The organism is Kluyvera genomosp. 2 (assembly GCF_036759865.1).
In the GTDB taxonomy this organism is placed as follows: domain Bacteria; phylum Pseudomonadota; class Gammaproteobacteria; order Enterobacterales; family Enterobacteriaceae; genus Kluyvera; species Kluyvera ascorbata_B.
On sequence record NZ_JAPKIA010000001.1, the window covers coordinates 113,066 to 169,960 of the forward strand.

A 56,895-nucleotide genomic window follows, 5' to 3' on the forward strand; every position below is an offset into this window, starting at 1 on the left:
CGCGGCACGGAGAATATTTTGCAGCTGTTCGCCCGCCGGCGCCGGTTCGGCCAGGCGCGACGCACTGCGGCGATTCACTAATAGTTCCAGGGCATCCATTGAACCACTCCTCTCACGTTATTTTTCATAAAATTAACATGCGCAAGGATTTTGTTACAGCGCCGAAGGCGATTCCTGCTGACAACCGGCGGCGGTCTATTTAGGATAGCCAGACGTTTTACCGTTTCGGTAAACCTTTTTTGTTTTGCAGGGAGAATACATGCGAACTGTATGGCGCTTCATTGCCGGATTCTTTAAATGGACGTGGCGATTACTTAATTTCGTCCGGGAACTGGTGCTGAACCTGTTCTTTATTCTGCTGGTGCTGGTCGGCGTCGGCATCTGGATGCAGCTCAGTTCCAGCAGCAGCACGGAGCACAGTACCCGTGGTGCGCTGCTGATGGACATCAGCGGCGTGGTGGTGGATAAACCCTCGCCCAGCAGCAAGCTCAGCGTTCTGGGCCGTCAGTTCTTTGGCGCCAGCTCGGACCGTTTGCAGGAAAACTCACTGTTCGATGTCGTTCAGACCATTCGCCAGGCGAAGGATGACCGTAACATCACCGGCATCGTGCTGGACCTGAAAAACTTTGCCGGCGGCGACCAGCCTTCAATGCAGTATATCGGTAAAGCGCTGCGCGAGTTCCGCGACAGCGGTAAACCGGTCTATGCGATCAACGACAGCTACAGTCAGGCGCAGTATTACCTCGCGAGCTTCGCCAATAAAATCTGGCTGTCGCCGCAGGGCGTGGTTGATTTACACGGCTTCGCCACCAACGGCCTGTACTATAAAACGCTGCTCGACAAGCTGAAGGTTTCGACCCACGTGTTCCGCGTCGGCACGTATAAATCCGCCGTCGAACCGTTTATCCGCGACGATATGTCCCCCGCCGCGCGCGAGGCCGACAGCCGCTGGATAGGCGAACTGTGGCAGAACTACCTCAATACCGTCGCCGCCAACCGTCAGGTTACTGCGCAGCAGATCTTCCCGGGCGCGCAGGGCGTGCTGGACGGCCTGCGTAAAGTCGACGGCGACACGGCGCAGTACGCGCTGGATAACAAGCTGGTGGATGCCTTAGGCTCAAGCGCAGAGATTGAAAAAGCGATGACCAAAGCGTTCGGCTGGAGTAAAAAAGACAATAACTTCAGCGCCGTCAGCATGTATGACTATGCGGTGAAAACCCCGGCCGACACCGGCTCAAGCATCGCGGTGGTGTTTGCCAACGGTGCTATCATGGACGGTGAAGAAACCCCGGGCAACGTCGGCGGCGACACCACGGCAGCGCAGATTCGCGACGCACGCCTGGACGCGAAGGTGAAAGCGATTGTGCTGCGCGTGAACAGCCCAGGCGGCAGCGTCAGCGCCTCTGAGGTGATCCGCGAAGAGCTGGCGGCGGCGAAGGCGGCGGGCAAACCGGTTGTGGTCTCAATGGGCGGCATGGCGGCCTCCGGCGGCTACTGGATTTCCACCCCGGCGGATTACATCATCGCCAGTCCAAGCACGCTGACCGGCTCTATCGGTATCTTTGGCGTGATCAATACCGTGGAAAATACGCTGGATTCTATCGGCGTGCACACCGACGGCGTCGCAACCTCACCGTTGGCCGACATGGCGGTCACCAAAGCCTTAACGCCGGAAGTGCAGCAGATGATGCAGCTGAGCATTGAGAACGGCTACAAACGCTTTATTACCCTTGTCGCGCAGTCGCGTCACAGCACCCCGGAAGCGATCGATAAAATCGCCCAAGGCCACGTCTGGACCGGCGAAGACGCGAAAGCGAACGGCCTGGTAGATAGCCTCGGCGACTTCGACGATGCGGTGGCGAAAGCCGCTGAACTGGCGAAACTGAAGGTGTGGCACATCGATTACTATCAGAGCGAGCCGACGTTCTTTGATATGGTCATGGATAACCTCTCCGGCTCGGTGCGTGCATCGCTGCCGCAGGCGCTACAGGCCTACCTACCGGCACCGCTGGCGAATGCCGCCAGCGCGATGAAGGCTGAAGGCGACAAGCTGGCGATTTTTAACGATCCGCAAAATCGCTATGCAATTTGCCTGACCTGCGCCAATATTCGCTAATCGTAATCCCCTCCTCGCCGGAGGGGATTTTCTTTTGCTCAATCAATAGACGAACCATGCCTAAAAAATCCATTTACGTCGCCTACACCGGCGGGACCATCGGGATGCAGCGCTCAGACCACGGCTATATTCCGGTCTCTGGGCACCTGCAGCGTCAGCTGGCGCTGATGCCGGAGTTCCATCGCCCCGAGATGCCGGACTTTACTATCCACGAATACGAGCCGCTGATGGACTCTTCCGACATGACACCGGAAGACTGGCAGCACATCGCTGACGATATTAAAGCGCACTACGACGAGTACGATGGCTTTGTGATCCTGCACGGCACCGACACGATGGCGTTCACCGCCTCGGCGCTGTCGTTTATGCTGGAAAACCTCGGTAAACCGGTCATCGTCACCGGCTCGCAGATTCCGCTGGCGGAGCTGCGGTCTGACGGGCAAATCAACCTGCTCAATTCGCTGTACGTGGCGGCCAACTACCCGATCAACGAAGTGACGCTGTTTTTCAACAACCGTCTCTATCGCGGTAACCGAACCACCAAAGCTCATGCCGACGGCTTCGATGCCTTTGCGTCACCGAACCTGACGCCGCTGCTGGAAGCGGGCATCCATATCCGCAGGCTCGGTACGCCGCCCGCCCCGCACGGTGAAGGCCCGCTTATCGTGCATCCCATTACCCCGCAGCCGATTGGCGTGGTCACGATCTATCCGGGCATTTCCGCCGACGTGGTACGCAACTTCCTGCTGCAGCCGGTGAAAGCGCTGATTCTGCGCTCCTATGGCGTAGGCAATGCGCCGCAGAACGGCGTATTCCTCAACGAACTGGCGGAAGCCAGCAAGCGCGGCATCGTGGTGGTCAATCTGACACAGTGTATGTCGGGTAAGGTCAATATGGGCGGCTACGCCACCGGCAATGCGCTGGCACAGGCAGGAGTGATTAGCGGCTCGGACATGACCGTTGAGGCGACGCTGACCAAACTGCACTATCTGCTAAGCCAGGGGCTGGATGCGACGGCGATTCGTAAGGCCATGCAGCAAAACCTGCGCGGTGAATTAACCCCGGACGACTAAGGAGAGCATAATGAGCGCACGCGCATTGTTATTAGTTGATCTGCAAAACGATTTTTGTGCGGGCGGCGCGCTGGCCGTTGCCGATGGCGACAGCACCGTTGATGTGGCGAATGCGCTGATCGCCGCCGCGAAACTGCGCGACGAGGCCGTTATCGCCAGCCAGGACTGGCATCCGGCCAACCACGGTAGCTTTGCCCGCCAGCACGGCGTGGAACCTTACAGCCAGGGGACGCTTGACGGTTTGCCGCAGACCTTCTGGCCGGATCATTGCGTGCAGGGCAGCGAAGGTGCCGCCCTGCACCCGCTGCTCTCTCAGCAGGCGATCGACGCGGTGTTCTACAAAGGCGAAAGCGTCAATATCGACAGCTATAGCGCCTTTTTCGACAACGGGCATCGGCAGAAAACCGGGCTGGACGCGTGGCTGCACGAGCACGATATCCGCGAACTGATCGTCCTGGGCCTGGCCACTGACTACTGCGTGAAATTCACCGTGCTCGATGCGCTGCAACTGGGCTATACCGTTAACGTCATTACCGACGGCTGCCGCGGGGTGAATCTTACGCCGCAGGACAGCGCCAACGCGTTTATGGAGATGGCAGCGGCAGGCGCAACGCTGTATACGCTGGACGACTGGCTGGAAATTCACAACTAGCACCACGTAGGCCTGATAAGCGCAGCGCCATCAGGCACTGCGGCACAGTTTGCCGGATGGCGGCTTTGCCTTATCCGGCCTACGCGCCTCCTCTCCCTTCGGCGTGAACCACCTCGCAGATTTCCCCTCACGGCAATGCTATGTTCAGGCGGTTGTTTTTTCGCCACACCCTTTCCGTGGCATGTTTGCTTTTTCAATGTCAAAGAGGACCGTGTATGAAACTTTTGCCTTTGCTGGCAGCATTACCCCTGCTCTGCGTTTCGGTTGTTTCCGCGAATTCCCTGATGTCCGTCGGCTACTTCAACGGCGGCGGTGACGTTACCGCCGGGCCGGGCGGCGATATCAATAAGCTCGACGTGCGCCAAATCACCCACCTGAACTATTCGTTTGGCCTTATCTACAATGACGAAAAAGATGAAACCAACGACGCCTTAAAAGATGCCGCCAGGCTGCATCAAATCTGGCTGTCGCCGAAGGTGCAGTCCGATTTAGAAATCATCCCCACGCTGCGTAAACAGAACCCCAATCTGAAAGTACTGCTGTCGGTCGGCGGCTGGGGGGCTCGCGGCTTCTCCGGCGCGGCAGCGACGCCTGAAACACGCGCGGTGTTTATCCACTCGGCCCAGGCGGTAGTGGCAAAATACGGCCTCGACGGAATCGATCTTGACTGGGAATATCCGGTCAACGGCGCGTGGGGGCTGGTCGCAAGTCAGCCAGCGGATCGTGATAATTTCACCGCGCTGTTGAAAGAGCTCCGCGCGGCGTTCGGGCAGAAAAAGCTGGTCACTATCGCCGTGGGGGCCAACGCAGAAAGCCCGAAAAGCTGGGTAGACGTGAAGACAATTGCGCCACTGCTGGACTACATCAACCTGATGACCTATGACATGGCATACGGCACGCAGTATTTTAACGCGAACCTGTATGATTCAACCCAGTGGCGAACGCCGATAAATACAGCGTCGACTTTGTGGTCAATAACTACCTTGCCGCCGGGCTGAAGCCCAGCCAGATGAACCTCGGCATCGGCTTCTATGGTCGGGTGCCCAAACGCAGCGTAGAGCCGGGCATCGACTGGAGCAAAGCGGACGCACAGAAAAATCCGGTTACCCAGCCTTATTTCGGCGAGCCGGAGCTGGCGCTGTTTAAATCGCTCGGCGTTGACTTAACCAAAGATACGTACGTCAAGTACAACGATATCGTCAGCAAGCTGCTGAACGACCCGCAGAAACGCTTTACCGAGCACTGGGACGACCAGGCGAAGGTACCGTGGCTGTCGGTGCAGTCAAGCGACGGTAAACCGCTGTTTGCGCTGTCGTATGAGAATCCGCGATCGGTCAGCATTAAGGCCGACTACATCAAGCGTAAAGGTTTGGCTGGCGCGATGTTCTGGGAGTACGGCGCGGATGACCACAACCAGCTGGCGAAGCAACTGGCTGAGTCGTTAGGCATCAAGCATTAAGACGCGGTGATCCTATAGGCCTGATAAGCGCAGCGCCATCAGGCGCTCCGGCGCCGTTTGCCGGATGGCGGCGTCGCCTTATCCGGCCTACAAAATTCAGACCGGCGTTAACAGCCCGCTGGTTTCATGAATACGGTAACCGGCCCCCGGATGTGGCGCCTGAAGCCGGGCGCTACCGCCGAATAGCTTCTCGCGCAACGTCCCCTCGCGGTACGCTTTTTTATACACGCCGCGTTTTTGCAGCTCGGGGATCAGCAGCTCCACCACGTCGGTAAAGGTTTCATGCGTCACCGCATACGCGAGGTTAAACCCATCAACGTCGGTCTCTTCCACCCAGGATTGCAGCTCATCGGCCACGGTCTGCGCGCTGCCGACCACCAGCGGGCCAAACCCGCCGATGCCCACCCACTCCGCCATTGCCTTCACCGACCACTGTTTATCGGGATCCGCGGTTGAAAACGTATCCACCACCGACTGAATCGCGTTGGTTTTGGCATAGGTAAACACTTCATCCGGCTGATACTGACCAAAATCAATGCCGGTCCAGCCGGAAATCAGCGCCAGCGCGCCTTCGTAGCTGGTCCAGTTTTTATACTCCCGCCATTTGGCCTGCGCGGCGAGATCCGTCTCGCCAACGATCGCCGTTTGCATGTTGAAGATCAGAATGCTGCGCGGATCGCGCCCGGCCTCTTCGGCGCGACGGCGAATATCGGCCACCGTTTTTTTCAGCGCGCTTTTCGACGGCGAAGCCACAAACACGCATTCCGCATGGCTGGCGGCAAACTGTTTACCACGGCTTGACGCGCCCGCCTGGTACAGCACCGGCGTACGCTGCGGCGACGGCTCGCACAGATGGTAGCCCGGTACATCGAAGAATTTACCGTGATGATTGATAGCGTGAATTTTACTCGGGTCACTGAAAATACGCCGCTCGCGATCGCGCAGAATAGCCCCTTCTTCCCAGCTGCCTTCCAGCAGTTTATACACCACTTCCAGATATTCATCGGCGTAGTCATAGCGGGCATCGTGCGCCGTTTGCGCCTGCTGGCCAATATTGCGCGCCCCGCTCTCCAGATAGGAGGTGACAATATTCCAGCCCACGCGGCCCTTGGTGAGGTGGTCCAGCGTCGACAGACGGCGCGCAAACGGATAAGGGTGCTCGAACGACAGCGAGGCGGTGAGGCCAAAGCCCAGATGTTCGGTCACCAGGGCCATCGGCGTCACCAGCGCCAGCGGATCGTTTACCGGTACCTGGGCCGCCTGGCGAATCGCCGCGTCGCCGTTACCGTTATAGACATCGTAAACGCCCAACACATCGGCGATAAACAAACCGTCGAATTTGCCACGTTCCAGCAGACGCGCCAGATCGACCCAATATTCCAGGTCTTTATACTGCCACGAACGATCGCGCGGATGCGCCCACAGTCCCGGGGACTGGTGGCCGACGCAGTTCATATCAAAGGCATTTAGACGAATTTCACGTTGTGATGGCATAACGGTCTCTCCTGCGCCCGGATTCCCCAGCGCAATCATAAGGTTGTATTAATTTCAGAAGGCTACGGATTGCCGACAGACCAGGGTTTGTAGCACCGACCGGGCCACCCGTTGAGCGTGGTCCGCAACCTGCGGCAGCCCCATCAACTCACCGAAATAGCCGCGCGCCGCCGGTCCGGCGACCCAGATGTGGTCGGCACGCCCCACGGCCAGGGAGTGCGCATCGACCGCTATCCCCAATCCCAACGCATCCGCGCGAATCAGTCCTGCCTGCCGCAGCGCGGTGAAAAAAGGCTGGCCGTCGAGTAAATCGTGATGCGCAGGCCCGGTAGTCAGCACCAGATAATCCACCGCTTCCCGATGCTGACCGCCGCCGCGCAGCGCCAGATGAAGCGCCAGCGCCTCGTCATCGGCTTCCAGCGTCTGCAAACGCGCGGCCAGCGAGCGAAACGTTCCGTTGGCGCGTCGTGCCTCAATGGCCTGCGCAACCTGTGGCGCAATCCGGTAACGGTGCACGTCCCAGTAGCGCCGCAGGTGACGTAAGAACTGCCGTTTTTCTGCATCGCCCATCTGCTGCCAGAGGGTTTGTCCCTGTCCGCGCACCGCGTCCAGCACCGCCTGCCACGGCAGCCCCACCGCCGCTGCCCGGGCGATATCGACGCGAATCTGGCGTAAACGCTGGCGCAGCGTTCCCGTCTGATAGTCGGCCTGCCATTTCTCGGCGGTCAGCGGCGCATTGGGCCGCGAGAGCAGCCCATGACGTGAAAACGCGACAATGTCACCGTGATGCCCCTGACGTTGTAGCGTCGCGACCGCGTCAGCCATGCTCAGCGCCGTTCCCATAATGGCGACCCGCGCGGTGGCGGGGATCGCCGACAGCGCCCCGTCGCGCCAGGGGTCGGCAATTAAGCGCGGGTGCTGCGCCAGCGGCCGTGCAGCCTGAGGCAGTCGCGGCGGCGGATGGCTCACCGCCAGCACCAGGCCATCCGCGCGCAGGCGTTGGCCTTCAGCTGTGATAACGCAGCCATCCTGCCAGCCCACCGCGCGATCCCGGACGTGAGTCACGCGATCGCCATGGGCCCGCGCCGCCGCGGTAAACGCGTCCTGAACATAGCGACCAAACGCGCCGCGCTGCGGGTAAACGCTACCGTCCGCCAGCAGGGCCTGCGGGTCCTGAGGGAAATCACCGTGCCGCCGATACCAGCGATCGAACGCGCCATCGTCGTCACCGGCAAGCTGCATACGTGCGGCAGGCACGTTAATGCGGTGCGCCGGATCGGTGGCTGAATAGGCCACGCCGAATCCCAGACTCGGGCGCGGCTCCACGACGCTAATGCGCAGCGGGCTCGTCGCCTCGCGCAGCAGATGAATCGCCACGGCCGTGCCGCTAAAGCCGCCGCCGACAATCACAATATGCGGGTCCTTCTCACGCTCGGGCATGGTTTCCTCCTCAGCTGGCGCTGGCGTGCTGAGTGGGGCGTTTGGCCCCGCCGATGGTTTCGCCAAACGGCCCGGTGTTCACCTGCCCCGTCGCCGAACGCGGCTGGCTGCTGGTGTTCAGCAGCGGCATCACCAGCTCGGCAAAGCGGTGCGCCTCTTCCAGATGCGGATAGCCGGAGAAAATAAAGTGGCTGATGCCCAGCGCCTGATACTCACGAATACGCTCCGCCACCTGCTGCGGATTGCCCACCAGCGCGGTCCCCGCGCCGCCGCGCACCAGCCCGACGCCCGCCCACAGATTGGGCGCAATGCGCAGGTTGTCGCGGCTGCCGTTATGCAGCGCGCTCATCCGCGCCTGCCCCGCTGAATCCATACGGGCGAAAATCTGCTGCGCTTGAGCGATGGTGTCGTCGTCAAGATGCGCAATCAGCCTGTCTGCCGCCGCCCATGCCTCTTCTTCCGTCTCGCGCACAATCACATGCAGACGAATGCCATACTCAAGCTGACGACCTTTTTCTTGCGCCCGCGCCCGGACTACTGCCAACTTTTCCGCCACCTGCTGAGGCGGCTCGCCCCAGGTCAGGTAGGCATCGATGTGGTCAGCGGCAACGTCGATCGCCTGCGTCGACGAACCGCCAAAATAGAGCGGCGGCCCATTTTTCTGCGCCGCCGGGAACAGCACTTCTGCCCCTTCCACCTGAATATGCTGGCCGTGGTAATCCACTTTTTCGCCCGCCAGCAGTCGGCGATAAACCTCCAGGAATTCATGGGTGACTTCGTAACGCTCGGCGTGGCTGAGGAAAATGCCGTCGCCTTTGTTTTCGACCGGATCGCCGCCCGTAACCACGTTAATCAGTAGCCGTCCTTCTGACAGGCGATCGAGGGTAGCCGCCATGCGCGCCGCCAGCGTCGGCGGTTGAAGCCCGGGACGTACCGCCACCAGATAACGCAGGTTGCGGGTCATCGGTGCCAGCGCGGCGGCCACCAGCCAGGAATCTTCACAGCTTTTACCTGTCGGGATCAGCACGCCGTAATAGCCAAGGCTGTCCGCCGCCAGCGCAACCTGCTGGAGATACGGTAAATCGACCGGCCGACCGCCTTCGGTAGTCCCCAGGTAGCGCCCGTCACCGTGGGTGGGTAAGAACCAGAAAACATTTATTTTCTCAGCGGCTTGTACTGTCATTATCCATTTCCTTTATAACTATATTTGGTATTTATAGAAGGCATTATCTTCGTCAGTTATAAAGACATTAGCGAAATGCGTGCCAGTTTTTCGTTAAAATAAAAACGTTATTTATCATTGAATTAAACAGAAAGCCGTCGTTCGGTGCGTGTTGCAAATACAACAGCGCAACGGCGAAAGCTGCTGCAATGGCGACAAACCGCCGCCTTCCCCCTCTGGTATCTTGCGTGGGCAACGGATAACGTCGAGCCATTAATCCGCAGGAGATACACGATGCTTAACGCCGAACTCACATTATCCGGACCCGCGCCGATCGACCCCGCGTCGCAGGCCTTCCAGAAGGTCCTTGCGCGCCTTGCGCCTACCGACGCGACGGTGCTGATTATCGGAGAAACCGGCACCGGCAAGGAGGTGGTGGCGCGCTACCTGCATCGCCATAGCCCGCGCGCTGGCGGGCCATTTTTAGCCGTCAACTGCGGCGCGCTGACCGAGTCGCTGGCGGAGTCGGAGCTGTTCGGCCACGAAAAAGGCGCATTCAGCGGCGCCACCCACACCCATCAGGGCTGGTTTGAGGCGGCAGAAGGCGGCACGCTGCTGCTTGATGAGATTGGTGAGCTCAGCCTCGCGCTGCAGGTGAAACTGCTGCGGGTGCTTCAGGAACGGGAAATTACCCGCGTCGGCTCTCATCGCCCCATCCGTATTAACGTGCGGGTGCTGGCGGCCACCCACGTCGATCTGGCGCAAGCGATTCAGGCGCGCCGTTTTCGTGAGGATTTGTTTTATCGTCTGAACATCGCCGCCGTCACGCTGCCGCCGTTGCGCCAGCGTCGGCAGGATATTCCGGTGCTGGCGCACCATTTCGTGCAGCTGTATGCCAGTCGTCTGGGGCGACCAACCCAGCGGCTTTCCGCCCAGGCGTTGGCGCGGCTGAGCGCTCATCAGTGGCCAGGCAACATCCGCGAGCTGGAAAACACGCTGCACAACGCGGTGCTGCTGAACCCGGAAAGCGAACTCGGCGCCGAACATCTGCGCTTAACGCCGGTTTCGCCCACGCAGCCGGGCGCACCGGAGGAGAGCGATGAACTGTCCGCCTTTATGCGTCGTCAGTTGGACAGCCACAGCGGCGCGCTGTACGACCGCCTGCTGCAGGCGATGATCCACGCCGCCATGGACCGAAGCGACCATAACCAAAGCCAGGCCGCTCAGCTTCTGGGTATCAGCCGCCATACGCTGCGCACGCATCTGGCACATTTGGGCGTGATTAAACAGCGGCGGAAAGCCGGGGTGCTGCCGCCCCCTGCGCCACGCGAACGCGAACTGCGTATCGGCTATCAGCGTTTTGGCAACCTGGGCGTGCTGAAGGCGCGTCAGCTGCTTGAACAAAACTTCGCCGAACTGGGGGTTAACGTGATGTGGAGCGAATACCCGGCAGGCCCACAGCTGTTACAGGCCTTAAGTCACAACGAAATTGATTTTGGCACCACCGGTGAAGCCCCGCCGATTTTCGCCCAGGCGAAGGACAACGCGCTGCTGTACGTTGCCTGGGAGCCGCCAGCGCCGCGAAGCGTGGCGATGGTCGTGCCCAACGCGAGCGATATCCGCACGCTTGAGCAGCTCCGGGGAAAACGGATTGCGTTGAATAAGGGATCGAACGTGCACTGGCTGTTGGTACAGATTCTGGAGGAAGCCGGGTTGGGGCTTGAAGATGTGAAAGTGGTTTACGCGCCGCCGAAATACCCGCTGACCGCCAGCGACGTGTTGTCAGCCGACGCCTGGATGATGTGGGACCCGCTGCTGAGCACCGCCGAGCGCAGCGGTACGCTGCGTGTCCTGGCCACGGGCGAAGGCCGCGTCAACAATCATCAGTTTTACATCACCCGCCGCCAGTACGCTCAACAAAACGAGGATATTATTGCTGGGGTGGTGGCCGCGCTGGTCAAAACTGGCAAATATATCGATCGTCACCGCCAGGAGGCCGCGCAGCTGCTGGCCGGGGAGTTGGGGCTGGATACCGGGTCTCTGGCCTGCGCGCTGGCAAGGCGCAGCCATCAGACCCGGGAAATGGACATGCAGGCCATTCGCGCGCAGCAAACCATCGCCGATCGCTTCTACGCGCTTGGCCTGCTGAGCAGGCCGGTCGCGGTCAGAGAGGCGATGTGGTACGCCAAAGAGCGGTTAATTGAGCCGTGGGCCGCCGCTTAGTGCTGCTTAAAGGTCGCAATAGGCTTCGGCGCAATGCCGAAGTCTTCCTTCAACTGCTGCTTGCTTTTCATCACCATCTGGCCGTTGGTATCAATGGTCATGTGCTGGGCATCGCTGTTGTTGCGCGACTGCCACAGCATCACCAACTGCAGGCAGTTTTCTTTTTGCTCTGCGGTCAGCGCCACGCCGTCGGGCCATTTACCCAGCTCCACCGCGGTGGCTAAACGCTGGTAAATTTCCGGCGTCATATTGTCGATCATTTGCTCAATACTCATGTTCAGCCCCCTCTCCTGTGGAATAATTTGCTGAATCGTTTCTTCACCCTTTGGTTGCGTCGCCATTTTCGTCATCCGTGAAGCTAAGCGATGCGGAATTGACGCAAAAACGTTCACCCGTTGGCTGCGGACCGTCGGGAAACACGTGCCCCAAATGCGCGTCACAATTTCCGCAACGAATTTCAGTGCGTTGCATACCGTGGGAGTAATCGTTGAGATAACGAATGGCCGTATCGCTAACCGGCTCATAAAAGCTCGGCCAGCCGCATCCGGAATCGTACTTACTTTGGGAGTGGAAAAGCGGCGCATCGCACACCAGACAGTGGTAAATCCCATCACGCTTGTTGTGCAGTAAACGCCCGGTAAACGGCGGCTCTGTGCCATGTTTCTGCGTGACATAGAACTGCATTTCACTCAGGGTATTTTTCAGTTCTTCTGGGGTGGGTTTGTTCACCATTTTGCTCACATCTCGCTATGAAAAATACATTTGCCAGTCGATTCTAACAAAACATTAACAATGAAGCGTGAACTTTTGTTCTAAACTTAATCGGCGTAAAAAAGCTGCCGGGTAATTGTGACGCCAATCACATTTTTATCTCCAGTGCCCTTTAAAATCCCCGGCGCCGCCCCCACGTGGTTTCAAGCTCAAAGGGAGAGTGAGGCAGGTTAGTCGTGCAAAGCTTAGGCAGCAGATTGATTTGTCGCAATGATTGACACGATTCCGCTTGACGCTGCGTAAGGTTTTTGTAATTTTACAGGCAACCTTTTATTCACTAACAAATAGCTGGTGGAATATATGACTATCAAAGTAGGTATCAACGGTTTTGGCCGTATCGGTCGCATTGTTTTCCGTGCTGCTCAGAAACGTTCTGACATTGAGATCGTTGCAATCAACGACCTGTTAGACGCAGAGTACATGGCATACATGCTGAAATATGACTCCACTCACGGCCGTTTCGACGGTACCGTTGAAGTGAAAGACGGTCATCTGATCGTTAACGGTAAAAAAATCCGTGTTACCGCTGAACGCGATCCGGCTAACCTGAAATGGGACGAAGTTGGTGTTGACGTTGTTGCTGAAGCTACCGGTATCTTCCTGACCGACGAAACCGCTCGTAAGCACATCACCGCTGGCGCGAAAAAAGTTGTTCTGACTGGTCCGTCCAAAGACAACACCCCGATGTTTGTTAAAGGCGCTAACTTTGACAAATACGAAGGCCAGGACATCGTTTCCAACGCATCCTGCACCACTAACTGCCTGGCACCGCTGGCTAAAGTTATCAACGACAACTTCGGCATCATCGAAGGTCTGATGACGACTGTTCACGCGACCACCGCCACTCAGAAAACCGTTGATGGCCCGTCTCACAAAGACTGGCGCGGCGGCCGCGGCGCAGCTCAGAACATCATCCCGTCCTCTACCGGCGCTGCTAAAGCTGTAGGTAAAGTACTGCCAGAACTGAACGGCAAACTGACCGGTATGGCGTTCCGCGTTCCTACCCCGAACGTATCCGTTGTTGACCTGACCGTTCGTCTGGAAAAAGCTGCTTCTTACGAAGAAATTAAGAAAGCAATCAAAGCTGCTTCCGAAGGCGCAATGAAAGGCGTTCTGGGTTACACCGAAGACGACGTTGTATCTACCGATTTCAACGGTGAAGTTTGCACTTCCGTATTCGATGCTAAAGCAGGTATCGCTCTGAACGACAACTTCGTGAAACTGGTTTCCTGGTACGACAACGAAACTGGTTACTCTAACAAAGTTCTGGACCTGATCGCTCACATCTCCAAATAAGTTTGAGATGAGAACCTGATCCAAAAAGGCGACTTCGGTCGCCTTTTTTTATGGCTAAAAGTTTTCAACACCAAGGATTGCATCATGATTAACAAAATTTTCGCTCTCCCGGTTATCGAACAGCTTACCCCTGTCCTCTCCCGTCGCCAGCTCGACGAGCTGGAACTGATTGTCGTAGACCATCCCAAAGTAAAAGCCTCAGTGGCCTTCCAGGGTGCACATCTGCTTTCCTGGAAGCCAGAGGGGGAACAAGAAGTGCTGTGGCTAAGCGCCAATACCCCGTTTAAAGACGGCGTTGCCATCCGCGGCGGCGTGCCCATTTGCTGGCCGTGGTTTGGCCCAGCCGCGCAGCAGGGTTTCCCGGCGCACGGTTTTGCCCGTAACCTGCCGTGGGCGCTGAAGGCGCATAATGAAGACGATAATGGCGTGGTCTTAACCTTCGAGCTCAAAAGCAGCGATGCCACCCGCCAGTACTGGCCACACGAGTTCTCTCTGCTCGCGCGCTTCAAGCTGGGTAAAACCTGCGAGATGGAGCTGGAAGCCCACGGTGAATTCGAAACCACGACCGCACTGCATACCTATTTCAACGTCGGCGACATTCATGCCGTGAAAGTGAGTGGTCTGGGCGATCGCTATATTGATAAAGTGCTGAATGCGCAAATCGGTGAGCTGAGCGACGGTGTACAGACCTTCCCGGATCGAACCGACCGCGTTTACCTGAACCCGGAAGCATGCAGCGTGATCCACGACGCCTCGCTGAAGCGTACTATCGACGTGATTCATCATCACCATGTGAACGTTGTCGGCTGGAACCCTGGCCCGGCCCTGTCCGTTAGCATGGGTGATATGCCGGATGACGGCTATAAAACCTTCGTTTGCGTAGAAACCGCCTGCGCCAGCGCAACGCAGAAAGCCACCGAAGAAAAACCGGCGCGCCTTGCGCAAACCATTCGCGTCCTCAACCGCTAATTCCCTCCTCCTGGCCGGGCCTATCCTATTGCCCGGCCTTTTTCTCTACGGCACATCAACAAAGCGCATTTATTCAAAATAAGTTACCGGTAACATTGAATAGATCAATCTTCTAAGCAAGATCCTAAATCGGCACAAAAATCGGTGATAGTCTGCATCGATAAAAACAACTCACTAGCTAATAGTGAATGAATACCATTTTTATCTATTTAAATCCCTCCTCGCCTCCCTTATCAACTCTATTGCGCAAACCATGACGCCATAAAGGCCTCACCTGCGCAAAGCGTATATGTGCCGATTCAGTTTTTAGCAGAGGATTACCATGCCTGTTTTACACGCGCTCCCCTTCAGGCAGAGCGCAATTGCGTTTGCCACAAGCCTGGCGCTTTACGCCGCCTTCAGCCAGGGTGCCTATGCCGCCAACGGTGCGGATGGCAGCCCAGCGACATCGGATGCCAGCGCCCAGGGCGGACACGGCGGCAATATGGACCTTGTCACCGGCGTAGGGGGTAACGGTGGCCACGGCGGTGTCGGTGGCCGTGGCCAGGCCAGCAGCGATGGTGAAAACGGCTATGCTGGCAGCACCGGCAGCACGCCGCTCCCCGCAGGAACAGGTGGCCGTCATCAGGAGCCCGTTAGCAGTGCAAACAGCGGGTCCGGGGCCGCAGGCGGTGGCGGCGGCGGCGGTTCGGCTGGCGTTGTCTTTAACGGCAGCGGATCAACCAGCAATACCGGTACGATCGTCGGGGGCCGTGGGGGCCACGGCGGCAACGGCGGCGCAAACACTGCGGATATCGCGAATGCCGGCAACGGAGGTAACGGCGGCGATGGCGGCGGCGGCGGTAGCGGTGTGCTGTTAACCACAAGCGGCAGCTATACCAACAGCGGAACAATAAGCGGTGGCGATGGTGGCACCGGCGGGAATACCGGTAGCGCCAGCGCTAGCGCTCTGACCACCAGCGGCAGTACGCTTCATGCGGGAAGCGGCGGATCCGGCGGGAAAGGCGGTGACGGCGTGACCGCCACCCAGGGCGGCAACATTAATAACACCGGTACCCTTCGCGGCGGTCGCGGTGCGACGGGCGGGCTGGCGGCTAACGCCAACAGCACGCAAAACAGTACCGTTACCGGCGTTGGCGGCACCGGTGGTGAAGCCGCCAGCGGCGGCAGTGGCGTCTGGCTGAGTGATACCAGCACCCTTACCAACAGCGGGCAGATCGTCGGCGGCATTGGTGGCGACGGCGGTAACGGCGGGGCTGCAGAAATGGGTCAGGGATCCGGCGTTGTCGGCTATGGCGCGGAGGGCGGCAACGGCGGCAGCGGGATCACCGTCGTTGGCAGCGGCATCATCACCAACCAAGCCGCAGGACAGATAGTTGGCGGTAGCGCCGGTACCGGCGGCGGCGGAAACTCCACCAGCAGCGGGCTCAACCTGACCGGCGGGGACGGTGGCGACGGAGGGAACGGCGGCAGCGGCATTGCGCTACAAAACGGCGGGAACGTCGATAACTTTGGCGCCGTGCTCGGCGGCGCGGGCAACCGAGGCGGCGGTAGCGGTAACCTCCCCTCTGCGCGCGGCGGTGATTCAGGCACCGGCGGCACCGGAATCGAAATCAGCCAGCAGGGCAACGTCACTAACGAAACCTCCGGTAAGGTATCGGGCGGCAAAGGCGGCGATGATTCTGCCGGCGGCGGCGGCGTCGGCGGCGTTGGCGGTACCGCCGTCAGCATTACCGGCGCGGGCGAGGTATTGAATAAAGGGCAGTTTATCGGCGGTGACGGCGGCGCGGGAGCCAATGCCAACGGCACCAGCGCGAACGGCGGTACCGGCGCGCAGGGCGGCAACGGGCTCGCCATTGACGGCCAGGGCACCGTCACCAATGCCGCTGGCGCCTCGGTGCGCGGCGGGATGGGCGGTACCGGCGGCGGCGGGAGCAATACCGGCAACGGTGGCGCTGGCGGGAAAGGCGGTAACGGCGTGCTGATTGGCGCGGGGGGAACGGTGACCAACGACGGCACGATCCTCGGCGGTACCGGTAATCGCGGCGGTGGCAGCGGTAAAGCGGATGGCGGTAGCGGCGGCGACGGCGTACACATCGCCAGCGGCGGCGGAACGCTCAATAATACCGGGACCATTGCCGGTGGCAGCGGCGGCAATGCCGGAACGGCCAGCGGCACCTCCGGCGCGGGCGGTATCGGCGTCTACGGCAGCAATATGACGATTATTAATAGCGGCACACTTGAAGGCGGGATGAGCCAGGACGGCAAGACGCGAGCCCGGGCGGTCGAGTTTACCGACGGCACGAACTCACTTACGCTGCACGCGGGGTATCAGGTGATCGGCACGGTAAGCGGCGATAGCGGTGACGATACCCTTATGCTCGGCGGGTCGCAAAATGCCCGTTTTGATGTTTCCAGCATCGGCAACGACGCCCAGTATCAGGGCTTTGACCATTTTACGAAAAAAGACGCGAGCACCTGGCTTTTGCAAAACACCACGACGGCCACGACGCCGTGGACGCTCTCCGGCGGCATACTGCAAATCGCTAAAGATGCCAACCTCGGCAACGCCAGCGGTACGCTGACGTTTGACGGCGGTACGCTGCAGCTGCTGGATAATCTGGATTTAAACAGCGCGCGTCCGATCGCGCTTAACGACGCGGGCGGCACGCTCGATACCCAAGGCTACAATACGACGATTAAGCAAGGGATCACCGGCCCCGGGGGCCTGACTAAACAGGGGGCGGGTACCTTAACGCTGAGCGGCGACAATCGCTTTAGCGGCGAGACGAAGCTTGCCGCCGGGCGTCTTGATGTTACCGGCTCACTTGCAGGAGCCGTGCGTGCGCAAACCGGGACGGCGCTTTCAGGTAACGGCAGCGTTGGCAGCACCACTCTCGATGACGGCAGTTCGTTGACCGTCGGCTCGCTCGCCCAGGCTACGAGCGCTGATGCCGTCTTTAGCATTACCGGAGCGCTGGATAATAGCGGAACCGTCACCCTCTCACGCAGCGCCGAGCATGCCGGTAATCAGCTTAATATTAGCGGCGATTACCGCGGCCAGGGCAGCGCCCTGCTGGCGATCAACACCGTACTTGGCGGCGATCATTCGCTGACCGATCGCGTCAGCATTGCCGGCAGTACCGCCGGAACCACGGCGGTCAGTTTTCGCAACGTCGGCGGGCTGGGAGCGCAAACCCAGCAAGGGATTGAGGTCATTAGCGTTAGCGGGGCCTCCGCTACGGGCGCATTTCGCCAGACGGGGCGCGTGGTTGCCGGGCCATGGGATTACAGCCTGGTGCAAAAAGGGAAAAACTGGTACCTGACGTCGATCAATACCACCGCGGTAACGCCAGTTTCACCGCCATCGCCGGTGCCACAGTATCGCCCGGAAGCCGGCAGCTATCTGATGAACCTTGCCGCCGCCAACACGCTGTTCAATCTCTCGCTCGACGATCGTGAAGGGGCCACTGAATACGGCGTTCAGGGAGATCACCGCCCTGCTCTCGCCGGGTCATTCTGGCTGCGCCAGGAAGGGGGGCAGAATCGCGTTAGCGCTGCCGACGGGCAGCTTCGTTCGCGGGCCAATCGCTACGTTGCCCAAATGGGCAATGAGTTCCTCCACGGCAGCCGCAACGGTGACGATCGCTGGGGGGCTGGCTTAATGGCGGGCTACGGCGACATACAAGGTTCAACCCGCGCCGCCACGACGGGCTATCGCTCGCGCAACAGCATGGACGGTTACAGCGTCGGGGCTTACGGCACCTGGTATCAGAATGCGCAGAACCGTCGGGGCATGTATCTGGACAGCTGGCTCAACTACAGCTGGTTCAATAACCAGATTAAAGGCGAGAGTCTGGCCAGCGAGCATTACCGCAGTAAGGGAATGACGGCCTCGATTGAGAGTGGATACAACATTCTGCTGCATGAATCGCGGCGCCAGGCGGTCTATCTTGAACCTCAGGCTCAGCTGACGTGGATGGGCGTAAAGAGCGCAGCGCATACCGAGGATAACGGGACCCGAATTCAGGACAACGGACACGGGAATATGCAGTCGCGGCTGGGGCTTCGTCTCTATCTGCGCGGCCATCGTGCAGAGGATGACGGTAAAAACCGTGAATTCAAACCTTATGTTGAGCTCGACTGGTTGCACAATACGCACGCTGCAGATATTCGCATGAATACCGTACGCATTACCCAGCAAGGCGCGCAAAACGTGGCGCAGCTTAAGCTTGGCGTTCAGGGGCAACTGACGTCGGCGTTGAACGTCTGGGGCGGAACCGCACTACAGGCAGGCAACAATCGCTACAGCGATGTCTCGGTGATGGTTGGGATGAAATACGCGTTTTAGCGGGAGGGATCATGACGGTGCGACGCACCGTCATGGGGCCTGAATTCGGTGCGACATGTCGCACCGAATGCTCACGCCTTAGAAGGTGTAGGTGATACCGGTAGACAGCAGTCCGGACCAGCTCTTATCAACCATCGGGCTATCGGTGATTTCGTCAGACAGACGGGTATAACGCGCGGTACCGTACACGCTCCAGTTTCCAGCGAAACGATAATTCGCGGTCATTTCCAGATACGGGTTCCAACTGCTGTCTGCGCTGTAGCTACGCAGGCCGCTGCGCGCCGCTTCACGACGGGAAACGCCGTAGTAGTAGTCGTTCTGGTTATCGCTGTTCCACTGTACGCCGATGCCCGGCGTTAAGGTCAGGCCACCGTTGGTGTAACGGTAAACCCAGCCCAGATCCCAGACCAGACCGTTGCTTTCATCCAGCATATCGCCCGCCAGGGTGGTACGCAGAGAACCGTACTGAGTATGGTGGAACCAGGACAGCCCGCCCATCATCGTGGACTGACGACGATCCAGTTTACGCAACTGGCTGTTATCGCTGTCGCCCGGTTTGAAATACATGGGTGACCAGTACGCCGTCAGAGACAGCTGGTCAGTACCGTCATTCCACAGGTAGTAACCACCACCAAAACCACGGAACCAGAAGTTATCGCCTTCATAGGTGATTACCGGTACCGGGTACACATCGTGGTCATACTGTTTGTATGCATGCTCAACGACGCCGACGCCCGCACCCAGCGTGAACTTACTTTCCGCTTGAGCAGCGGTAGCAGAAGTGGCAATCAGCACCCCTAGGGCTAGAAGTTTGATTCGATTCACAATCTGTAATTCCTTTTTTTTCAACGTATCAGCGGCGAAAGTTTACCTTCCACTTAGCCGGACGACAAATTTTTTACCTGTAATTACATAATGTGACTTGTCATTATCTCGCCTATTGATGGCAATGCCCTTACAAATGCATGACGGCTATATGAAAGCACAAAAAAGTTGAAAAGATTTAATGCTCGTATTTTTTGATGAGTTATTGATATGTCATTGAAAATCGATTTTATCGCCATGCAAGTTTTGCAAATGCCATCTACGCTTATTTTTAGAAGGCGTAATCGCCACACGCGTAACCGTTGATTGTCCGCAGACCTGGCATACAGGTTGCTGGGTCAAGGTTGAACGGCGTTCGGCTTACCTCTTCCGGGAGCCCCCATTATTCATACCAACGGCTCTTAACCTGTGCTAAAAAACGAAAGGACGGCATGCCATGAATATATTCGATCACTATCGCCAGCGCTATGAAGCTGCCAAGGACGAAGAGTTCACACTGCAGGAGTTTCTTGCTGTATGTAAGCAGGATCGCAGTGCCTATGCTAACGCGGCAGAACGGCTATTAACGGCTATTGGCGAGCCGATAATGGTTGATACCGCCCAGGAACCGCGGCTTTCCCGTCTCTTTTCGAACCGAGTCATCGGGCGCTACCCGGCGTTCGAAGAGTTTTACGGCATGGAAGAAGCCATCGAACAGATTGTTTCCTACCTGAAACACGCCGCCCAGGGACTGGAAGAGAAAAAACAAATTCTCTACTTATTGGGACCGGTCGGCGGCGGTAAATCATCGCTGGCTGAACGTCTGAAATCCTTAATGCAGCGCGTGCCCATTTATGTGCTGAGCGCCAACGGCGAGCGCAGCCCGGTAAACGATCATCCGCTGTGTCTGTTTAACCCGCAGGAAGATGCGCAGATTCTGGAAAAAGAGTACGGCGTCCCTTCCCGCTACCTCGGCACGATCATGTCGCCGTGGGCGGCGAAACGGCTGCATGAATTTGGCGGCGACATCACCAAATTCCGCGTAGTCAAAGTGTGGCCATCCATTCTTGAACAGATTGCGATTGCCAAAACTGAACCCGGCGATGAAAACAACCAGGATATTTCGGCACTGGTCGGTAAGGTCGATATCCGTAAGCTTGAACACTACGCACAAAACGATCCGGATGCCTATGGTTATTCCGGCGCACTGTGCCGCGCCAACCAGGGGATTATGGAGTTCGTTGAGATGTTTAAAGCGCCTATCAAGGTGCTGCATCCGCTGCTGACCGCCACCCAGGAAGGGAACTATAACGGTACTGAGGGGATCTCTGCCCTGCCGTTTAACGGTATTATCCTCGCGCACTCGAACGAATCGGAGTGGGTGACTTTCCGTAACAACAAAAATAACGAGGCGTTCCTTGACCGTGTTTACATCGTCAAAGTGCCTTACTGCCTGCGTATCTCCGAAGAGATCAAAATTTACGAAAAACTGCTCAACCACAGTGAGCTGACCCACGCGCCGTGTGCGCCGGGTACGCTGGAAACGCTGTCGCGCTTCTCGATTCTTTCGCGTCTGAAAGAACCGGAAAACTCCAGCATTTACTCAAAAATGCGCGTCTACGACGGGGAAAGCCTGAAGGATACCGACCCGAAAGCCAAGTCATACCAGGAGTATCGCGACTATGCTGGCGTCGACGAGGGAATGAACGGTCTGTCGACCCGCTTCGCCTTTAAGATCCTCTCGCGGGTGTTTAACTTCGATCACGCCGAAGTGGCGGCTAACCCGGTACATCTTTTCTACGTGCTGGAGCAGCAGATTGAGCGCGAACAGTTCCCTCAGGAGCAGTCGGAGCGTTACCTGGAGTTCCTGAAAGGCTACCTGATTCCGAAATACGCCGAGTTTATCGGTAAAGAGATCCAGACGGCGTACCTTGAATCCTATTCTGAATATGGACAGAACATTTTCGACCGTTATGTCACCTATGCGGACTTCTGGATTCAGGACCAGGAATATCGCGATCCGGACACCGGACAGCTGTTCGATCGCGAATCGCTGAACGCCGAACTGGAGAAAATTGAGAAGCCTGCCGGGATCAGCAACCCGAAAGACTTCCGCAACGAAATTGTCAACTTTGTGCTGCGCGCCCGCGCCAACAACAACGGCCGCAACCCGAACTGGACAAGCTACGAGAAGCTGCGCACGGTCATTGAGAAGAAAATGTTCTCCAATACCGAGGAGCTGCTGCCGGTGATTTCGTTTAACGCCAAGACCTCAACTGACGAACAGAAAAAGCACGATGATTTTGTCGATCGGATGATGGAAAAAGGCTATACCCGTAAACAGGTTCGCCTGTTATGTGAATGGTATTTGCGCGTACGTAAATCATCATAACAGCCACATACGGCCCGGAAGCTTACGCTTACCGGGCCAAGGCATGCATAAGTTGGCAACGCAGTTCAGGAGGGGCTATGACCTGGTTCATTGACCGGCGTCTGAACGGCAAAAACAAGAGTGCGGTTAACCGCCAGCGCTTCTTGCGCCGTTATAAAGCGCAAATCAAACAGTCGATCTCCGAGGCTATCAATAAACGTTCGGTGACCGACATCGACAGCGGCGAATCTGTCTCTATACCGACGGATGATATCAGCGAGCCGATGTTCCATCAGGGGCGCGGCGGATTACGCCACCGGGTACATCCCGGTAACGATCACTTTGTGCAAAACGATCGCATCGAGCGCCCGCAGGGCGGCGGCGGCGGTGGTGGCAGTGGTCAAGGACAGGCCAGCGCCGATGGCGAAGGTCAGGATGAGTTTGTCTTCCAGATTTCCAAAGACGAATACCTGGATCTGCTGTTCGAGGATTTGGCCCTACCGAACCTCAAGCGCAATCAGCAGCGCCAGCTCACCGAGTACAAAACCCATCGCGCGGGCTTCACGTCTAACGGCGTGCCCGCCAATATCAGCGTGGTACGGTCGCTGCAAAACTCCCTTGCTCGCCGTACCGCCATGACGGCCGGGAAGCGCCGCGAGCTGCACGCGCTGGAGGCCACGCTTGACGAGGTGGCCAAAAGTGAGCCCGCACAGCTGCTGGAAGAAGAGCGCTTACGCAAAGAGATAGCCGAGCTGCGGGCCAAAATTGACCGAGTTCCGTTTATCGATACCTTTGACCTGCGCTACAAAAACTATGAGAAGCGGCCAGAACCCTCCAGCCAGGCGGTAATGTTCTGCCTGATGGACGTTTCCGGCTCGATGGATCAGTCCACCAAGGACATGGCCAAGCGCTTTTATATCCTGCTCTATCTGTTCCTGAGCCGGACCTATAAAAACGTCGAGGTGGTGTATATCCGCCACCATACCCAGGCCAAAGAGGTGGATGAACATGAGTTCTTCTACTCGCAGGAAACCGGCGGCACCATCGTGTCCAGCGCGCTGAAGTTAATGGACGAAGTGGTGAAGGCCCGCTACGACCCGGCACAATGGAATATCTATGCCGCGCAGGCGTCGGATGGCGATAACTGGGCGGACGATTCGCCGCTGTGCCATGAGATTCTGGCGAAGAAGATTCTGCCGGTGGTGCGCTACTACAGCTATATCGAAATCACCCGCCGGGCACATCAAACCCTGTGGCGCGAGTATGAACACCTGCAGCAGACGTTTGATAATTTTGCCATTCAGCATATTCGCGATCAGGATGATATCTATCCGGTGTTCCGAGAACTGTTTCATAAGCAAGGCAGTACCGTTAAGGACTAAGTCATATCAATCAGCCGGTGAAATCTTGCTGGCTGATTTTCCTTCACAATAGCCATTGAACGCTCTCTGGAGGATTGATTGTCCCTTTTTACTTCGCAGATCCCCCGGTCATATCATCATCACTTGATGAAACGCTCACCACAATTAGGAGAGTATGCCCGGCGTAACGATTAATCATACAAAAAGTGTATAATAGGTTTAATTGAATGATGATGAGAGTATCTCTGTGATTAATGAAGTCGCTATAAACGTTAAAATAGACAGCATCCTTGAAGCCGATAACCGCCTGTTTCTGAAGCCAAACAGTTTAGGCCTGTATAATGTCTCAGAAATGCTTGACCGTTTTGCGCTGGCCAGAGCGGACTTAGCGAAAAAAAACAATGACCCTTTTGCTACCACGACCTATAAAGCCGTCTTGCAAGCAACACAGCTATTTGTCAGTAACCTTCCGCAAAGTGAGTCACTTGTCACGATTAACGGTGCCTACTGGTGCGATCTGGACCACCTCAAATTAATCCTCAAATTTTGTAGCCCTCTGTACGCCGATGCGGCTAACATGCTTGAATCTAAAGAGGATATAACCTTAAGTGAATGGTCAGATTGTCACGCTAAAAAATACAGTGTGATCTGTTTCTTTGGCGATAGCGATGAGTGCTATATTTCCGGCGCTATTTGGGGCGCATCGCGTATTCTGCATAACGAAAAAGACCTCTATGAATATGTCATATGCACCGAAATAAAAGTGGATGAAACAGCGAAAAAATATCATCTCAGTCAAGAAGCCAAATTTACGCTTTATCAAAACACATGGCGCTATTGTGCTCATGGTATTGAGCTTTACATGCAATATTATGCTCAACAGCAGATCCACAGTTACCCGAAGCTGACTGAAATAATGAAAGAATGCTTTGTTGCGGTCGAAAAAAATGCGCTTGAACTTGCCGTGCCCCCTACGCCCGCGGTGGTCACACCTAAAAAAGGGTTCTGGTCTCGTTTATTTTAAGGTATCGCTATGTATAGGCCACCATCCAATATAATGACGGTTGGCAGAACAGTATGATGAACCAGGCTTTTGTTGAGCCAGGCCCCTCTGTGGATGACTGCCCATCCGGCAACGGATGAGGCATGCTCAAAGCGTTTCATTTTATTAGATTTAATCATTTCACCTACTGACAACATGGTAGGGCTAAAATGCTTTACATGTTACTTTCACATAACCGATGAAACAGGCAAGAAACAAAAACGCATTGCGGGAATCGCCCTCTGCCAGCGCATCTACGTGTTTTGAAACATTTTCGTTGCTAATGCTTTACTAGAGATACGGCCCCGCCCATGGTAAAATTCCGAATTACACGGAAGAAGATTTAATTTCACCATGAAACTGCAGAACAAAATATTACGTTTCGTCATCTCCTCCGGTGTGGTAATACTGACATCATCATTTCTGATCTATGAATTGGTGGCCAGCCACCGGGATATGACAGAATATATGCGATATATCATAGACAAAGGAGAAGCCGCTTTTCTCTATGATAAATATCAGAACCAGCTAATTATATCGCAATTCACCCGCAAAATGGGCGACCGACCTACTGCCCAGGCGGCGGCGCGCGCCTGCGCCAGCGTTCAGCACCGCGGTGACATCAGCGGCCTGAACGTCGACGACTACACCTATACGCCGCTGCAGGGCACGTTGACCGCGGGTCATTCTCCCTGCCAGACGTGGGTGAACGATCTGCCCGCGCTGGAAGCCTTTGATTCTGCCATCGCCAATAATACAGCGTGGAAATCTATTCTGCCGAATGAACCGCAGCCACAAAAACGTTTTCGTTATTATATTGATTTAATGAATCAATATATTTATTTTAATTCCCCGGTTAAAATTACAAATACGGCGTTAACCGGCTGGAATTTCCTCTACGGTGGGCGTTTGGGTATTTCTCCCGCCAGTCTGGAAAACCTCTTTCTGGGTAGAACGGTGGTATCAAGCATCTATGCCGATACCTTTACCCGTAAGAATATCTTAACTTTCCTGACCCCTGTCTTTCAGCATGAACTGCTGAAAGGGATCGTGATGGTCGATCTTTCTCATCAGGATATGCGCGATATCTTTTATACCCACGATCGGCCGCTGGTCTGGCGCTACCTGGATATCTCGTTCACCGACTCCGACAATAATGCGCATATTGAAGTCCATCGCAGCGCAGCGCATCTACTGAGCTATGTGAACTACTCACGCCCGCTAGCAGAAAATATGCGCATCGAGCTGTCGCTGGACGTGATGTACTTCCTGCTCAGCTCGTGGAAACTGTTCCTGTTTTATCTGCTGACAACCGCGACCTTAATGCACCTGGTGCGCACCCACTTCCGTCTTTACCAGATGGTCAGCAAAGAAAACATCAGCGATTCACTCACCGGGCTGTATAACCGGAAGATCCTCTCGCCAGTGCAAAGCATGCGCCTTCAGCGCCTGACCGAGCAAGGTGCCAGCATCGTGATCATCGCGCTCGATCTCGACAAGTTAAAGAAAATCAACGACACCTGGGGGCATAACGAGGGCGACCGCGCCATTATCCTGCTTGCCCAGGCGATTTCCGCTACCGTGCGCAAGAGCGATTATGCGGTGCGTCTCGGCGGCGACGAGTTCTGCATTATTCTGGTCGACTATGACGAAGAAGATGCCCGGTTGATCCCGCAGCGCATCAAAGCGCAGTTGGCGCTGCTTGACGATGAAAATCGCGTTAGCTTCTCGTGGGGCGCGTATAAAATGCAGGTAGGCGATAACCTGGATACGGCGATGGACATTGCCGACCAGCGCCTTTATCAACATAAACATCAGCGAAATGGCAATAATGGGGGGAAGCATGATTGAGCCCGTATCACCGAATATCCACCAGCGGCTGCTGGCATTATTGGATAACCAACAGGCGCGCTATCGGGTGATGGAGCACGACGCAGTGGGTAAGTGTGAAGCCGTTTCCGCCCTTCGCGGTACCGCGCTTGGCCAAGGCGCAAAGGCGCTGGTATGCAAAGTAAAAGGCAATGGCGTGAACCAGCATGTGCTGGCGATTCTGGCGGCCGACCAGCAGGCCGATCTGTCGCGCCTGGCACAGCATATTGGCGGGCTGAAGGCATCGCTGGCAAGCCCGGCGGAAGTTGAAGCGCTCACGGCCTGCGTGTTCGGCGCTATCCCGCCGTTCAGCTTCCACCGCGCGCTGCGGCTTATTGCCGATCCGCTGCTGTTTGAACGCTTTGATGAAATTGCCTTTAACGCAGGCAGTCTCGAAAAATCCGTGATCCTCAATACCGCTGATTACCTGCGCATTGCCCAGCCGGAGCTGGTTGCCTTCCGCCGCCAATCCTGATGATACCCCTGGTCGATCGTAGGCCGGATAAGCGAAGCGCCAGCCGGCACCCTGACCCCCATTGCCGAACGGCGCTACGCAAAGTATGGCTGAAGACGATTCCACTGTTTATGCGCGAAGGCAGCCCATTAATGACGGTATTGGTCAAATAATCAGGCAAATGCCTGAAATCCTGCGCAAAGATTGAAAAACACCTGCCAGCGCGCCGCTTCTTGCGTACAGTAGGGAAACGGAAATACGTAGCCCGGCCGAGCATAACAACGCCGGGGCACGACCCGGGGGACAATAAATGCCTCGCCAGGGCTACGGCAACGCTGTCTTTTTCTCTTTTTGGCAAGGATTACCGCTCTATGCTCGATACCACCCTGCTGATCCTCCTGGGTCTGGCGGCGCTTGGCTTTGTAAGCCATAACACCACCGTTGCCGTGTCTATCCTGGTTCTGATTATTATCCGCGTTACGCCGCTGAGCGCCTTTTTCCCGTGGGTGGAAAAACAGGGGCTCAGCATGGGTATCATTATTCTGACCATCAGCGTCATGGCGCCTATCGCCAGCGGCACCCTGCCCGCCAGCACGCTGATTCACTCTTTCGGTCACTGGAAATCACTGGTTGCTATCGCCGTCGGGGTCTTTGTCTCCTGGCTTGGCGGGCGCGGCGTGACGCTGATGGGCAGCCAGCCGCACCTGGTAGCGGGTCTGCTGATAGGTACCGTGCTCGGCGTAGCGCTGTTTCGCGGCGTGCCGGTAGGGCCGTTGATTGCCGCTGGGCTGGTGTCGCTGCTTATTGGGAAGTCGTAGTCAGCGCCATCAGATAGCGCCCCGGCGTTTGCCCGAGCCCCTTACGGAACATGGTGATAAACGCGGTCGTCGAGTCATAGCCTAACGATAGCGCCACCTGCTGAACGCTCAGGCCACGTACCAGCATCTGTAGCGCGAGGATCAGCTGCAGCTGATGCCGCCAGCGGCGAAAATTGAGGCCGGTCTCTTTAACCACCAGCCGGGCAAGGTTGCGTTCGCTCATCGCAAAGCGGCTGGCCCACTGCGTCAGCGTCTGCCACTGCGCCGGTGCCGATGCCATCGTGTCGACCATCAGGCGGATTTTCGGGTGCGCGGAAACCGGCAGCTGTAGCTGTTGCTCCGGCTGCTGCGGCAGTTCATCAAAGAGAACCTGTATCAGCCGCTGGCTTTCCACCGTCAGACGCGCGTCCTTATCCCGCCGGGCCAGCGTCAGAATCAGCTCACGTACCAGCGGCGAAATTTTTAGCGTGCAGCAGTGCGCGGGCATCTTCGCGGCGCCCGGTTCAATAAACAGAAAGCATAGCTCCGCCTGTGGCGTCGCGCGATTGCTGTGCGGTACTTCTCCGGGGATCCACACCGCAAACTGCGGCGGCACCATCCACATAGCGTTTTCAACTTCGCAGGTAATCGCACCGTGCAGCGCCAGAATCAGCTGTCCTTTTCGGTGCTGATGCAGCGGAATATGCTGTTCCCCTTCTGATACCTGCACACCAAAGGCTACTGCAGCATCCTCATGGCTGTCAGGATGATAGCCACCTAAACCCAACCCCAGCATTATTTTGTCCGAATTTAGCGATAATTTGTCATTTTAGCTTGATTTAAACGAAGGCTAAAGCAGGTATCGTAGCGTCTCTACTGTTGACCTGAGAACACTATGTCTGACGCTGTGACTTCTTCCAGCCGCCGCTGGCTGCTGATTGTCGGTATTTTACTGATTGCTTCGACGCTACGCGTCACCTTTACCGGCGCGGCACCGCTGCTTGACGCCATTCGCGCCGAATACGCGCTCACCACCGCGCAAACAGGCCTGTTAACCACCCTGCCGCTGCTGGCGTTTGGGCTGGTCTCGCCGCTGGCCGCCGGCGTCGCTCGCCGTTTTGGTATGGAACGCAGCCTGTTTGCCGCGATGTTACTGATTTGCGCCGGCATCGCCGTACGCTCACTGCCCTCGATCGCACTGATGTTTATCGGTACCGCGGTGATTGGCTGCGGCATTGCGCTGGGCAACGTGCTGCTGCCAGGGCTTATCAAACGGGATTTTTCTGGCCAGGTCGCGAAAATGACCGGTGCTTATTCGGTAACGATGGGGGCCGCCGCCGCGCTGGGCTCCGCGCTGGTAGTACCGATTGCGCTCAGCGGCCTGGGCTGGCGCGGTGCGCTACTGATGTTAATGGTATTCCCGCTGCTGGCACTGGCGTGCTGGCTGCCGCAGTGGCGTTCATCGCGCGCTAGCGCAATCTCCAGTAGCGGCGCGATGCATAACCGGGGGATCTGGCGTTCGGCGCTGGCCTGGCAGGTCACGCTTTTCCTCGGGCTTAACTCGCTGGTCTACTACGTCATTATTGGCTGGCTACCGGCAATTTTGATTAGCCGGGGCTACAGCGAAGCGCAGGCGGGTTCTCTGCATGGCCTGCTTCAGCTGGCCACGGCCGCACCCGGTTTCGCCATCCCGCTGATCCTCCATCGGCTAAAGGATCAGCGCGGGATCGCCATTGCCGTGGCGTTAATGTGCGCGATCGGCGCGCTGGGCTACTGGCTGCTGCCGGCACAGGCAGCGCTGTGGACGGTTATTTTTGGTTTCGGTTCCGGCGCGACGATGATTCTCGGGCTGACGTTTATCGGCCTGCGCGCCAGTTCGGCACATCAGGCGGCGGCGCTGTCCGGTATGGCTCAGGCGGTGGGCTATCTGCTCGCCGCCTGTGGCCCGCCGCTGATGGGGAAAATGCATGACGCCACCGGAGCATGGCAGCTGTCACTGATGGCGGTCGCCGGGCTGGCGCTGGTGATGGCCGTATTTGGCGGATTGGCCGGGCGCGACAAAGAGATTCACGTCGGCCAGTAGAGAGAGAGTCACAGTCGGCCGGGCAAGGCGTAGCCGCCATCCAATCGACTGTGAGTCTATTTTTACTGCGCGGCGGCGTGCAGGAAGGCCTGCACCAGCGGTGCCGGCCGGCCCGCCAGCGCATTGCGCTCATGCTGGAACAGCGTCGCGACAAAGAACGGGTGAGTGACCAGTTCTACCGCGCGAATATCACCATTATCATCCCAACCCGTCACGCGCAGCGGCTGCGCATCAAGCTCGGCGGCGAAGTCGGCGGCAATCCCGTAGTTGCAGTGATACCCTTCTTCGATCGTGTCGCGGCCGTAGGCGCGGGCAATCAGCGTGTTGGCGCGCAGTTCAATGGCATCACTTTTTTCCACCAACGAGCAGGTGAGCGGCGCGATGACCATCCGCCCCTCGCGGTCAGTTTCCGCGTGCGCGGCATCTTCCCAGCCCATCACATTACGCGCGTATTCAACGATCGCATGCTGAAAACCCCCGCAGGTACCCAGAAACGGCAGGCTGTTTTCACGCGCATAGCGCACGGCAGTCAGCGCGCCTTCGGTATTCTGGTACGGGCTGGCAGGCACCAGCCAGAGGGCGTCAAAACCGGCCAGATCGTCAGCGCTTTTCACGTCGCGCGTGGCCAACCAGCAATATTCAACGGGCAGTTCCAGCACCGCGGCAGCATCGTCGATCGCCAGCGGGATCGCCTGATGCGCAATGACATCCGCATTGTAGTCGCCAACGAGGGCAATACGGAGAAGAGGAGTAACGGCGGAGTTTTCCATGATGGGTCCTTATGGGCTGACGTTAACGTACGGCATAAGGAGCCTCAGACTAGCGATGTCTGCGCACAATAGCAATAGCTGACCAGAGAACCCAACCAAAGTTTGTGGTATGGTCAAAAAGGACAAAGGGAGGAAGGATATGATCCAGTGTAAACGCGTATACGAAGACGCTGCACCTGATGATGGCTACCGTGTTCTGGTTGATAGGCTGTGGCCGCGCGGCATCAAAAAGGAAGACCTCATCTACGATGAGTGGTGTAAAACCCTGGCCCCGTCGGCAGAGCTGCGTAAGGCCTTTCACGGAGAAGTGATCGATTTTGCCAGCTTCTGCCAGCACTATCGCGAAGAGCTTTCACACCATCTGGAGGACGGTCGCAGGCTGGCCGACATTGCGCATAATCAGGGCGTTACGTTGGTTTACGCCGCCGCAAACACCGCGCAAAACCACGCGCGCGTGCTCGCCGACTGGCTGAAAAATCTCTGACCTACCGCGCGACGTCAGCCGACGTCGCGTTTACGCTACCCGCACCTCACGCTCACGCGCCGGCAGCATATCGGGCATCAGCGGCATTAAATATTCCGATCGCACAAAGGCAAAACCGTGCAGACCGTCGCCGGCGCTGACGTCACCGGTCACCAGCCACAGCGCGCGCGGCGCGTCGGCAGCCAGTTCAGTCATCACGCCGTTGACAGGATTCAGGCAGCGTTCACCGGGTTGGATGAGAGCGAAAAGCTCAACGCTCTTGCCTATATTGGCACGGCCAGCAACCGTACGGGCACCGATGATCATGGCGGTAGTGCCCGGTTTTAGCGAAAACATGCATCACTCGTTAGTCAGAATAATCCTGGTTACGAAGTGTACTGGATGTCACCTTCGCTGTCATTTTTTCTGCGGATGATCGCGACGCCACAGCGCCCATTCTTCGATCGTTTCCCCATCTGGCAGTTTACACAGGCTGAATTGTCCCTTCTCATTAATCTGCGGAATGCTTTCTCCGCCCTTCTGCTGGCAGTAGACGGCAGCAGGATTTGCCATACCGATCTGCGGCGGTAATGGCGCCTCCGGTTGAGCCTGTTTTGCGCAGCCAGCAAGGAACAGCGGCAGCAGTAAAAGATAGCGGGATGACATAATTTTTCCTTATTTTTACGCCGGAGTTTAGCTTTAAACTCCATAATTTCTTCATTTTAACTACACTTTTGATAGGTAAAGTCATTCTCGTTCTCAACTGACCAGAGAACAGAACATTCCATAATCAATGAGTTACTTTGCCCCATCTCCCCCGATGGGGCTTTTTTTTAAGAACTAACACAATGAAATAAAAGGATTTGTTTCAGGTCACGTCCACATACCGACCACATTGACTTAGAAGCCTCGCAATGCGGGGCTTCTTCACATATAAGTTAACGTTCAACGAACGTTCTCATCGCGTGGCAAATAGCAAGTTTCTCTTCACTAGCGGATTTAACCCACTTAGAAAGTGGCATCTCACCTCGATCCATATCAATCTTTTCTAGTAGCACCCAAACCTGATTTGTTTGCGGTCGCTGTGGTGCCGTTTTTCCATGTTTCCCCCCATCCTGATCATACTACTACGGTACGTACCAATGTATTATCTTGCGGCACGTACCATAACATAAGAATTTTGAAGGCGAGGATTGATGATAAGCAACAATAATGAAACAAAAGAAAGCACGTTAGTGAAATGGGGAAAGCGCCTTATTTTTGCTATTGCAGTGATGATTGTGGCAAGAGCCGTTGGCTCATATTTGGGTAAACAAAGCGCCATAGATATGCAGCAACGCCAGCAACAAGCAGACGAGAGGGTTCATCCAAACAAACCTAAAACAGCCGCGGAGGGATATGCGCTTGGAGAGAAAGTGATGGAAGCTGCAATGAATAAACCAGCGACACCTAACTGCATATCTCACGCAGAAGGCTCAATGCGTTACATGCAGAAGACAATCACATTTCCTGATCCGGCGGCAGTAACTGATTATTTAGCTAAAGCCTGCACTGGTGGTTATGACATAGCAAGCAAAATGATTCACGAGTGGGGATATAGCCGTGATGATGTAAACAAAGCTAGCGCCGAACTTTCAGGTATGACCCAAAATATAACAACGAAGTTTATTGGTAATGGCATCGATAAGGATGTTGCACCGTCGCTCGCAAGTGAATACATCGGTAGCGTCCAATCGGGTTATGAACTCGCTGGACTGGAAACACTAGATAGAAGATAAGCGAAGGCACCAATTTTTCTAGCACGTTTCATTCAATTTGAGGCTCAATAACCTGAGCCTCAAATTCTTAAATGAACAGGGTTGCAGTAATCCACTCTATTATCATATAGCCAAATTTAACTGATCACGTCCATAGTGCGAGTCAGGAAAGACGCCTGCAGGAATAAAATCATTCGCTAATTTATCGCACCGTTCACGTCTGGTAACAATCTTCTCTACGCTGTTAAGGGTAGTGAATGACAGACCGCATTCCATATTCTGGCATTGATGGTACTGACGGATCGTTACTTCACTAAGTGGCTTACTGGTACGTGTGCGGGCCGTAGCACCGCAATGTGGGCATTTGAACATAATGGTGACTCCCTTGGGGAGTTGAACTCATCGCCATTCTATTCAGTTTCTGCAATCCAGTCAGATATTTTTGCTTCAAAGTTAAGCTGTGTTGTAAATCCATTGCTATCAACATCATGCTGTACCTTGCTGATGATCCAGTCCTGAGCGTCAATATCTGCCTTAAAGCCGGTTACCGTCGAATGCATTTCCGGGTACAACTCCGCGCGCCCGCGCGCCAGGGTGATCGAAAACTCCGCCGCTCCGCGCTGTAACTGCTGCCACTTCGCCGCCGCTGCACGCCTGGCGGCCTCTTCGTTCTGGAAGGTTTTACGCATAATAAAAACGTTACCTTCAGCGCCTTCAATGTAGTCACCTTCCCTGCTGCTGCTCTTATCCGTTTTTTTCGTTGTTGCGCGACGGCGGACACTAACCTTTTTCTTTTTCCCGTAATTCAGATCAAGCCAGTACGCGCGGACGCCGGTATAAGCGTCACGATCAGCAACGCGGAAGCGGTGCCGGTCGCCACTGCTGCGCGTGATGGCAATCGATGGAATAGCCTTCCCTGATGCTGTGCCCCCCCCGGCACGATAAATAACAGGCTGCCATTTTTTACAGTGGCGATATCTAACATTGCCGTCAGCAATGCGCTTGGCATTTCGAAGGATGTTTTCTGGGCGCTTCAGGCTGAAGACAGTGACGCACAGACGCTGAACAACGCCGAAATCACCACCATCATCAAGCGTAACGGCTTCCGTTTCTGGGGCAACCGCACCACAGACACCAATGAATTTGTGTTTGAGGTGTACACCCGTACGGCGCAAATCCTGGCGGACACCATCGCGGAAGCACAGTTTGAAACCATTGACGGGCCACTTACCCCGATCAACGTGAAAGACGTGGTGAGCGCGATTAATAAAAAACTCAGCGCACTGGTGACGGCTGGCAAATTGCTTGGCGCGGAAGCCTGGTTTGACATCGTGGACAACGGAACTGCAAATCTCATTCAGGGCAAAGTGGCGATCCGCTACAAGTACACGCCAGTACCACCGATGGAAGATTTGACGCTGATCCAGACGTTCACCGATGAATATTTTGAAGGCGCGTTTTCGTCTCTGGGGAGTAACTAAATGGCGATTCCAGCAAAACTACGGTTGTTCACCTGCTTTATGAACAGCGTGAACAATATCGGCAAAGTGACATCTGTAACGCTGCCAAAACTGACCCGCAAAACTGACGACTATCAGGGCGGCGGGATGATTGGCTCCGTTGGTGTCGATCTCGGACTGGATAGCGGCGCGCTTGATGCCACGATGGTTGTAGGCGGCCTGGTTCAGGATCTGCTTCTGGAATACGGCGGCGATCTGGACGGTACGCTTATCCGCTTCACCGGGGAATATTACACATCCGGCGAGAGCCTGATCGTTGATGTGGAAATGCGCGGCAAATTCACCGAAATCGACGGCGGCGAAAGCAAGCAGGGCGAAGATACATCCGTGACTTATGCCATTAAAAACACGTACTACAAGCTGTCAATTGACGATAGGCTACGACGCCAACGGCGGCAGCGGCAACGGTGACAGCGGCGCTGTTTCCGTGGTTGCCCCTCCCTGGTCAGTGGTGGCAAGTTCCGCACGATAGAGACGCGCCAGCTACGCGGGATGGAGTTTGAAGAACAGGCCAAAGTGATCGAAGACCTGACCATTAAATACAACGTCAGGCACATCGCCATTGACGGCACCGGCATTGGTGAAGCGGTCTGGCAACTGGTCAAAAAATTCTTCCCGGCGGCGGTCTGCTTCATCATGTCGCTGTCATCAAAGCGCACCCTGGTACTCAAAATGCAGCAGGTGATCCGCGCGGGCCGCTGGGAGTATGACCGTAGTGAACAGGCGTTAGTGTCAGCATTCAACGCCGTCAGAAAAATCACCACACCAGGCGGCATGGTTACTTATGACACTGACCGTGCGCGCGGTGTCAGTCATGGCGACTTAGCCTGGGCAAATATGCTGGCAGTCATCAACGAGCCGCTTGGACGTGAGAACGGCAGCGGCGGCGGTTCCGTAAGAGAGTTTTAATGAACACAACAACACACGAAAGCGGCCTGACTATGCTTACTGACGGTACACAACAACATGATATTGGTGAAGCACTGAAGCGCGATCCAGCCCTTAGCGCCTTCACCTTTGATGGGCCATACCAGGTCGCGGACGCTTACGACCTACTCGACAATATGTATTGCGCCGACAACGGCAGATATTACGAAACGCCGGTGGACTGGTACGGGCTTGCGCGCTCATTCGGCAAAGCATCCTGGCACCAGTCAGCGCTGTACTTCAAGCGCAACGCGCTGGCGGGATGCTTTATTCCACACCCGCTACTGTCTCGCCAGACGTTCTCCGCCCTGGCACTTGACTGGTTTGTGTTTGGCAACTTCTACCTTGAAGAACGAAAGAACCGGCTAGGCGGGCGGCTACCGCTTCGCCATTCCCCTGCGAAGTACACCCGGCGCGGCACCGACCTGGACACGTACTGGTTTATCAGGCAGTGGAAAGATGAATTAGCCTTCAAGACCGGCACTGTTTGCCACGTCATGAATCCTGATATTCACCAGGAAATCTACGGAATGCCGGAGTATATGGGCGCCCTGCTGTCTGCCAGCCTGTCACACTCGGCGGATATGTTCCGCAAAATGTACTATGAGAACGGATCTCACGCCGGGTGCATTCTGTATATCAGCACCTCGCAAGTTGACGACGCTGGCGTAAAGACCATACAGAAAACGCTGGCGGGTGCCAGAAACAAAGGCGCATTTAAGAACGTAGTGATTCAAGCGCCTGGCGGCGGTAAAGACGGGGTGCAGCTTATCCCCTTCAGCCAGATATCTGCAAAAGATGAGTTTTTAAATATAAAATCAGCTACGCGTGATGACATCCTTGCCGCTCACCGCGTACCACCGCAACTGATGGGGGCCATGCCGGACGGAAACGGGTCATTCGGTGATGTGGAGAAAGCCGCGCGCGTGTTTGCCATCAACGAACTGATGCCAGCAATGGAAGCACTGAAGCACGTCAACGACTGGCTTGGCGAAGAAGTGATCCGCTTTACACCTTACGCCCTGCTTGAATCCACCAAATAGCCACACCGCCGCCACCCCGGCGGCGCTCTCCGCATCACATCAACACACGGCGCGCCAGCGCCATTCTAAGCGCCCCATCACCTAAACACGCCATTACCCGCACACAACACACAGAACGCAGCAGCGCGCCAGAATTGCGCCAATGTTCCTATATTTGAGGCATCCCCCTACCTACCCTGCCGCGCGGGCTTTCCCCCCGTCACCTGCGCACAACGATCATGCGTGTTTTCGTGCACTTGCTAAAGAGCCCTCCAGCGAGCGCCAACTAGGGGAATTTAGAATAATTTAAGTTCAAATAATCATGCATTCTCGTGCATTCTCGTGCATATTTGTGCAGATAGTTTAGTATCTGGTGCCCCCCGTAACCTAGAGCCACAATGCCCCAGCATTTTAATTATTACTACGTTGATTTGCTAAGTGCCTTTTACAATCCTCAGCAGAAATGAAGAATACTTTTTGTAATTCCTTAGGCTCCCAACGTAGTAACAAACTTACAGACATACGTACTTCTGGCTCTACATTATCGTTATCATCATTTTTATTGTTCAAACGCCCATTATTTTCGCTATCAAAATTAACGCTAAGAATGTTTGCTTTGTCACCATAAAAATCATAACAAGAACTTAATGCTATATAATAAAAACCATTATCATCAAAAGGTTCTGATTGACTACTATTCGTGTATCTTAGTCCGCGATAGAACCTGAATGAATACTCAATTTCTTCTATTAATGAATTTATAGTTATATATTTCACACCTTCAGGAAGATCATTGGGATGATTTATTTTTACAACACTAACTCGTGCTTTTTCAACACTCTTTACCATTCCATCAATCAAATTTCTCATCATATGGCTTGCGTATATTGAACTAGATTGCGAGAAAAATTCTCCATTTATAGGTTCAAGTATTTCTCTTTTCCTTATTTGAAACTCATAGTTCAAGCCAGATAAGACCTGAGCATCTTTTAGCAATGAAAGATCAATATACTCCTGTACAGATTTTATAAAATCAGACTTCAACGAATCTTCATATTTAACAATTAGGCTATGGCTATATGGCAATGACTCAACTTCCATCATCACCACTTGATTTTTTTTACTCCTCAACTGTTCAAAAATAGCAAGTAAATCTTCTTTGCGACTTTGATAATCTTCGAGATCTTTCTTTGCATCGTCAATTTCAATCAACTCAACTAATTCCATGAAATAATCAGAACCAATCACATCAATAACTTTATCAATAAAGTGAGTGGTAAAATCATTTCTTTTAACAAATTCTTGAAGATCATCAATATATATAATACTCAGTGAGTTATTAAAACTAAAACTTTTAAATAGCATCAAGGCCAAAGAAACAGCCCTATGATAACCAACATTAATTGCTATAGCCTTCCCTCCCCGAATCTCCCTCAATTCAAACTCATCAGAACTATCCAAAAACATTGAGTTCTTCGAGAAAAGCACATCATAGGTTTCAGAAGAATAATAAATACTCTCTAAATACTTAGGGTTTAACCAATCACATAGTAAACTAGAAATGTAACCGACCTCAGTCACATCATTTTTTAGTTCAACAAGACTAGTATTACCTTGGGATTTAATATATTCCAAACGAACACTCAAATACGCAATAATAGTTTTTGTTGCATCAAGGAGAGCAACCTGCCCCTCTTCTAGTTTAGAATCGCTCATAAGGCGAGGAGAATAAAAATCACTCGTTAAAAATGAAGTATTTATATTAAATACATTATACTGTCTATATACAAGATTTCTAATCGAGTCTTTTAAATAGACGTAAAGGAATTTATCATTTTGTGTATGCGAGACTTTCTGCTCAATGAAATCTTGAGACATTTCTATAAAGTCCAAATAATCATCACTGTCATATATGAATCTTGGCAAAGACAACATATCTTTAAATATATCAACATCATAGCCGCGCCCATCAAAATAAAACTTCCAGATCAACTCTTCATAGAATATACGGAGTATGGTACGCGGGGTGTTTTTTGCTGAAGGAGACTCTCGCATTGCCCTTGTTAAATTATGGAAAACAGTTATCTCCTGAGAGGAGATGATTATTAAATATAGTGTTTCAATACAAAAATCCAACTGTTTGCTATTGTTAGAAAGCAAAGATGTGATAGTACTTTGAATTACATTAGATTCCATTTCCGAATAGAAATAAACCTCCTCACTAATATCAGAGGTGTTAAAGCATCGTTGAATTAGTGGGACAAGAGAATCAAATGAATCAAAACTATCATCTTTAGCATGAAACACATAAGCATCTTTAATAAAACCAGAATCATAGAATGATGGCTGTAAATATAGTTCAACGTTTTTCCCGGCATACTCACGGAGAATATACGAATCCAGTTTTTTTAATTCAAGTTCATTAAACCCGGTAATAACCTTACCACTCGCGAAATACGGGTCACTTAGTTTAACCTCTTTATACAAATCAAAATCCATTCTGATACTGATTGTTAACGATGAATATTTACCTATACAGGCTTCATAAGCATTTCTTAGATTTTTGCTTTTCTCATTAATATCATACACATATTCACTAACAACTTTCATTTTATTCAAAAGAATACTATCAATTATTTCTTTTTTCTCAGTAATAAAATATAGATATTTAAAGACCATCATATATCGCAATATGAAATAAATAGAACATGACATTGATATTCCATATTGGATGACTCCTCCACCTATTACCAAGAAAAAAATCCCGATTAAAAGACTACAGATGCCATCGACACTAAACTGATAGAATTTATACTGCCTAAGCACCAGTTGCCTAGTTATATAAACAAAATCCTTATTTGATGCTTCAGCGACTTGCTGAATGAACATTCCCATAAAAGCAATTGAGAGCGCTGCGATAGTCCCATGTATAGCAAGAACAACCCCCCATGAACTATTTATCCATGTTAATTCATCAGTACCAGAGTACGATGGTGATATAAACAACCATGAGTAACTCTCACACAGAAACTTATTGAACAAAAACAGAAGAGAACCAATAATAAGCACTGAAAACATAAAAAACATCGAAGCTCTAGTTTCTTTATGCGTGGACTTCTTTACATGTTCCAACGCCGAATTATTATTCATACTTATACCTTATATGAAAATGATATTTTGCCTACACAATACAAATATCGCCAACAAATTAACAAACTCGTAACGACAGCGCAGCCAACACCATAAAATAACCAGATACCAACTCAGTCCATTTTAAAATAAAAACCAATTTTACTCATTGCTATTTAAAAGACAGTTACAACGATATTATATAATTCTAATAATATCAATTTCCATTGGAGTCATCTTTTAGAACACACACGCTGTGTTTTTGTGCATCTATTTTTCTCTCAGAAAAGACTGTAATTAGTAGCATATACAATGCCTCCTCGGAACGTAAACCCACTTTAAGTTTTGAGATCTTAACTGGATAGTGATCAGTTTTGCACCTACCAATTTCGCGAACCATGCGGTAGCTCAACCCAATGCTTTAAAACATAGTAGATGATTCAGTACATACCTGCTCACGCAGATAGTCGGCAACCTAAAGGTAACTTTCGACTCGAACCTGTTCATACTCATTACTTTTTGGCGCAGTAATGGCGGTTACAAGCCCCCCAAACCCCGCATCTAATGAGTCCTACCGATTAGGTTTATAGTTCTTTATTTGTTTTTTAAGATACGCCTTGTCTTCAAGTGCAGTATTACCAATTTCATACTGCTCTGGCACCTTCATAAGGTATTTAGCGGCATCAAAAATAGCTTGTTTTTTAATCTCCGCACAGTTATTGACACGAGTCCAAGAGGACGCGGACGCGCCCTTAAGGTCAAAACCTCTACCGGCGTCGTCTGTTGCTTTTGGCTTCATTTTGACAATGCGGTAAGAATGAAGGCGGGTTTCAACCGGAGGAATAGTCGATGCGGGCATGACTACGCCTTTAATGACTCTCTGAAACTCACCATAGCTGCTCGGCTCATTTCTGTACTGATACCAGGCGCGCAGCACAAGCTCTTTTCTTGATATGAAGTGGTTTACTGAATTTGGCCACCTGAACAGAGGTGATATCGTCGGGTATTACAGCTCGCTAAGGCCGCATGACTATAACGGTGGGTTACCCCCAAACGAATCGGAAAACCGATACTGGAAAAACTCTAAAGCCGTGGCCAGTTTTAGTTGACCACTTCAATTAAGAAACTCGATGATGGTCGGTATGAAGTGGACATTAGACCTGCTGGGCGCGACGGAAAACGCATCCGCAGGAAATTTGATAAAAAGAGTGAGGCTGTCGCATTCGAAAAGCACACTCAGTTCAATTACCGCGACAAAGAGTTGCTCTCAAAACCGACTGATAAGAGACACCTTTCAGAGTTGATTCAAATCTGGTGGGAGTTAAAGGCAAAACATGAGGAATGGGGAAAATACAGCCGGAGCAAGATTGATAAATTTGCAGCTATAACCGGTGATCCCTGTGCGTTTCAAATCACAAAGACGGTAATCAGCCAATACACTGCGGCTCGCCGGGGTGAAGGGATTAAGCCCTCTACCATCAACCGTGATTTGACCTGTATTAGTGGAATGTTTACTGCTTTGATTGACGCTGAATTATTCCACGGTGAGCACCCGATACGGGGCCGAAAACGGCTCAAGGAAGAGAAACCAGAAACGGGATATTTAACAAACGAAGAGATTGCCGCCCTTCTCATTGCGCTCGAAGGCGACAATAAAAAAATCGCTGTCCTGTGCCTTAGCACCGGCGCGAGATGGGGTGAGGCCGCGAAACTAAAAACGGAGCACATCATCCATAATCGAATAACGTTTGTTAAAACCAAAACAAACCGCGTACGGTTCCGGTGTCTGAAGATGTGTGTGAAATGATCATGAGCGTTAAGCGTGGATTCTTGTTTCAAAATGCTGATTACACTGCCTTTCGACAGGTGCTGAAGGAAGTGAAACCTGATTTACCCGCTGGGCAGGCAACTCATGCATTACGCCACAGTTTTGCCACACACTTCATGATTAATGGGGGGAGCATCATCACACTGCAACGAATACTCGGACATTCACGAATTGAACAGACTATGGTCTATGCGCATTTCGCCCCTGAGTATTTGCAGGACGCAATATCACTCAATCCGTTAAAGGGAAAAGTGAAGCCTGAAAACGTCCACACAGTGTCCACACCTGGGTGATTAAGAGTGGCTTTCAGTGGTCTTGAGTGATGCTCTAACCCGCATTACACCGCTGAAAGCCCACGTAACAAAGGGTAGCCAACGCCCCCGATGGAGCTTTTTTTTACCCGTCATTCACGGTGCCTCTCGGTAAACAACCCCGTTTTGCCAACACTATGCTTACCTTTCGGATACAGAATGTATAAAATTCAGGAGATACGATTTCGTTTGAGGATCATACACTATGATCGCTCATACCATTCCAGGGGACCGTTGTTTTCATGTCAGATATTATTCTCGCCAGAGTGTCACAAACGCTTGCTACGGAACAGTCGCTGGAAAGCCTTGTCCGGCAACTGCTTGAAATGCTTGAGTTAGTTACTAATATGGAATCGACCTATCTGACAAAAATTGATACGCAGGCCGACCTGCAGCACATTGTTTATTCGCGCAACAGCGGCGATATGACCATCCCCGAAAACCTGACGGTGCCGTGGGGCGATACGCTATGTAAGCGCGCAATGGACGATCGCTGTTTCTATAGCGACAACGTGCCAGAACGCTGGGCCGACTGCGAAGCGGCAAAAGCGCTGGGTATCACCACCTTCCTCAGTACACCGATTCACCTTACCGATGGTTCGCTCTATGGCACGCTGTGCGCCACCAGCACGCAGCAAAAGCCGCTCAGCTTTAACAGCGAACAGGTGCTGCAGCTGTTTGCCAGCATTATCGCGCGCTATATCGAAAAGGAGTCGCTGGTCACCCAGCTGCAGGAGGCCAACGCGGCGCTGGTCTATCACTCCTATACCGATGCGCTGACCGGCCTGCCTAACCGCCGGGCGGTTTTTGAAAACCTGGAGACGCTGTTTTCACTGGCGCGTCATCTGAACCACGCGGTCATTCTTGCGTTTATCGACCTCGATCGCTTCAAGGAAATTAACGATGTCTACGGTCACCAGGCGGGCGATGAATTTTTACAGCTGGTGGGGCAACGTCTTAGGCACGGCATTTCTGTCGACGATCAGCTCGGCAGACTAGGCGGCGACGAATTTATGGTCGCCACGCTTGAGCGTTCGACCACTCAGCTTGCGCAGTTTACCGAAACGCTGCGCCAGTTGCTGATCGGCGATTATCTGCTGGGTGAGGTGTTGATCCACTATCCTGGCGCCAGCATCGGCGCAGTGCGCGTCGACCCATCGCACATGGACCCGGACAGCGCCCTTCGCGCCGCCGATAGCGCAATGTACGAGGACAAAAAATTTCGCCATCGGCCGCAAATTAGCGCCCAGCGGGTAGGCTAATTACAGTATCATACGCGCTGTTTATAACAGGAATCAGGATGTCACCATGAGATTGGGTATCGCTTTCCCTATCGTTATCTTTGTTATTGCCGTGATCTTTCTGGGCTGGTTTTTTATTGGCGGCTACGCGCTGCCGGGAGGAACACAATGAGAAAGACCACGATTATCATGCTGATCGTCGCCATCGTCACCGTCGTTGGCGTCCAGCTCGGCTGGTGGTAGCTCGCCAAAGATAAGCCGCGCCTCCGCCGGCTTATCTCCTTTCCCCGCGCCGCTTTTTCATCTGATACATTTCCGCATCCGCCTGCTGAATCGCCTCGTCCAGGCTATCCCGGCACGATGCCACGCCCCATGATACCGACAGCGGCACCGGCGTCCCCTGGACGCTAAATGGCAGCATGGCAATACCGGAAGCTATCCGTTCAGCCACCATATGCGCGTGGGCAACATCCGTACGGCTGAGCAGCACAATAAACTCATCGCCGCCGCTGCGAATGACCCAGTCACCGTTAGCGCGCACTGAATCCAGCATGCGGCCAGCAATCGCCTGTAGCGCAAGGTCGCCCACCTGGTGCCCGTAGCTATCGTTAATTGACTTAAATTTATTACAGTCGAAGAGGATCACCGTCATATACGGCAGCGAGCGTTGCTGAATCACAGAGAAAATATTGCGCGTAAAGCAACCGGTCAACGCGTCGCGATAAAAGCGCAAATCGGCGCGATTAAGGTGGAAGCGAATCAGTATAAACAGCAGTATGAGCAGCACAGGCGCAAGTGCCAGGGTGGTTATCGCCGCAGGATCTTCGCCCAGGAAGGACCAGAAAGGCAGCGCATATTTGATCTCATAACGCGACGACACCGTATGGGTATGATAGTTATCCAGCCAGCTACAGTCATTAACGATACACAGCAATTCGCCCGTACGACGATTCTGAAAACCCAGTATTAATCCGTCCTGCACCCGATTATTGAATGCCTCCTTCAGGGCAGACATCAGCTGGGGTGAAGATAAATCATAAACCAGGTAAGCAACAATATGATTGCTGGCCTCCCCCTCGGAAAGATCGTAAATATAGCTCACCACGCTATAGGCTTTACTGCCCGTAATTTTATCATCATAAAAATCCGTCGAACTGCGCGATTTTTTCAGGACACTGGTCTGTAATACGCGATCGTAAAACGGTTCTGGCTCGGAGAAGAACTTTCGCAGGTTATTAGCCATTTGTGATGTGTCAAAATTAAACGGCACGGAGTCAGAGGCGTTAAACCAGTAAAACCAACTCGCGTCGCTGGCAATAACATAGCGGTGAATGTCTTTGAGGGCTGGATTCAGCGCGTGGCTTTTCTGACGCACGAATTCGGCGGCCAGGTACATGCAGCGGCCACGACGCTCCTGGGTGCGGGCAACCATCGCGCCGCGCTGAAGGTCAAGCGCCTGCGGGTTAGCGTTAATCCCCCATGCGCTACCTCGCGCCTCGAAAATATCGGCCTCGCCACACATCGCATGAGAGCTTATCTGCTGAAAGCGCACGCCCGTCGCATCGGCAATCAGCTCATTATCATTAAACATCTCCGTCATCTGATTTTGCAGAGCGTTAATGCCTTCGTTAACCTGCGACATGGCGCGGGAATAAAGAATGAAAAGCGTTACGCAGATCAAACCCAAGGTCATCAATGCCGATGCCAGCAGCGCCTGTTTCTTACGTAAACTGTCCTGGATAATTCTCACTGGCACCCCGAATGAATGGGCTTTCTTCCTGAAACACGCTCTACGTTAGCATTTTTCGTATTGCGATAAATTTGCATTACGAAGCAGGATCATTCTGGATAACGAAGTGCGCACGCGTGAATTTGATCGTGTCAGGTCTTTATCAAAATGGCAATCAGAATACGGTAAGGCGAGCAGAACGCTCGCCGGAAAGAATTAACGCTGGTTATCAGAGCCTAAAAAGAAAAAACCCAATGGAATTGAAAACAGTAAGGTAAAAATAGAGCTGTAAACCAGCACCATTGCCCCCTGCAGCACAAACATACTTGTGGTCCATTCGGAATACGGCAGGTTGTATTCACTCACCACCCCACCGAAGGTCGCTCGTCCCACCACCACAACGGCAATCGCAAACACCACAAAAGCGGACAACAGGAATTTTTTGCCGTTTGACGTCCGCAGTTTCTCCAGAATCATTGCATCCTCCCGACGCTGACTTCACGATATTTCACCGTATTTTTAACACTAATGAAGCATAAATTGAATGTTTATCATTGCAACAAGTGAACAATTAACGGCAAAAAAGAACAAGAATTTAACACCACACGAAAGATGCATTTAAAATACATTTTATTGTGAACAGGCTGGAAAAAATGTGCTTTAATACATTCAACGTATAGGGGGAAAACATGCTACGCATTCCGCAAACTTGTATTCATACCCGTTCCACCCCGTTCTGGAACAAAGACACCGCGCCGGCCGGTATTTTTCAACGTCACCTGGATAAAGGTACGCGACCGGGCGTTTATCCGCGACTGTCGGTCCATCAGGGGGCCGTTCGTTATCTGGGTTTTGCCAGCGAAACCTCACCGGAGCCGGAGAGCGAACTGGTTATCAACGCCGGCCATTTTGGCGTGTTCCCGCCGGAGAAGTGGCATTACATCGAAACGATGACCGACGATACCGTCTTTAACATCGACTTCTTTGTCGAAGCTGATGTGCTGAAATCCCTATAGAACACTATGGTGATGTAGTAAGGAGCCATCCATGTTACGTATTCCTGAAAACTTTGTTCATTCGCGTTCGACCCCGTTCTGGAATAAAGACACCGCGCCGAAAGCCCTGTTCACCCATCACAACACTAAAGCCCACGTTTACGGACGGTTATCCGTGATGCAAGGGGCCGTGCGCTACTTTGGCTTCCCCGACGGCGACGCAACCGAACCAGACGTTGAGGTGGTGATAGAAGCGGGCTCCTTTGGCATTTCACCGCCGCAGAAGTGGCATCGCATTGAGCTGCTCACTGACGACACCTATTTTAATATCGACTTCTTTGCCGATCCTGATGCTACGCTTGAGGGTATTGGCCTGGGCAAAGTGGTTAATTCACATAAGGGGTAACAGCAATGGGTAAGGCAACCTATACGGTGACCGTCACCAACAATAGCAACGGCGTTTCCGTCGATTATGAAACCGAGACGCCGATGGAGCTGTTGGTCCCAGATGTTGCCGCTGACGTGGTTAAAGAGCTGGTCAATACCGTGCGCGCTTATGATACCGAAAACGAGCATGATGTTTGCGGCTGGTAGCGTTCGCATGAAATGAAAAAAGGAGCCTGAAACGGCTCCTTTTTTTTGTTCTCGCCCGGATGGCGTAGGCCATCAATGCAGATTCATACTTTGGTTGCAGCGCCCTAGCCCCCGCGTTTTGCCAGGTTTAAAACAATCACTGGCGGAGGAAAACGCAATGGCCTGGCGACCTTTTCTTTATTTGATCATCAACAAAACACCACACCTTACGCCAGGACGCGGCAAGCTCAGGTTGGTCAGCAGCGTATAGCGACGCAGGTTTGTCGATTACTCGAAGAAAACGTCTGGGTTATCGGCCAGCGACACGAAGCGCTTGCTGTTTTTTTCCAGCGCACGAATTTCGCCGCTCTCAATGTCGTATACCCAGCCATGCAAACGCAGCGCGTTATCGCGCAGGCCTACTGCCACCGACGGATGGGTTTTAATATTATTCAGCTGAGCAATCACGTTCTCTTCAACCATGGCGTTCACTTTATCGGTTTCGTTGTCGAAGGTTTTCTTCTCAACGACCGCTTTCGCCGCATCGGAGTAACGCAGCCAATGGGATACCGCGGGCATAGGCTCCAGGCACTGGCAGGTCGCAATGGCTTTCATGGCACCGCAGTTAGAGTGACCGCAGATAACGATATCCGTGACGCCTAACGCGACAACAGCATATTCGATCGTCGCTGATACGCCGCCCGGCTCCGGGCCAAATGACGGCACGATATTCCCGGCGTTGCGGATAACAAACAGCTGCCCCGGCTCTTGCTGTGTCACCAGTTCAGGCACCAGACGGCTGTCTGAGCAGGAGATGAACAGTGCTTTTGGATTCTGGCTAGACGCCAGGCTGCGGAAGAGTTCCTTACGCTGAGGGAAAACTTCTTTCTGAAAGTTGAGGAACCCTTCAATGATATGTTGCATAGCAGTATCTCTTTTTCGTTTTTACGCAGGTCATGATTAACATCACATTTTCAGTGTACCACCTGCGCGCAGAAGGAAAAGACCCTTCTGGCATTAACATGCAAGTTACGTACTCGTCATAACCCGGTTACGCCCGGCGCGCTTGGCGGCGTACAGCGCGCTGTCGGCGAAAGAAATACATTCATCGGCGGAGAACACTTTGTCCGACGAACAAAACAAACCTATGCTAATCGTCATTGGCTCCGGAGTCCGATACGCCACGCCCTGCGCCGTTTCCCGCTCTATTTCAACGCGTATTCTTTCGGCAATCCGCGCCGCCACCGTCGGGGGCGTGTCGTGCAGTAGCACCGCGAACTCTTCCCCGCCGATGCGTGCCAGAATATCCTCCTCGCGCACCGCGTTTTTCGCCAGCGCAACCACCGTCTTAATCACCGCATCGCCCGCCGGGTGCCCATAGCGGTCGTTGATACGTTTAAAATGATCAATGTCCATAATCATCAGGCTGATTGGCCTCCTGGAAACCATCAACTGCTGCAGCTCCTGGTAGAAATAGGCGCGGTTATAGATCCCGGTAAGCGGATCGTGAATCGACAACATCGTCGATTTTTTATGCATTTTGAAAATATCGTACAGCAGCACGACAATCACAAAGAAGGTACAAACGACCTCCACGCCGCGGCTAAGGTACCAGACGGGGAAATTGTACTCGTTCAGGTTAAGCAAAATAATATTGCTGAACAGGCTGGAAACGCAGAACGCGGCGATGCTGCACCACAGCAAGCTGCGCAGTTGGGTAATCACAATAGTCAGCACCAGAGTCATAAACCAGGCGGCCACAACGGCAACGCCGTAGTAGGAATTCCAGGCATTGCGGCCATTCGCAAAGCGCGTCCCCATAAGATTAAGTGAAATCTGCGGATTATAGCTGGACAAATTATGCGCATAGATCGCCATCACCAGGAATATGCAGGCAAGGAGCAGCACCAGCGCTTCATCTTTACCCACAGGCGCAATATTCTGGTTCATTCGACGGGCATAAAACAGCGCAATCAGAAATGACGACATCAGCGTTAGCTGGCGAAACAGATAAAAAATCGCTAAATCATTGGTGATAGCTTTCAATGGAATACACAGCGCAATCATTTCCTGGATAAGAACCAGAACTTCGACCCAATAAATATCCGCACCGAGAAATCCCAGCCCAAGGATGGCAACAAAAAGCAGTTTTCTATTACAGATAAACTGGAAAAACATAAAGAAAAAGATAATTGCATCAAGCAACAGCAGTAGCCCGGAAAAAACCAGGTAATAAATATCGGCAATAAAAATGGTATAGGTAGCCAGATGGCCCGCCAGCATAAACATCGCCACGATAAGCAGGCTGACGGCGGTGAGGCTAAAAATAATTCGTTTACTGACGCAGGAACAGCACAGGCTCATCAATGAGTCCTCCATGACAACTTCTCATGTTATAGTCTGTCGTCACGCCAATGCATATTGCGCTTAATCAATATTTAACTTTATAAATAGCAGGACATCCACTTGCTATTTCTTTGCTAATGTTTTATCAGCCATTTATATGAAGAGAAAAATCATTCACGCGATGAATACTTTAATCACCATCATTAATAAAATGTATTTATATTGGCAAAAAGCGTTCCAAATAAATACCCGCATTAATAGATAAACCGCCTGATACGCTTCACGTCGGAAATAACCGCCCGAAGGCGGTATTGCGATACTACACGTCTGACTCCAGCGCATCCTGGATTGCATCAGCCAGGGTAGCAACCTCTTGTGAGACGTTACGCAGGTCCATCTGCGAACGAATCCCGGCATTCGCAGTGGTGGCAGACACGGCCGCTTTAGCTATCTCTAGCGCAGCCTGAACGGCCAGCAGACGCTTGCGGTTCTCAGCGGCATCAACGCCGGTTGCATCATCAAGATCAAAGTACCCTTCTAACATGGTTATCTCCTTTATAAGTGCTTGCCTAGTGTAGGGGGATAGCCGCGCGCAGGCCACCAAAATCGCCCACCGTCAGCCACATAAGCGCGGCATAACCTGCGCAAACAGACAAAATAACCATCACAAACTATTAGTTTTGCAATTAATCGTCTACACTCATTTCAGGGAATACAGGGATGGTGAATCAATAAAATTAATATAAGAAACAGGGATACAGGGGAGATAAAAATGGAATTGAGCGACACGCTGTGCGAACTTTTTGAGCAAGTCAGGTATAAATCAGATTTCCCGCAGTTCTTAACACAGTTAAAACAAAATGATATTTCGTATTACATTTATTTTGTCGCCACGGGCAATGTCAAAATTGTCACGACCTCTGACTCTTACGTATCCATGAAGAGTGACCGTAGCTTAATTAAAGTCAGCGCGGGCGGCAGCAGCCATTTGGCCAGAATGGCCGCAAAGCGACATTTTACCGGCATCACCCCGTTTGAACAATATTGCCGCGAATTAGCCAGAGCAGGCGTCTTTAAGTGGGTAGTGGATGTGAATGAAGTCAACCGCTCTTACTGGTCGAAAGACAATCAGCTATTACATACCGAGAATATTATTAGTCCCACCTGATAATGACCCATAAAAAACGGGAGAACGCCGGTTACGATCGTCTCCCGTTTCCGCCATCGCAGCAATGGTTAGATTTTAAGCAGCTTTATCGTGGCGTCAATATCGATCTCATCTTCCGAGAAAATCAGCGTCGTCCCCTGGAAGGTCGTGATCGCCAGCTTTTTCAGAGAGCGCATTTCGCCGGGCTTCGCTTCTGATTTCGGGCGGATACTGTTCATCAGCAGGCCAACCGACAGCACCGCATTCTCTTTATCGACACGCGTCTCAGCGGGCACCTCTTCGCTGTAGACCACGAAAGATTTGATTGACGTCAGCTTCAGCTTTTCGCCTGCAATGTAGATGTACTTGCTATCCGGTATCACCTTCACCGCATAGGCCGACAGACCTTTATTATTGGTGGTCGGTTCAAAAGTGACGGCTGCATCTTTTTTTATCAGCTCAGGGTTGGCAACCTTAATCACGTGAAAATAGCGGTTGTCGCCATTTTCATCTTTGATAAATCCAAAACCTTTATCTTTAAACCACGTTGTGATTGTTCCGTTCATCGCCGTTACCGCCTGGTTAATCGTTAATCAACTCAATTTTTTGCAGCGCGCAGTGTAATGCACAATGCGCGCGCAGACTATGTCTTTGGGTTAAGTGTGGATGATAATTTTCTGACGGGCGAGCGTGTAATTCGCCAGTCGAGGGAAAATTGGGTATCATCCGCTTCCACTCTCCAGCCGTGCAGCCTGATGTCTACCATTCTCGATACCTTTATTGCGCCACCCTGCGATAAGCAGATTGAAATACGCTATCAGGACGAATACCTGGTGATTATCAATAAACCCAGCGGGCTGCTCAGCCTGTCGGGGAAGAATCCGTTAAATTTTGATTCCGTGCACTACCGTCTGACGCAGCGCTTTCCGGGCTGTACCCTGGTGCATCGCCTGGATTTCGGGACCTCCGGGCTGATGGTGGTGGCGCGAAATAAGGCCATCAACGCGGCGCTCAGCCAGCAGTTCAGCCAGCGGACGGTCAGCAAGGCCTACAGCGCTCTGCTCTGCGGGCACCTGAGCCATGACGAGGGGCTGATTGACGCGCCCATCGCCAAAGACCCGGCACGTTTTCCCCTGATGTCGATTTCCACCGCCAACGGTAAGCCCGCGCGCTCGCGCTATCGCGTGCTGTCGCGTTTCTGCCAGGAGCAGGAAAACGGCAGCGCGCTGCCGCTCACCCGGGTACATCTGCTGCCGGAAACCGGGCGTACCCATCAGCTCCGTATCCACTGCCAGCTGCTGGGCCACCCGATACTAGGCTGCGATCTGTATGGCGGCCTTCTGCTACCAGGCACCGAACGGACGCCGCGGCTGATGCTGCACGCCAGCGAGCTGCGTTTTGTCCATCCCGTCACTTTGGAACATATCAACGCCCACTGCGCGAGCCCGTTTTGATGGGCAATGCGTTACCACATCAGATCGTCAGGGATTTTAAAATCAGCGTACGGATCGTCTTCATCCTGCACATCCTGACTTAGCGCGCTGTGCAGTACGATGCTGCTGGTATCACGCTGGGCAATTTTATCCGCGACAATCGCCGGAATGATCGCGTACTCACTTTCCCCAGCCGCATTCGTCGCCAGGCGTGCAATCGCCAGACGCCCGTTAATCAGCTGGGTCTGCGTCGGTTTATCCACTACCAGCTTTTTGATCACGTTATTATCGGTGAAGTTAAAGTTGATATCCCCCCGGGCAATAGTGATGCGGTTCATCTCAATCAGTTGCTTCACCTGCGCTTTATACTCTTTAGACAGCGTCGCCTGCTTTTGCTGTTCGCTCAGCAGCTTATCGCGCTCCAGTTGGGCCTTTTTATTCTCTTCCACCGCTTCTCTGGCCTCACGAGCCTGAACGCGCGACTTTTTAGCCGTTCTTTGTACTTTGGCCATTTTCTTGCTGGTGACGAGCCCGGCTTTTAGCATCTGCTCTTGTAAGGTCAGTTTGGTCATCGTTGTTTTAAACTCATTGAAAAATTTAGTCCGATTATAGCCGCAATGACCACCGCGAAGCCAGTTGGCGGAGCCGCTAAGCGCGTATCGCGAGATGTATAAAAAATAATCATTGCTCAAATATGCTTCGATCCGCTAAAGTCACTGCGTTTTACGGTTGATGCCAATAACATCATCCGAAGACGCCGTTGACGATCCGATGTTTGTTGAAATGAGGTATACCGTGAAAGTATTTCCGCTGATTGCCCTGCCAGTTGTCTGGGCAATGAGTTTTAGCGTTTTTTCCGCTGATGCCCCGGCCAGCGCCGATGAGAGCACCGCAGAAGCATTAAAGGATCTCGACCGCACTCTGCCTAAGTTAGCCCCCGTGACCTTCACCGCCGCTGATGAAAAACACAAGGTTCTGGTGTTCATCGATAATCAGTGTTCTTTCTGCTCGCAGGTTGTAAAAAACATCAAGAGCTACAACGACGCCGGGCTGACAATGTCATTCCTGACCGTCGCACCGCCTTCCATCCGTGATTCCGTGATTGAAGATATGGGGCGAGTGTGGTGTGCCGATGACCGTAAAAAAAGCCTGCAAGGCGCAATGGCGGGCTTTTTGCCCAATAATGGCACCAGTACCTCCTGCTCGGACGAAGTGGCGCAACAGTCGGCCTTAGCCGAACGCCTGGGGATTCAGTTGACCCCAACGATGATCGTGCTGGATAACCCGCCAAAGGTCATTCTGGGCAGCGCCAAGCCGGATGCCATTCTGGACAAAATAGCCGGCAAAGCCCTGTAACCCGCAGGCGCCTGAGATAACCCCGCACGGCGGTAATCCCGCGAGGTTAAGCATTATGGCGCCGATAGATTCATCATAATCGCGCGGTAGGCCGGCCGGATAAGGCGTTGACGCCGCCATCCGGCAATCGAGTACAGGCTGCCGGATGGCGCTTCGCTTATCCGGCCTACCACCCGCTAAAACCTGCATTGCCGTACAGCGTTTTTTGCGCAAACCCTGGCCGATACGCTCGCTGATATTGACACCACCACGCCTCCGATATATATACTGTTATTATATACAGTAAAGTGGAGTGTTAGCATGTTTGTGGAACTGGTGTATGACAAACGGAATTTTGAAGGGTTGCCCGGCGCAAAAGAGATTATCCTGTCAGAGCTCAGCAAAAGAGTTCATAACCTCTTTCCCGATGCCGACGTTCGCGTAAAGCCGATGATGACGCTGCCTGCCATTAACACTGACGCCAGCAAGCACGAAAAAGAACAAATCAGCCGGGTCGTCACGGAAATGTTTGAGGAAGCTGAATTCTGGTTGGTCAGCGAGTAAGCGCGTTATTCACCGATAAAAAAACGGGAACCATCAGGCTCCCGTTTCACACTAACCCAGAATCTGGATTACATGTTTGAGATGATCGCGTCACCAAACTCTGAACATTTCAGCAGTTTAGCGCCTTCCATCAGACGTTCGAAGTCATAGGTCACGGTCTTGTTGTTGATCGCGCCTTCCATACCTTTAACAATCAGGTCAGCCGCTTCGAACCATTCCATATGACGGAGCATCATTTCTGCGGACAGGATGATAGAACCAGGGTTCACTTTGTCCTGGCCTGCGTACTTCGGTGCTGTACCGTGGGTCGCTTCGAACAGTGCGCATTCGTCACCGATGTTCGCGCCCGGTGCAATACCAATACCGCCAACCTGCGCCGCCAGGGCGTCAGAGATGTAGTCACCGTTCAGGTTCATACAGGCGATCACGTCGTATTCTGCCGGACGCAGCAGAATCTGCTGCAGGAACGCATCGGCAATCACATCTTTAATGATGATTTCTTTACCGGTGTTCGGGTTCTTGATTTTCTGCCACGGGCCGCCGTCGATGAGTTCGCCGCCGAATTCGTCGCGAATCAGCTGGTAGCCCCAGTCTTTGAACGCGCCTTCGGTGAACTTCATGATGTTGCCTTTGTGCACCAGGGTCAGGGAGTCACGGTCGTTGGTGATCGCGTATTCGATCGCCGCACGTACCAGACGCTTGGTCCCTTCTTCGGAACACGGTTTAATGCCGATACCGCAATGTTCCGGGAAACGAATTTTCTTCACGCCCATCTCTTCGCGCAGGAATTTAATCACTTTCTCAGCGTCTGCGGAGTCAGCTTTCCATTCGATACCCGCGTAGATGTCTTCGGAGTTTTCACGGAAGATAACCATATCGGTCAGTTCTGGGTGTTTCACCGGGCTAGGCGTGCCCTGGTAGTAACGCACCGGGCGCAGACACACGTACAGGTCGAGTTCCTGACGCAGCGCAACGTTCAGAGAACGGATGCCGCCGCCAACTGGCGTGGTCAGAGGGCCTTTGATAGCAACGCGGTAATCGCGGATGAGATCCAGCGTTTCTGCTGGCAGCCATACGTCCTGGCCGTAGATCTGAGTGGATTTTTCCCCGGTGTAAATTTCCATCCAGGAAATTTTACGCTCGCCTTTGTAGGCTTTCTCAACAGCGGCATCAACCACTTTCAGCATTGCCGGAGTCACGTCAACGCCGATACCGTCGCCTTCAATAAATGGGATAATCGGATTGTGTGGCACATTCAGCTTGCCGTCTTTCAGGGTGATTTTTTGACCTTCCGCCGGAACAACTACTTTGCTTTCCATTCACCTCTCCTTCGAGCGCTACTGGTGTGCTCGTCATCCTTTACGCCACAGGTTCTTGCCGCTACTACGCCCACTCCACTTAGTCTGGAGATGCACTGTCTTACCGTCTTCCTGCAACACAAAGAGTTAGAGCATTTTTGTTAATGTTTTGTAATAAGCCTGTCAATACTACCTGATTGTTTGGCGCCATGAAAGACTCTCGTTCTTAGGCTATAATGCGCGAATCTATAAAGCCTGAAAATACTATGATTAAAACTTCTTTTAGAAAACACCGGGTTGAGCGATTCAGCTCAAAACAAGCCGCTAAGCCGCGCCGGGATAACCAACCAAAACGCGTCATACTGTTCAATAAACCCTATGATGTTTTGCCGCAATTTACCGATGAAGCGGGCCGCAGCACGCTGAAAGATTTTATTCCCGTGCAGAATGTGTACGCCGCCGGACGCCTTGACCGCGACAGTGAAGGGTTGCTGGTGTTAACAAATGACGGCGCGCTGCAGGCCAGGCTCACCCAGCCGGGTAAGCGGACGGGCAAAATTTACTATGTACAGGTAGAAGGCGAGCCTGGCGAAGAGGCGATGCAGGCGCTGCGCGACGGCGTCACGCTCAACGACGGCCCGACGCTGCCGGCCGGTATCGAACGCGTTGAGGCTCCGGAGTGGCTGTGGCCGCGTAACCCGCCGATCCGCGAGCGGAAGTCTATTCCCACTGCCTGGCTCAAAGTGACGCTCTATGAAGGCCGTAATCGTCAGGTAAGGCGGATGACCGCTCACGTGGGCTACCCGACGCTGCGGTTAATTCGTTACGCGATGGGTGGCTACACGCTGGACAACCTCGGCAATGGCGAATGGCGTGATGCCAGCGGCGAGCGCGAATAGCGCTCGCCTGGCGTGAGCGGTCAGGAAATATCAGGAACGATGATACTTTTGTATTTTTCGAGTACCGGCGAATTGATATCCGAGGCGTTCTTCAACTGCCACAGGTTGCGGGTGATCCCGTCATTGACCAGATAAATGACGCCGGTTTCAATGGCCGACATCAGGCACAGCATGACCGGTTCATTCACCGTGTAGCCCACTTCCCCTTCCAGCAGACGCTGATAGTCGATATAGCGGAAGACGCCCGCCTGGAACTCGTAGGACAGAATCGTTTTACTGGTATTTACCGAGGAAAGTACTTCGCCGGTGCTCACGTTGACGACCCTCAGGTTGACGGCAATCTGATCGAGCTGGTACTGCGTGCTGGCGCCAATACCAAAGTAACGCGCCCCCGCCCCGCCCGATTTCACATTACTTTCATAACCGATGATCGAACCTTCAATCAGGATATTAGCCGCCACCAGCGACGGCAGCTGACCGCGGTTATTTTCTGCGACGGTACCGTTTTCCTGCGCGGCGCGAATAATTTTGCGCTCATTGAGCAGGTTTTGCAGCCCCTGACGTTCCAGCGGCGTAAACCAGTTGGAATCTTTCAGCGCCGAAACCAGCATCGCGGTGGCGCTCTGCGGGACAGAGGTTGAAAAGTTACTCGCCGGGTAAGGTTTAAACTGCCCGGTTTCATCCTGGATATTATAAACTGAGACAAACAGTTTACCCTGCGGTGGCGGCAGATGCGTTAAGTCCTGATAGCTCTGCGAGCGCGGCAACAGCGTTGGTTTTGCAGCCTGTTTAGGGGGAGAGGTAATGCAGCCCGTAAGCATCGACAGGCTAATTAAAATGACCACTACGCCGGTTATATTTTTCATCTCAGCATCCCGCCACTGATTAATTTGTTGAAACACTGCTCAGGCCGCTGACCTGAATAGAGGACGATTTCCCGGTAGAGCGGTCAAGGATGTTCATCATCAGCTGACCGTCGGTATTGGTGATATCAACAATAAAGTCTTTAGTGACCAGCCGCCCCGGTTTACCGGTAGAGAGGTTGCCCATCAGGCTACCGAGCAGCTGCGACTGGATAGCTGAAGTGAAATTATCAAGTGTTGAACTTGATGACGAAGTACTCCAGTCGTAAGCATTGGGATCTTTATAGGAGTTTTGCGCATTCGCCTCCGAGAGCAGAAAAGAACCATTATTGGGGTTGCCGCCAAAATTAGGGTTAACAAACTGGAAGGTCAGGTTCCCCGCCTGGGCTGTGGTAGATAAAAAACCAATACCAAGAATTAAAGAAAGCACTTTCATCGTACGCTCCTAGAACTCATCTTTGGTTAAGTCGCCAGTATTTAATAAAGCTTTATTAATGGCGCGCTTCTGCAAAGCCTCATACACGGAAGCTAATGCGACATTAACTTGTTTATCAAAGTCATTTTTACTTGGAAATAAAAACGTCTGATACAGCAAATCTTGATCGACCTTGATCGTTATCCAGCTGCCCCAGCGGGCACTGGGGCGTTCATTAATCGTAATCGAACCCGGGTACTCTTCCTCCCAATGGTCGGTAAACTCCCGATAAAAATCGTGGCCCACACGGGTGATCGTATTATCCGTCACCAGCCCCGGCACCTCTATTTCTGCTGCAGCGGTGACGCGTACTGCCAGCAGCATTATTAATGTTACCGTTATCACTATCAGTTTTTTCATGATTAGCGTCTAAGGTTTTCGTTAGCCCAGGTAACAGCCTGCGTTCTATTTTTTACAGATATCTTGCGAAAAAGATTATATAAATGTGTCTTCACGGTATTCTCGCTAATAAATAGCAGGCGG

The 56,895-nt window shown here is 53.3% G+C and carries 54 protein-coding genes and 5 pseudogenes (2 of these 59 only partly in view); 32 read left to right on the plus strand and 27 right to left on the minus strand.

Annotation, left to right across the window (positions count from 1 at the left end; genetic code table 11):
* Window positions 1-99, minus strand: the start of a protein-coding gene (locus V6942_RS00565) for an NAD(P)H nitroreductase (RefSeq protein ID WP_333500697.1). The gene continues 453 nt to the left of window position 1, outside the view; 99 of the gene's 552 nt are visible here — the first part of the coding sequence; the start codon lies at window positions 97-99; its stop codon lies off the left edge, out of view.
* Window positions 100-259: 160 nt separating this feature from the next.
* Between V6942_RS00565 and sppA the strand changes: the two genes are divergently transcribed.
* The 4 genes and pseudogenes from sppA to V6942_RS00585 all read left to right on the plus strand — a co-directional run bounded on the left by sppA (window position 260) and on the right by V6942_RS00585 (window position 5,300).
* Window positions 260-2,116 carry a signal peptide peptidase SppA gene (sppA, locus tag V6942_RS00570; RefSeq protein WP_106926498.1) on the plus strand — a complete coding sequence of 619 codons (1,857 nt, stop codon included), beginning with the start codon at window positions 260-262 and terminating at the stop codon, window positions 2,114-2,116.
* A gap of 56 nt (window positions 2,117-2,172) precedes the next feature.
* Window positions 2,173-3,189 carry an asparaginase gene (gene ansA, locus V6942_RS00575; RefSeq protein ID WP_106926496.1) on the plus strand — a complete coding sequence of 339 codons (1,017 nt, stop codon included), beginning with the start codon at window positions 2,173-2,175 and terminating at the stop codon, window positions 3,187-3,189.
* Between the two features lie 10 nt (window positions 3,190-3,199).
* Complete coding sequence (pncA, locus tag V6942_RS00580; protein ID WP_333500698.1) at window positions 3,200-3,841, plus strand: bifunctional nicotinamidase/pyrazinamidase; 642 nt, start codon at window positions 3,200-3,202, stop codon at window positions 3,839-3,841.
* Window positions 3,842-4,056: 215 nt separating this feature from the next.
* Window positions 4,057-5,300, plus strand: a pseudogene (locus V6942_RS00585) (glycoside hydrolase family 18 protein).
* Between the two features lie 96 nt (window positions 5,301-5,396).
* Here the strand turns inward: V6942_RS00585 and V6942_RS00590 are convergent.
* From V6942_RS00590 to ssuD, 3 genes are read right to left on the minus strand one after another with little or no spacing between them, the layout of a single operon-like run.
* Window positions 5,397-6,794 carry an LLM class flavin-dependent oxidoreductase gene (locus V6942_RS00590; protein ID WP_106926489.1) on the minus strand — a complete coding sequence of 466 codons (1,398 nt, stop codon included), beginning with the start codon at window positions 6,792-6,794 and terminating at the stop codon, window positions 5,397-5,399.
* 54 nt (window positions 6,795-6,848) lie between these two features.
* Window positions 6,849-8,234: an FAD/NAD(P)-binding protein gene (locus V6942_RS00595; RefSeq protein ID WP_333500699.1), complete on the minus strand. Its 1,386-nt coding sequence runs from the start codon at window positions 8,232-8,234 to the stop codon at window positions 6,849-6,851.
* A 10-nt stretch (window positions 8,235-8,244) separates the two neighbouring features.
* Window positions 8,245-9,417, minus strand: a complete 1,173-nt coding sequence (gene ssuD / locus V6942_RS00600; RefSeq protein WP_106926485.1) for an FMNH2-dependent alkanesulfonate monooxygenase — start codon at window positions 9,415-9,417, stop codon at window positions 8,245-8,247.
* Window positions 9,418-9,690: 273 nt separating this feature from the next.
* Between ssuD and V6942_RS00605 the strand changes: the two genes are divergently transcribed.
* Window positions 9,691-11,619: a sigma-54-dependent Fis family transcriptional regulator gene (locus V6942_RS00605; protein WP_333500700.1), complete on the plus strand. Its 1,929-nt coding sequence runs from the start codon at window positions 9,691-9,693 to the stop codon at window positions 11,617-11,619.
* On the opposite strand, the gene V6942_RS00610 is transcribed toward V6942_RS00605, so the two are convergent.
* Window positions 11,616-11,894 carry a YeaC family protein gene (locus V6942_RS00610; RefSeq protein ID WP_106926617.1) on the minus strand — a complete coding sequence of 93 codons (279 nt, stop codon included), beginning with the start codon at window positions 11,892-11,894 and terminating at the stop codon, window positions 11,616-11,618. The two genes, V6942_RS00605 and V6942_RS00610, sit on opposite strands and share 4 nt — an antisense overlap.
* Before the next feature lie 43 nt (window positions 11,895-11,937).
* Entirely contained in the window at window positions 11,938-12,351 is a 414-nt protein-coding gene (gene msrB / locus V6942_RS00615; protein WP_182929068.1) for a peptide-methionine (R)-S-oxide reductase MsrB, read from the minus strand.
* A 339-nt stretch (window positions 12,352-12,690) separates the two neighbouring features.
* Here msrB and gapA point away from each other — a divergent pair, with 339 nt between their 5' ends.
* The 3 genes from gapA to V6942_RS00630 all read left to right on the plus strand — a co-directional run bounded on the left by gapA (window position 12,691) and on the right by V6942_RS00630 (window position 19,006).
* Window positions 12,691-13,686 (plus strand): glyceraldehyde-3-phosphate dehydrogenase, encoded by a 996-nt coding sequence (gene gapA, locus V6942_RS00620; RefSeq protein ID WP_106926479.1) that lies wholly within the window; start codon window positions 12,691-12,693, stop codon window positions 13,684-13,686.
* Window positions 13,687-13,770: 84 nt separating this feature from the next.
* Window positions 13,771-14,655 (plus strand): D-hexose-6-phosphate mutarotase, encoded by an 885-nt coding sequence (locus V6942_RS00625; protein ID WP_106926477.1) that lies wholly within the window; start codon window positions 13,771-13,773, stop codon window positions 14,653-14,655.
* Window positions 14,656-14,977: 322 nt separating this feature from the next.
* Window positions 14,978-19,006 carry an autotransporter outer membrane beta-barrel domain-containing protein gene (locus V6942_RS00630; protein WP_333500701.1) on the plus strand — a complete coding sequence of 1,343 codons (4,029 nt, stop codon included), beginning with the start codon at window positions 14,978-14,980 and terminating at the stop codon, window positions 19,004-19,006.
* A gap of 78 nt (window positions 19,007-19,084) precedes the next feature.
* On the opposite strand, the gene V6942_RS00635 is transcribed toward V6942_RS00630, so the two are convergent.
* A complete protein-coding gene (locus V6942_RS00635) occupies window positions 19,085-19,831 on the minus strand; it encodes a MipA/OmpV family protein (protein WP_106926615.1) in 747 nt (248 codons plus the stop codon).
* A gap of 436 nt (window positions 19,832-20,267) precedes the next feature.
* Between V6942_RS00635 and yeaG the strand changes: the two genes are divergently transcribed.
* The 6 genes from yeaG to V6942_RS00665 all read left to right on the plus strand — a co-directional run bounded on the left by yeaG (window position 20,268) and on the right by V6942_RS00665 (window position 27,725).
* Window positions 20,268-22,202, plus strand: a complete 1,935-nt coding sequence (gene yeaG, locus V6942_RS00640) for a protein kinase YeaG (RefSeq protein WP_106926473.1) — start codon at window positions 20,268-20,270, stop codon at window positions 22,200-22,202.
* Between the two features lie 77 nt (window positions 22,203-22,279).
* Window positions 22,280-23,563 (plus strand): YeaH/YhbH family protein, encoded by a 1,284-nt coding sequence (locus V6942_RS00645; RefSeq protein ID WP_333500702.1) that lies wholly within the window; start codon window positions 22,280-22,282, stop codon window positions 23,561-23,563.
* A gap of 226 nt (window positions 23,564-23,789) precedes the next feature.
* Window positions 23,790-24,566, plus strand: a complete 777-nt coding sequence (locus V6942_RS00650; RefSeq protein WP_106926469.1) for a hypothetical protein — start codon at window positions 23,790-23,792, stop codon at window positions 24,564-24,566.
* Between the two features lie 372 nt (window positions 24,567-24,938).
* On the plus strand, window positions 24,939-26,435 hold the full coding sequence (dgcJ, locus tag V6942_RS00655; protein WP_182965577.1) for a diguanylate cyclase DgcJ: 1,497 nt from the start codon (window positions 24,939-24,941) through the stop codon (window positions 26,433-26,435).
* Window positions 26,428-26,928, plus strand: coding sequence for a YbaK/prolyl-tRNA synthetase associated domain-containing protein (locus tag V6942_RS00660; protein WP_106926466.1), 501 nt, complete (start codon window positions 26,428-26,430; stop codon window positions 26,926-26,928). The genes dgcJ and V6942_RS00660 overlap by 8 nt, the downstream gene beginning before the upstream one ends.
* Before the next feature lie 350 nt (window positions 26,929-27,278).
* Window positions 27,279-27,725 carry a DUF441 domain-containing protein gene (locus V6942_RS00665; protein WP_106926464.1) on the plus strand — a complete coding sequence of 149 codons (447 nt, stop codon included), beginning with the start codon at window positions 27,279-27,281 and terminating at the stop codon, window positions 27,723-27,725.
* Here the strand turns inward: V6942_RS00665 and V6942_RS00670 are convergent.
* Window positions 27,709-28,500 carry an AraC family transcriptional regulator gene (locus V6942_RS00670; protein ID WP_182965579.1) on the minus strand — a complete coding sequence of 264 codons (792 nt, stop codon included), beginning with the start codon at window positions 28,498-28,500 and terminating at the stop codon, window positions 27,709-27,711. The two genes, V6942_RS00665 and V6942_RS00670, sit on opposite strands and share 17 nt — an antisense overlap.
* A 99-nt stretch (window positions 28,501-28,599) precedes the next feature.
* Here V6942_RS00670 and V6942_RS00675 point away from each other — a divergent pair, with 99 nt between their 5' ends.
* Window positions 28,600-29,787 carry a CynX/NimT family MFS transporter gene (locus tag V6942_RS00675; protein WP_182929074.1) on the plus strand — a complete coding sequence of 396 codons (1,188 nt, stop codon included), beginning with the start codon at window positions 28,600-28,602 and terminating at the stop codon, window positions 29,785-29,787.
* A gap of 62 nt (window positions 29,788-29,849) precedes the next feature.
* Here the strand turns inward: V6942_RS00675 and V6942_RS00680 are convergent, their stop codons facing one another.
* Window positions 29,850-30,557 carry a CTP synthase gene (locus V6942_RS00680; RefSeq protein ID WP_106926458.1) on the minus strand — a complete coding sequence of 236 codons (708 nt, stop codon included), beginning with the start codon at window positions 30,555-30,557 and terminating at the stop codon, window positions 29,850-29,852.
* Between the two features lie 139 nt (window positions 30,558-30,696).
* Here V6942_RS00680 and V6942_RS00685 point away from each other — a divergent pair, with 139 nt between their 5' ends.
* Entirely contained in the window at window positions 30,697-31,041 is a 345-nt protein-coding gene (locus tag V6942_RS00685) for a DUF488 domain-containing protein (RefSeq protein WP_106926456.1), read from the plus strand.
* 30 nt (window positions 31,042-31,071) lie between these two features.
* Here V6942_RS00685 and V6942_RS00690 read toward each other — a convergent pair whose 3' ends face one another.
* Window positions 31,072-31,377 (minus strand): hypothetical protein, encoded by a 306-nt coding sequence (locus V6942_RS00690; RefSeq protein ID WP_182965581.1) that lies wholly within the window; start codon window positions 31,375-31,377, stop codon window positions 31,072-31,074.
* A gap of 60 nt (window positions 31,378-31,437) precedes the next feature.
* A complete protein-coding gene (locus tag V6942_RS00695; protein WP_182965583.1) occupies window positions 31,438-31,686 on the minus strand; it encodes a DUF333 domain-containing protein in 249 nt (82 codons plus the stop codon).
* Between the two features lie 530 nt (window positions 31,687-32,216).
* Between V6942_RS00695 and V6942_RS00700 the strand changes: the two genes are divergently transcribed.
* Complete coding sequence (locus V6942_RS00700; protein ID WP_333500703.1) at window positions 32,217-32,798, plus strand: hypothetical protein; 582 nt, start codon at window positions 32,217-32,219, stop codon at window positions 32,796-32,798.
* Between the two features lie 102 nt (window positions 32,799-32,900).
* Here V6942_RS00700 and V6942_RS00705 read toward each other — a convergent pair whose 3' ends face one another.
* Window positions 32,901-33,149 carry an ogr/Delta-like zinc finger family protein gene (locus V6942_RS00705; protein ID WP_333500704.1) on the minus strand — a complete coding sequence of 83 codons (249 nt, stop codon included), beginning with the start codon at window positions 33,147-33,149 and terminating at the stop codon, window positions 32,901-32,903.
* Between the two features lie 38 nt (window positions 33,150-33,187).
* A pseudogene (locus tag V6942_RS00710) lies at window positions 33,188-33,762 on the minus strand (hypothetical protein); the annotation flags it as partial.
* Between V6942_RS00710 and V6942_RS00715 the strand changes: the two are divergent.
* The 4 genes and pseudogenes from V6942_RS00715 to V6942_RS00730 all read left to right on the plus strand — a co-directional run.
* Window positions 33,749-34,258: pseudogene (locus V6942_RS00715) on the plus strand (phage tail sheath family protein); the annotation flags it as partial. The pseudogenes V6942_RS00710 and V6942_RS00715 overlap by 14 nt on opposite strands.
* Window positions 34,259-34,708, plus strand: a complete 450-nt coding sequence (locus V6942_RS00720; RefSeq protein WP_333500705.1) for a phage major tail tube protein — start codon at window positions 34,259-34,261, stop codon at window positions 34,706-34,708.
* A pseudogene (locus V6942_RS00725) lies at window positions 34,671-35,206 on the plus strand (oxidoreductase); the annotation flags it as partial. The gene V6942_RS00720 and the pseudogene V6942_RS00725, both read left to right, overlap by 38 nt.
* Window positions 35,206-36,267: a phage portal protein gene (locus V6942_RS00730; protein ID WP_420107825.1), complete on the plus strand. Its 1,062-nt coding sequence runs from the start codon at window positions 35,206-35,208 to the stop codon at window positions 36,265-36,267. The pseudogene V6942_RS00725 and the gene V6942_RS00730, both read left to right, overlap by 1 nt.
* Window positions 36,268-36,657: 390 nt before the next feature.
* Here the strand turns inward: V6942_RS00730 and V6942_RS00735 are convergent, their stop codons facing one another.
* Window positions 36,658-39,396: a hypothetical protein gene (locus V6942_RS00735; RefSeq protein WP_333500706.1), complete on the minus strand. Its 2,739-nt coding sequence runs from the start codon at window positions 39,394-39,396 to the stop codon at window positions 36,658-36,660.
* 550 nt (window positions 39,397-39,946) lie between these two features.
* The gene (locus V6942_RS00740) at window positions 39,947-40,312 is read right to left on the minus strand and encodes a hypothetical protein (RefSeq protein ID WP_333500707.1); all 366 of its coding nucleotides are present in this window, start codon (window positions 40,310-40,312) and stop codon (window positions 39,947-39,949) included.
* Window positions 40,313-40,480: 168 nt separating this feature from the next.
* Here V6942_RS00740 and V6942_RS00745 point away from each other — a divergent pair.
* From V6942_RS00745 to V6942_RS00755, 3 genes and pseudogenes are all read left to right on the plus strand, one after another.
* Window positions 40,481-41,496: pseudogene (locus V6942_RS00745) on the plus strand (phage integrase).
* A gap of 260 nt (window positions 41,497-41,756) precedes the next feature.
* Complete coding sequence (locus V6942_RS00750; RefSeq protein ID WP_106926449.1) at window positions 41,757-42,776, plus strand: sensor domain-containing diguanylate cyclase; 1,020 nt, start codon at window positions 41,757-41,759, stop codon at window positions 42,774-42,776.
* 46 nt (window positions 42,777-42,822) lie between these two features.
* Window positions 42,823-42,927, plus strand: coding sequence for a YoaK family small membrane protein (locus tag V6942_RS00755; protein ID WP_333500708.1), 105 nt, complete (start codon window positions 42,823-42,825; stop codon window positions 42,925-42,927).
* A 102-nt stretch (window positions 42,928-43,029) separates the two neighbouring features.
* On the opposite strand, the gene V6942_RS00760 is transcribed toward V6942_RS00755, so the two are convergent.
* Both V6942_RS00760 and V6942_RS00765 read right to left on the minus strand, forming a co-directional pair.
* Window positions 43,030-44,505 carry a GGDEF domain-containing protein gene (locus V6942_RS00760; RefSeq protein ID WP_333500709.1) on the minus strand — a complete coding sequence of 492 codons (1,476 nt, stop codon included), beginning with the start codon at window positions 44,503-44,505 and terminating at the stop codon, window positions 43,030-43,032.
* Between the two features lie 195 nt (window positions 44,506-44,700).
* Window positions 44,701-44,961, minus strand: a complete 261-nt coding sequence (locus V6942_RS00765; RefSeq protein WP_106926443.1) for a DUF2534 family protein — start codon at window positions 44,959-44,961, stop codon at window positions 44,701-44,703.
* Between the two features lie 212 nt (window positions 44,962-45,173).
* Here V6942_RS00765 and V6942_RS00770 point away from each other — a divergent pair, with 212 nt between their 5' ends.
* From V6942_RS00770 to V6942_RS00780, 3 genes are read left to right on the plus strand one after another with little or no spacing between them, the layout of a single operon-like run.
* The gene (locus V6942_RS00770) at window positions 45,174-45,500 is read left to right on the plus strand and encodes a DUF1971 domain-containing protein (RefSeq protein ID WP_106926441.1); all 327 of its coding nucleotides are present in this window, start codon (window positions 45,174-45,176) and stop codon (window positions 45,498-45,500) included.
* A 31-nt stretch (window positions 45,501-45,531) separates the two neighbouring features.
* On the plus strand, window positions 45,532-45,885 hold the full coding sequence (locus V6942_RS00775) for a DUF1971 domain-containing protein (RefSeq protein ID WP_106926439.1): 354 nt from the start codon (window positions 45,532-45,534) through the stop codon (window positions 45,883-45,885).
* 5 nt (window positions 45,886-45,890) lie between these two features.
* A complete protein-coding gene (locus V6942_RS00780; RefSeq protein WP_106926437.1) occupies window positions 45,891-46,073 on the plus strand; it encodes a DUF1869 domain-containing protein in 183 nt (60 codons plus the stop codon).
* A gap of 267 nt (window positions 46,074-46,340) precedes the next feature.
* On the opposite strand, the gene V6942_RS00785 is transcribed toward V6942_RS00780, so the two are convergent.
* The 3 genes from V6942_RS00785 to V6942_RS00795 form a co-directional block, all read right to left on the minus strand.
* Entirely contained in the window at window positions 46,341-46,976 is a 636-nt protein-coding gene (locus V6942_RS00785) for a carbonic anhydrase (protein WP_182929078.1), read from the minus strand.
* A 105-nt stretch (window positions 46,977-47,081) separates the two neighbouring features.
* Entirely contained in the window at window positions 47,082-48,431 is a 1,350-nt protein-coding gene (locus V6942_RS00790; RefSeq protein WP_333500710.1) for a sensor domain-containing diguanylate cyclase, read from the minus strand.
* A 286-nt stretch (window positions 48,432-48,717) separates the two neighbouring features.
* Window positions 48,718-48,942 carry a hypothetical protein gene (locus V6942_RS00795; protein WP_106926431.1) on the minus strand — a complete coding sequence of 75 codons (225 nt, stop codon included), beginning with the start codon at window positions 48,940-48,942 and terminating at the stop codon, window positions 48,718-48,720.
* A gap of 228 nt (window positions 48,943-49,170) precedes the next feature.
* Here V6942_RS00795 and V6942_RS00800 point away from each other — a divergent pair, with 228 nt between their 5' ends.
* Entirely contained in the window at window positions 49,171-49,566 is a 396-nt protein-coding gene (locus V6942_RS00800) for a DUF1398 family protein (protein WP_106926429.1), read from the plus strand.
* Window positions 49,567-49,634: 68 nt separating this feature from the next.
* On the opposite strand, the gene V6942_RS00805 is transcribed toward V6942_RS00800, so the two are convergent.
* The gene (locus tag V6942_RS00805) at window positions 49,635-50,111 is read right to left on the minus strand and encodes a cold-shock protein (RefSeq protein ID WP_106926427.1); all 477 of its coding nucleotides are present in this window, start codon (window positions 50,109-50,111) and stop codon (window positions 49,635-49,637) included.
* Window positions 50,112-50,300: 189 nt separating this feature from the next.
* Between V6942_RS00805 and V6942_RS00810 the strand changes: the two genes are divergently transcribed.
* Window positions 50,301-50,999 (plus strand): RluA family pseudouridine synthase, encoded by a 699-nt coding sequence (locus V6942_RS00810; RefSeq protein ID WP_333500746.1) that lies wholly within the window; start codon window positions 50,301-50,303, stop codon window positions 50,997-50,999.
* 11 nt (window positions 51,000-51,010) lie between these two features.
* On the opposite strand, the gene V6942_RS00815 is transcribed toward V6942_RS00810, so the two are convergent.
* On the minus strand, window positions 51,011-51,550 hold the full coding sequence (locus V6942_RS00815) for a DUF2058 domain-containing protein (protein ID WP_182929080.1): 540 nt from the start codon (window positions 51,548-51,550) through the stop codon (window positions 51,011-51,013).
* A gap of 223 nt (window positions 51,551-51,773) precedes the next feature.
* Here V6942_RS00815 and V6942_RS00820 point away from each other — a divergent pair, with 223 nt between their 5' ends.
* The gene (locus V6942_RS00820; protein ID WP_223878924.1) at window positions 51,774-52,334 is read left to right on the plus strand and encodes a thioredoxin fold domain-containing protein; all 561 of its coding nucleotides are present in this window, start codon (window positions 51,774-51,776) and stop codon (window positions 52,332-52,334) included.
* Window positions 52,335-52,634: 300 nt separating this feature from the next.
* On the plus strand, window positions 52,635-52,877 hold the full coding sequence (locus V6942_RS00825) for a DinI-like family protein (protein ID WP_106926421.1): 243 nt from the start codon (window positions 52,635-52,637) through the stop codon (window positions 52,875-52,877).
* 68 nt (window positions 52,878-52,945) lie between these two features.
* On the opposite strand, the gene icd is transcribed toward V6942_RS00825, so the two are convergent.
* Window positions 52,946-54,196: an NADP-dependent isocitrate dehydrogenase gene (gene icd, locus V6942_RS00830; protein WP_106926419.1), complete on the minus strand. Its 1,251-nt coding sequence runs from the start codon at window positions 54,194-54,196 to the stop codon at window positions 52,946-52,948.
* A gap of 215 nt (window positions 54,197-54,411) precedes the next feature.
* Between icd and rluE the strand changes: the two genes are divergently transcribed.
* Window positions 54,412-55,074, plus strand: a complete 663-nt coding sequence (gene rluE / locus V6942_RS00835; protein ID WP_106926417.1) for a 23S rRNA pseudouridine(2457) synthase RluE — start codon at window positions 54,412-54,414, stop codon at window positions 55,072-55,074.
* Between the two features lie 20 nt (window positions 55,075-55,094).
* Here rluE and csgG read toward each other — a convergent pair whose 3' ends face one another.
* The 4 genes in view from csgG to csgD are tightly spaced (at most 19 nt apart) and all read right to left on the minus strand, a layout consistent with a single transcriptional unit that may run on beyond the window.
* Window positions 55,095-55,940 carry a curli production assembly/transport protein CsgG gene (gene csgG, locus V6942_RS00840; RefSeq protein WP_106926415.1) on the minus strand — a complete coding sequence of 282 codons (846 nt, stop codon included), beginning with the start codon at window positions 55,938-55,940 and terminating at the stop codon, window positions 55,095-55,097.
* Between the two features lie 19 nt (window positions 55,941-55,959).
* A complete protein-coding gene (csgF, locus tag V6942_RS00845) occupies window positions 55,960-56,373 on the minus strand; it encodes a curli production assembly/transport protein CsgF (RefSeq protein WP_106926413.1) in 414 nt (137 codons plus the stop codon).
* Window positions 56,374-56,382: 9 nt separating this feature from the next.
* A complete protein-coding gene (gene csgE, locus V6942_RS00850) occupies window positions 56,383-56,772 on the minus strand; it encodes a curli production assembly/transport protein CsgE (RefSeq protein ID WP_106926411.1) in 390 nt (129 codons plus the stop codon).
* A gap of 2 nt (window positions 56,773-56,774) precedes the next feature.
* Window positions 56,775-56,895 carry the 3' portion of a biofilm master transcriptional regulator CsgD gene (gene csgD, locus V6942_RS00855; RefSeq protein WP_106926409.1) on the minus strand. It continues 530 nt past the right edge of the window, so only the last 121 of its 651 coding nucleotides appear in the window; its start codon lies off the right edge, out of view; it ends in the stop codon at window positions 56,775-56,777.

Bases quoted from the DNA above. Each gene is read 5' to 3' on its own strand.
- V6942_RS00770 (WP_106926441.1), top strand. From the start codon at position 45,174: ATGCTACGCATTCCGCAAACTTGTATTCATACCCGTTCCACCCCGTTC.
- csgE (WP_106926411.1), bottom strand. From the start codon at position 56,772: ATGAAAAAACTGATAGTGATAACGGTAACATTAATAATGCTGCTGGCA.
- V6942_RS00610 (WP_106926617.1), bottom strand. From the start codon at position 11,894: ATGAGTATTGAGCAAATGATCGACAATATGACGCCGGAAATTTACCAG.
- V6942_RS00625 (WP_106926477.1), top strand. From the start codon at position 13,771: ATGATTAACAAAATTTTCGCTCTCCCGGTTATCGAACAGCTTACCCCT.
- V6942_RS00705 (WP_333500704.1), bottom strand. From the start codon at position 33,149: ATGTTCAAATGCCCACATTGCGGTGCTACGGCCCGCACACGTACCAGT.
- V6942_RS00750 (WP_106926449.1), top strand. From the start codon at position 41,757: ATGTCAGATATTATTCTCGCCAGAGTGTCACAAACGCTTGCTACGGAA.
- V6942_RS00775 (WP_106926439.1), top strand. From the start codon at position 45,532: ATGTTACGTATTCCTGAAAACTTTGTTCATTCGCGTTCGACCCCGTTC.
- V6942_RS00645 (WP_333500702.1), top strand. From the start codon at position 22,280: ATGACCTGGTTCATTGACCGGCGTCTGAACGGCAAAAACAAGAGTGCG.
- icd (WP_106926419.1), bottom strand. From the start codon at position 54,196: ATGGAAAGCAAAGTAGTTGTTCCGGCGGAAGGTCAAAAAATCACCCTG.
- V6942_RS00730 (WP_420107825.1), top strand. From the start codon at position 35,206: ATGAACACAACAACACACGAAAGCGGCCTGACTATGCTTACTGACGGT.
- V6942_RS00720 (WP_333500705.1), top strand. From the start codon at position 34,259: ATGGCGATTCCAGCAAAACTACGGTTGTTCACCTGCTTTATGAACAGC.
- dgcJ (WP_182965577.1), top strand. From the start codon at position 24,939: ATGAAACTGCAGAACAAAATATTACGTTTCGTCATCTCCTCCGGTGTG.
- V6942_RS00690 (WP_182965581.1), bottom strand. From the start codon at position 31,377: ATGTTTTCGCTAAAACCGGGCACTACCGCCATGATCATCGGTGCCCGT.
- V6942_RS00765 (WP_106926443.1), bottom strand. From the start codon at position 44,961: ATGATTCTGGAGAAACTGCGGACGTCAAACGGCAAAAAATTCCTGTTG.
- csgG (WP_106926415.1), bottom strand. From the start codon at position 55,940: ATGAAAAATATAACCGGCGTAGTGGTCATTTTAATTAGCCTGTCGATG.
- sppA (WP_106926498.1), top strand. From the start codon at position 260: ATGCGAACTGTATGGCGCTTCATTGCCGGATTCTTTAAATGGACGTGG.
- ssuD (WP_106926485.1), bottom strand. From the start codon at position 9,417: ATGACAGTACAAGCCGCTGAGAAAATAAATGTTTTCTGGTTCTTACCC.
- V6942_RS00815 (WP_182929080.1), bottom strand. From the start codon at position 51,550: ATGACCAAACTGACCTTACAAGAGCAGATGCTAAAAGCCGGGCTCGTC.
- ansA (WP_106926496.1), top strand. From the start codon at position 2,173: ATGCCTAAAAAATCCATTTACGTCGCCTACACCGGCGGGACCATCGGG.
- V6942_RS00695 (WP_182965583.1), bottom strand. From the start codon at position 31,686: ATGTCATCCCGCTATCTTTTACTGCTGCCGCTGTTCCTTGCTGGCTGC.
- gapA (WP_106926479.1), top strand. From the start codon at position 12,691: ATGACTATCAAAGTAGGTATCAACGGTTTTGGCCGTATCGGTCGCATT.
- V6942_RS00700 (WP_333500703.1), top strand. From the start codon at position 32,217: ATGATAAGCAACAATAATGAAACAAAAGAAAGCACGTTAGTGAAATGG.
- msrB (WP_182929068.1), bottom strand. From the start codon at position 12,351: ATGGTGAACAAACCCACCCCAGAAGAACTGAAAAATACCCTGAGTGAA.
- V6942_RS00670 (WP_182965579.1), bottom strand. From the start codon at position 28,500: ATGCTGGGGTTGGGTTTAGGTGGCTATCATCCTGACAGCCATGAGGAT.
- csgF (WP_106926413.1), bottom strand. From the start codon at position 56,373: ATGAAAGTGCTTTCTTTAATTCTTGGTATTGGTTTTTTATCTACCACA.
- V6942_RS00780 (WP_106926437.1), top strand. From the start codon at position 45,891: ATGGGTAAGGCAACCTATACGGTGACCGTCACCAACAATAGCAACGGC.
- V6942_RS00810 (WP_333500746.1), top strand. From the start codon at position 50,301: ATGTCTACCATTCTCGATACCTTTATTGCGCCACCCTGCGATAAGCAG.
- yeaG (WP_106926473.1), top strand. From the start codon at position 20,268: ATGAATATATTCGATCACTATCGCCAGCGCTATGAAGCTGCCAAGGAC.
- V6942_RS00785 (WP_182929078.1), bottom strand. From the start codon at position 46,976: ATGCAACATATCATTGAAGGGTTCCTCAACTTTCAGAAAGAAGTTTTC.
- rluE (WP_106926417.1), top strand. From the start codon at position 54,412: ATGCGCGAATCTATAAAGCCTGAAAATACTATGATTAAAACTTCTTTT.
- pncA (WP_333500698.1), top strand. From the start codon at position 3,200: ATGAGCGCACGCGCATTGTTATTAGTTGATCTGCAAAACGATTTTTGT.
- V6942_RS00665 (WP_106926464.1), top strand. From the start codon at position 27,279: ATGCTCGATACCACCCTGCTGATCCTCCTGGGTCTGGCGGCGCTTGGC.
- V6942_RS00825 (WP_106926421.1), top strand. From the start codon at position 52,635: ATGTTTGTGGAACTGGTGTATGACAAACGGAATTTTGAAGGGTTGCCC.
- V6942_RS00790 (WP_333500710.1), bottom strand. From the start codon at position 48,431: ATGGAGGACTCATTGATGAGCCTGTGCTGTTCCTGCGTCAGTAAACGA.
- V6942_RS00805 (WP_106926427.1), bottom strand. From the start codon at position 50,111: ATGAACGGAACAATCACAACGTGGTTTAAAGATAAAGGTTTTGGATTT.
- V6942_RS00660 (WP_106926466.1), top strand. From the start codon at position 26,428: ATGATTGAGCCCGTATCACCGAATATCCACCAGCGGCTGCTGGCATTA.
- V6942_RS00800 (WP_106926429.1), top strand. From the start codon at position 49,171: ATGGAATTGAGCGACACGCTGTGCGAACTTTTTGAGCAAGTCAGGTAT.
- V6942_RS00685 (WP_106926456.1), top strand. From the start codon at position 30,697: ATGATCCAGTGTAAACGCGTATACGAAGACGCTGCACCTGATGATGGC.
- V6942_RS00605 (WP_333500700.1), top strand. From the start codon at position 9,691: ATGCTTAACGCCGAACTCACATTATCCGGACCCGCGCCGATCGACCCC.
- V6942_RS00590 (WP_106926489.1), bottom strand. From the start codon at position 6,794: ATGCCATCACAACGTGAAATTCGTCTAAATGCCTTTGATATGAACTGC.
- V6942_RS00735 (WP_333500706.1), bottom strand. From the start codon at position 39,396: ATGAATAATAATTCGGCGTTGGAACATGTAAAGAAGTCCACGCATAAA.
- V6942_RS00630 (WP_333500701.1), top strand. From the start codon at position 14,978: ATGCCTGTTTTACACGCGCTCCCCTTCAGGCAGAGCGCAATTGCGTTT.
- V6942_RS00595 (WP_333500699.1), bottom strand. From the start codon at position 8,234: ATGCCCGAGCGTGAGAAGGACCCGCATATTGTGATTGTCGGCGGCGGC.
- V6942_RS00755 (WP_333500708.1), top strand. From the start codon at position 42,823: ATGAGATTGGGTATCGCTTTCCCTATCGTTATCTTTGTTATTGCCGTG.
- V6942_RS00675 (WP_182929074.1), top strand. From the start codon at position 28,600: ATGTCTGACGCTGTGACTTCTTCCAGCCGCCGCTGGCTGCTGATTGTC.
- V6942_RS00680 (WP_106926458.1), bottom strand. From the start codon at position 30,557: ATGGAAAACTCCGCCGTTACTCCTCTTCTCCGTATTGCCCTCGTTGGC.
- V6942_RS00795 (WP_106926431.1), bottom strand. From the start codon at position 48,942: ATGTTAGAAGGGTACTTTGATCTTGATGATGCAACCGGCGTTGATGCC.